The organism is Halomonas sp. SSL-5 (assembly GCF_030708455.1).
In the GTDB taxonomy this organism is placed as follows: domain Bacteria; phylum Pseudomonadota; class Gammaproteobacteria; order Pseudomonadales; family Halomonadaceae; genus Halomonas.
The window spans coordinates 56,030-111,404 of record NZ_JAUYWF010000008.1 but is presented as its reverse complement, the minus strand read 5'-3'; the positions used below and the strand labels follow the sequence as shown (position 1 = coordinate 111,404).

General features: G+C 68.7%; 51 protein-coding genes, 1 pseudogene and 1 riboswitch (2 of these 53 cut by a window edge). Of the genes and pseudogenes, 26 read left to right on the top strand and 26 right to left on the bottom strand.

The genetic code is table 11. From position 1 onward, the window contains the following. Positions 1-385, top strand: the 3' end of a protein-coding gene (locus RAN53_RS10985; RefSeq protein ID WP_321169823.1) for a RibD family protein. Its footprint begins 485 nt before the window's first position; the window shows 385 of its 870 coding nt (coding positions 486-870); its start codon lies off the left edge, out of view; it ends in the stop codon at positions 383-385. Positions 386-463: 78 nt separating this feature from the next. Here RAN53_RS10985 and RAN53_RS10980 read toward each other — a convergent pair. The 5 genes and pseudogenes from RAN53_RS10980 to RAN53_RS10960 all read right to left on the bottom strand — a co-directional run. Beyond that, positions 464-1,288, bottom strand: a pseudogene (locus RAN53_RS10980) (lysylphosphatidylglycerol synthase transmembrane domain-containing protein); the annotation flags it as partial. Between the two features lie 59 nt (positions 1,289-1,347). Further along, entirely contained in the window at positions 1,348-2,277 is a 930-nt protein-coding gene (locus RAN53_RS10975) for a methyltransferase domain-containing protein (RefSeq protein WP_305796861.1), read from the bottom strand. Next, positions 2,274-3,392 (bottom strand): glycosyltransferase family 4 protein, encoded by a 1,119-nt coding sequence (locus RAN53_RS10970; protein WP_305796860.1) that lies wholly within the window; start codon positions 3,390-3,392, stop codon positions 2,274-2,276. Before RAN53_RS10970 ends, RAN53_RS10975 begins: the two co-directional genes overlap by 4 nt. Next, complete coding sequence (locus tag RAN53_RS10965) at positions 3,392-3,790, bottom strand: 6-pyruvoyl trahydropterin synthase family protein (protein WP_305796859.1); 399 nt, start codon at positions 3,788-3,790, stop codon at positions 3,392-3,394. The genes RAN53_RS10970 and RAN53_RS10965 overlap by 1 nt, the downstream gene beginning before the upstream one ends. Positions 3,791-3,834: 44 nt before the next feature. After that, the gene (locus tag RAN53_RS10960) at positions 3,835-4,821 is read right to left on the bottom strand and encodes a zinc-dependent alcohol dehydrogenase (protein WP_305796858.1); all 987 of its coding nucleotides are present in this window, start codon (positions 4,819-4,821) and stop codon (positions 3,835-3,837) included. Between the two features lie 149 nt (positions 4,822-4,970). Between RAN53_RS10960 and RAN53_RS10955 the strand changes: the two genes are divergently transcribed. From RAN53_RS10955 to RAN53_RS10940, 4 genes are all read left to right on the top strand, one after another. Continuing rightward, positions 4,971-5,732 carry a CDP-alcohol phosphatidyltransferase family protein gene (locus RAN53_RS10955; protein ID WP_305796857.1) on the top strand — a complete coding sequence of 254 codons (762 nt, stop codon included), beginning with the start codon at positions 4,971-4,973 and terminating at the stop codon, positions 5,730-5,732. Positions 5,733-5,773: 41 nt separating this feature from the next. Further along, a riboswitch (TPP riboswitch) is annotated at positions 5,774-5,899 on the top strand. Between the two features lie 79 nt (positions 5,900-5,978). Next, on the top strand, positions 5,979-6,647 hold the full coding sequence (gene tenA / locus RAN53_RS10950; RefSeq protein ID WP_305796856.1) for a thiaminase II: 669 nt from the start codon (positions 5,979-5,981) through the stop codon (positions 6,645-6,647). 62 nt (positions 6,648-6,709) lie between these two features. Beyond that, positions 6,710-7,264, top strand: a complete 555-nt coding sequence (locus RAN53_RS10945) for a cytochrome b (RefSeq protein WP_305796855.1) — start codon at positions 6,710-6,712, stop codon at positions 7,262-7,264. 69 nt (positions 7,265-7,333) lie between these two features. Then, positions 7,334-9,115 carry a sugar phosphorylase gene (locus RAN53_RS10940; RefSeq protein ID WP_305796854.1) on the top strand — a complete coding sequence of 594 codons (1,782 nt, stop codon included), beginning with the start codon at positions 7,334-7,336 and terminating at the stop codon, positions 9,113-9,115. Positions 9,116-9,210: 95 nt separating this feature from the next. Here the strand turns inward: RAN53_RS10940 and RAN53_RS10935 are convergent, their stop codons facing one another. The 3 genes from RAN53_RS10935 to RAN53_RS10925 form a co-directional block, all read right to left on the bottom strand. Next, positions 9,211-10,431, bottom strand: coding sequence for a glycosyl transferase (locus RAN53_RS10935; protein ID WP_305796853.1), 1,221 nt, complete (start codon positions 10,429-10,431; stop codon positions 9,211-9,213). Continuing rightward, the gene (locus tag RAN53_RS10930; RefSeq protein WP_305796852.1) at positions 10,428-11,348 is read right to left on the bottom strand and encodes an HAD-IIB family hydrolase; all 921 of its coding nucleotides are present in this window, start codon (positions 11,346-11,348) and stop codon (positions 10,428-10,430) included. The genes RAN53_RS10935 and RAN53_RS10930 overlap by 4 nt, the downstream gene beginning before the upstream one ends. 217 nt (positions 11,349-11,565) lie before the next feature. Continuing rightward, complete coding sequence (locus tag RAN53_RS10925; protein ID WP_305796851.1) at positions 11,566-12,066, bottom strand: porin family protein; 501 nt, start codon at positions 12,064-12,066, stop codon at positions 11,566-11,568. Between the two features lie 176 nt (positions 12,067-12,242). On the opposite strand from RAN53_RS10925, the gene RAN53_RS10920 reads away from it, so the two are divergent. Beyond that, positions 12,243-13,112, top strand: a complete 870-nt coding sequence (locus RAN53_RS10920) for a diacylglycerol/lipid kinase family protein (protein WP_305796850.1) — start codon at positions 12,243-12,245, stop codon at positions 13,110-13,112. A gap of 7 nt (positions 13,113-13,119) precedes the next feature. Here RAN53_RS10920 and RAN53_RS10915 read toward each other — a convergent pair whose 3' ends face one another. After that, on the bottom strand, positions 13,120-14,031 hold the full coding sequence (locus tag RAN53_RS10915) for a DMT family transporter (RefSeq protein WP_305796849.1): 912 nt from the start codon (positions 14,029-14,031) through the stop codon (positions 13,120-13,122). Positions 14,032-14,163: 132 nt separating this feature from the next. Here RAN53_RS10915 and RAN53_RS10910 point away from each other — a divergent pair, with 132 nt between their 5' ends. The 3 genes from RAN53_RS10910 (at position 14,164) to RAN53_RS10900 (ending at position 18,793) form a co-directional block, all read left to right on the top strand. Beyond that, positions 14,164-15,348, top strand: a complete 1,185-nt coding sequence (locus tag RAN53_RS10910) for an acetate/propionate family kinase (RefSeq protein WP_305796848.1) — start codon at positions 14,164-14,166, stop codon at positions 15,346-15,348. Continuing rightward, positions 15,345-17,522, top strand: coding sequence for a phosphate acetyltransferase (gene pta / locus RAN53_RS10905; RefSeq protein WP_305796847.1), 2,178 nt, complete (start codon positions 15,345-15,347; stop codon positions 17,520-17,522). The genes RAN53_RS10910 and pta overlap by 4 nt, the downstream gene beginning before the upstream one ends. Positions 17,523-17,638: 116 nt before the next feature. After that, a complete protein-coding gene (locus tag RAN53_RS10900; RefSeq protein WP_305796846.1) occupies positions 17,639-18,793 on the top strand; it encodes an aminotransferase class V-fold PLP-dependent enzyme in 1,155 nt (384 codons plus the stop codon). Between the two features lie 101 nt (positions 18,794-18,894). Here RAN53_RS10900 and RAN53_RS10895 read toward each other — a convergent pair whose 3' ends face one another. Then, a complete protein-coding gene (locus RAN53_RS10895) occupies positions 18,895-19,575 on the bottom strand; it encodes a CBS domain-containing protein (protein WP_305796845.1) in 681 nt (226 codons plus the stop codon). 196 nt (positions 19,576-19,771) lie between these two features. Here RAN53_RS10895 and RAN53_RS10890 point away from each other — a divergent pair, with 196 nt between their 5' ends. From RAN53_RS10890 to cdd, 3 genes are all read left to right on the top strand, one after another. Beyond that, the gene (locus RAN53_RS10890) at positions 19,772-21,046 is read left to right on the top strand and encodes a NupC/NupG family nucleoside CNT transporter (RefSeq protein ID WP_305796844.1); all 1,275 of its coding nucleotides are present in this window, start codon (positions 19,772-19,774) and stop codon (positions 21,044-21,046) included. A gap of 70 nt (positions 21,047-21,116) precedes the next feature. Beyond that, positions 21,117-21,902, top strand: a complete 786-nt coding sequence (gene deoC / locus RAN53_RS10885; protein ID WP_414842981.1) for a deoxyribose-phosphate aldolase — start codon at positions 21,117-21,119, stop codon at positions 21,900-21,902. Next, positions 21,899-22,303: a cytidine deaminase gene (gene cdd, locus RAN53_RS10880; protein WP_305796842.1), complete on the top strand. Its 405-nt coding sequence runs from the start codon at positions 21,899-21,901 to the stop codon at positions 22,301-22,303. Before deoC ends, cdd begins: the two co-directional genes overlap by 4 nt. Positions 22,304-22,435: 132 nt before the next feature. Here the strand turns inward: cdd and RAN53_RS10875 are convergent, their stop codons facing one another. Continuing rightward, complete coding sequence (locus tag RAN53_RS10875; protein ID WP_305796841.1) at positions 22,436-24,628, bottom strand: hypothetical protein; 2,193 nt, start codon at positions 24,626-24,628, stop codon at positions 22,436-22,438. 305 nt (positions 24,629-24,933) lie between these two features. Here RAN53_RS10875 and RAN53_RS10870 point away from each other — a divergent pair, with 305 nt between their 5' ends. Further along, positions 24,934-25,059 (top strand): hypothetical protein, encoded by a 126-nt coding sequence (locus RAN53_RS10870; RefSeq protein WP_305796840.1) that lies wholly within the window; start codon positions 24,934-24,936, stop codon positions 25,057-25,059. A 40-nt stretch (positions 25,060-25,099) separates the two neighbouring features. On the opposite strand, the gene RAN53_RS10865 is transcribed toward RAN53_RS10870, so the two are convergent. Further along, a complete protein-coding gene (locus tag RAN53_RS10865; protein WP_305796839.1) occupies positions 25,100-26,590 on the bottom strand; it encodes a hypothetical protein in 1,491 nt (496 codons plus the stop codon). Between the two features lie 28 nt (positions 26,591-26,618). After that, positions 26,619-28,970, bottom strand: a complete 2,352-nt coding sequence (locus RAN53_RS10860; RefSeq protein ID WP_414842980.1) for a mechanosensitive ion channel domain-containing protein — start codon at positions 28,968-28,970, stop codon at positions 26,619-26,621. A gap of 125 nt (positions 28,971-29,095) precedes the next feature. On the opposite strand from RAN53_RS10860, the gene RAN53_RS10855 reads away from it, so the two are divergent. Next, the gene (locus RAN53_RS10855) at positions 29,096-30,103 is read left to right on the top strand and encodes an amidoligase family protein (RefSeq protein ID WP_305796838.1); all 1,008 of its coding nucleotides are present in this window, start codon (positions 29,096-29,098) and stop codon (positions 30,101-30,103) included. Beyond that, the gene (locus tag RAN53_RS10850) at positions 30,100-30,792 is read left to right on the top strand and encodes a gamma-glutamyl-gamma-aminobutyrate hydrolase family protein (protein WP_305796837.1); all 693 of its coding nucleotides are present in this window, start codon (positions 30,100-30,102) and stop codon (positions 30,790-30,792) included. The genes RAN53_RS10855 and RAN53_RS10850 overlap by 4 nt, the downstream gene beginning before the upstream one ends. Before the next feature lie 75 nt (positions 30,793-30,867). On the opposite strand, the gene RAN53_RS10845 is transcribed toward RAN53_RS10850, so the two are convergent. The 3 genes from RAN53_RS10845 to nfi form a co-directional block, all read right to left on the bottom strand. Beyond that, the gene (locus tag RAN53_RS10845; protein ID WP_305796836.1) at positions 30,868-31,293 is read right to left on the bottom strand and encodes an OsmC family protein; all 426 of its coding nucleotides are present in this window, start codon (positions 31,291-31,293) and stop codon (positions 30,868-30,870) included. A 211-nt stretch (positions 31,294-31,504) separates the two neighbouring features. Beyond that, entirely contained in the window at positions 31,505-32,056 is a 552-nt protein-coding gene (locus tag RAN53_RS10840; protein ID WP_305796835.1) for a DUF1415 domain-containing protein, read from the bottom strand. A 70-nt stretch (positions 32,057-32,126) separates the two neighbouring features. Further along, positions 32,127-32,822 (bottom strand): deoxyribonuclease V, encoded by a 696-nt coding sequence (gene nfi, locus RAN53_RS10835; RefSeq protein ID WP_305796834.1) that lies wholly within the window; start codon positions 32,820-32,822, stop codon positions 32,127-32,129. Between the two features lie 80 nt (positions 32,823-32,902). Here nfi and RAN53_RS10830 point away from each other — a divergent pair, with 80 nt between their 5' ends. From RAN53_RS10830 to RAN53_RS10820, 3 genes are all read left to right on the top strand, one after another. Continuing rightward, a complete protein-coding gene (locus tag RAN53_RS10830; protein ID WP_305796833.1) occupies positions 32,903-34,168 on the top strand; it encodes an exonuclease SbcCD subunit D C-terminal domain-containing protein in 1,266 nt (421 codons plus the stop codon). Then, a complete protein-coding gene (locus tag RAN53_RS10825) occupies positions 34,165-37,485 on the top strand; it encodes an AAA family ATPase (RefSeq protein ID WP_305796832.1) in 3,321 nt (1,106 codons plus the stop codon). Before RAN53_RS10830 ends, RAN53_RS10825 begins: the two co-directional genes overlap by 4 nt. A gap of 225 nt (positions 37,486-37,710) precedes the next feature. Beyond that, on the top strand, positions 37,711-38,622 hold the full coding sequence (locus RAN53_RS10820) for a homocysteine S-methyltransferase family protein (RefSeq protein WP_305796831.1): 912 nt from the start codon (positions 37,711-37,713) through the stop codon (positions 38,620-38,622). An 88-nt stretch (positions 38,623-38,710) separates the two neighbouring features. On the opposite strand, the gene RAN53_RS10815 is transcribed toward RAN53_RS10820, so the two are convergent. From RAN53_RS10815 to RAN53_RS10805, 3 genes are all read right to left on the bottom strand, one after another. Then, complete coding sequence (locus tag RAN53_RS10815; protein WP_305796830.1) at positions 38,711-39,385, bottom strand: SDR family oxidoreductase; 675 nt, start codon at positions 39,383-39,385, stop codon at positions 38,711-38,713. A 97-nt stretch (positions 39,386-39,482) separates the two neighbouring features. Next, positions 39,483-39,833, bottom strand: coding sequence for a DUF3147 family protein (locus RAN53_RS10810; protein WP_305796829.1), 351 nt, complete (start codon positions 39,831-39,833; stop codon positions 39,483-39,485). A gap of 97 nt (positions 39,834-39,930) precedes the next feature. Further along, complete coding sequence (locus RAN53_RS10805; protein ID WP_305796828.1) at positions 39,931-41,295, bottom strand: CHAD domain-containing protein; 1,365 nt, start codon at positions 41,293-41,295, stop codon at positions 39,931-39,933. Between the two features lie 146 nt (positions 41,296-41,441). On the opposite strand from RAN53_RS10805, the gene RAN53_RS10800 reads away from it, so the two are divergent. Next, complete coding sequence (locus tag RAN53_RS10800) at positions 41,442-42,725, top strand: sensor domain-containing diguanylate cyclase (protein ID WP_305796827.1); 1,284 nt, start codon at positions 41,442-41,444, stop codon at positions 42,723-42,725. On the opposite strand, the gene RAN53_RS10795 is transcribed toward RAN53_RS10800, so the two are convergent. Continuing rightward, positions 42,719-43,816: a hypothetical protein gene (locus tag RAN53_RS10795; protein ID WP_305796826.1), complete on the bottom strand. Its 1,098-nt coding sequence runs from the start codon at positions 43,814-43,816 to the stop codon at positions 42,719-42,721. The two genes, RAN53_RS10800 and RAN53_RS10795, sit on opposite strands and share 7 nt — an antisense overlap. A 322-nt stretch (positions 43,817-44,138) precedes the next feature. Between RAN53_RS10795 and RAN53_RS10790 the strand changes: the two genes are divergently transcribed. Beyond that, positions 44,139-44,546 carry a hypothetical protein gene (locus tag RAN53_RS10790; protein ID WP_305796825.1) on the top strand — a complete coding sequence of 136 codons (408 nt, stop codon included), beginning with the start codon at positions 44,139-44,141 and terminating at the stop codon, positions 44,544-44,546. A gap of 72 nt (positions 44,547-44,618) precedes the next feature. Here the strand turns inward: RAN53_RS10790 and RAN53_RS10785 are convergent, their stop codons facing one another. Together RAN53_RS10785 and RAN53_RS10780 are read right to left on the bottom strand one after the other, a co-directional pair. Continuing rightward, complete coding sequence (locus RAN53_RS10785) at positions 44,619-45,566, bottom strand: glutathione S-transferase family protein (RefSeq protein WP_305796824.1); 948 nt, start codon at positions 45,564-45,566, stop codon at positions 44,619-44,621. 71 nt (positions 45,567-45,637) lie between these two features. After that, positions 45,638-46,087, bottom strand: coding sequence for a DoxX family protein (locus tag RAN53_RS10780; RefSeq protein WP_305796823.1), 450 nt, complete (start codon positions 46,085-46,087; stop codon positions 45,638-45,640). A 163-nt stretch (positions 46,088-46,250) separates the two neighbouring features. Here RAN53_RS10780 and RAN53_RS10775 point away from each other — a divergent pair, with 163 nt between their 5' ends. Then, positions 46,251-47,162 carry a LysR family transcriptional regulator gene (locus RAN53_RS10775; protein WP_305796822.1) on the top strand — a complete coding sequence of 304 codons (912 nt, stop codon included), beginning with the start codon at positions 46,251-46,253 and terminating at the stop codon, positions 47,160-47,162. Between the two features lie 12 nt (positions 47,163-47,174). Here RAN53_RS10775 and RAN53_RS10770 read toward each other — a convergent pair whose 3' ends face one another. Then, positions 47,175-47,969 (bottom strand): SDR family NAD(P)-dependent oxidoreductase, encoded by a 795-nt coding sequence (locus RAN53_RS10770; RefSeq protein ID WP_305796821.1) that lies wholly within the window; start codon positions 47,967-47,969, stop codon positions 47,175-47,177. A 145-nt stretch (positions 47,970-48,114) separates the two neighbouring features. On the opposite strand from RAN53_RS10770, the gene RAN53_RS10765 reads away from it, so the two are divergent. Together RAN53_RS10765 and RAN53_RS10760 are read left to right on the top strand one after the other, a co-directional pair. Further along, a complete protein-coding gene (locus RAN53_RS10765) occupies positions 48,115-49,035 on the top strand; it encodes a LysR substrate-binding domain-containing protein (RefSeq protein WP_305796820.1) in 921 nt (306 codons plus the stop codon). Positions 49,036-49,100: 65 nt separating this feature from the next. Then, complete coding sequence (locus RAN53_RS10760; protein ID WP_305796819.1) at positions 49,101-49,277, top strand: hypothetical protein; 177 nt, start codon at positions 49,101-49,103, stop codon at positions 49,275-49,277. Between the two features lie 52 nt (positions 49,278-49,329). Here RAN53_RS10760 and RAN53_RS10755 read toward each other — a convergent pair whose 3' ends face one another. Both RAN53_RS10755 and RAN53_RS10750 read right to left on the bottom strand, forming a co-directional pair. Next, positions 49,330-49,860: an outer membrane beta-barrel protein gene (locus RAN53_RS10755; protein WP_305796818.1), complete on the bottom strand. Its 531-nt coding sequence runs from the start codon at positions 49,858-49,860 to the stop codon at positions 49,330-49,332. Positions 49,861-50,078: 218 nt separating this feature from the next. Beyond that, positions 50,079-51,242, bottom strand: coding sequence for a Fic family protein (locus RAN53_RS10750; protein ID WP_305796817.1), 1,164 nt, complete (start codon positions 51,240-51,242; stop codon positions 50,079-50,081). Positions 51,243-51,481: 239 nt separating this feature from the next. Between RAN53_RS10750 and RAN53_RS10745 the strand changes: the two genes are divergently transcribed. The 3 genes from RAN53_RS10745 (at position 51,482) to RAN53_RS10735 (ending at position 55,083) form a co-directional block, all read left to right on the top strand. Further along, entirely contained in the window at positions 51,482-51,754 is a 273-nt protein-coding gene (locus RAN53_RS10745) for a CopG family ribbon-helix-helix protein (protein ID WP_305796816.1), read from the top strand. Then, positions 51,742-52,038, top strand: coding sequence for a type II toxin-antitoxin system RelE/ParE family toxin (locus RAN53_RS10740; RefSeq protein ID WP_305796815.1), 297 nt, complete (start codon positions 51,742-51,744; stop codon positions 52,036-52,038). The genes RAN53_RS10745 and RAN53_RS10740 overlap by 13 nt, the downstream gene beginning before the upstream one ends. A 468-nt stretch (positions 52,039-52,506) precedes the next feature. After that, a complete protein-coding gene (locus tag RAN53_RS10735; protein WP_305796814.1) occupies positions 52,507-55,083 on the top strand; it encodes an EAL domain-containing protein in 2,577 nt (858 codons plus the stop codon). Positions 55,084-55,151: 68 nt separating this feature from the next. Here the strand turns inward: RAN53_RS10735 and RAN53_RS10730 are convergent, their stop codons facing one another. Next, positions 55,152-55,375, bottom strand: partial view of a diguanylate cyclase gene (locus RAN53_RS10730; protein ID WP_305796813.1) — the end only. 1,726 nt of this gene lie beyond the right edge of the window; the window shows 224 of its 1,950 coding nt (coding positions 1,727-1,950); its start codon lies beyond the right edge, outside the window; the stop codon is at positions 55,152-55,154.

Sequence of the window (55,375 nt, the reverse complement as noted above, 5' to 3'; positions counted from 1 at the left end):
GCGGGACCCGGAAGCGCCCACCCTGCACCTGCATGGCGAGGGGGCGTGCCCGGCAGGTTCGGCGGCGGCCCACGTGACGCGCCTGGCGCTGCCGCTCACCGGCGGCGGCTTCGCCCCGGCGGCGCTGCTGGAGGCGCTGGCCGACCAGGGCCTCGAGCGCGTGCTGATCGAGGGCGGCGGCGTAACGGTGTCGCGTTTCCTGGAGGCCGGCGTGCTGCATCGGCTGCACCTGCTGATGGCGCCGCTGCTGATCGGCTCGGGCCGGCCGGGGCTCTCGATGACGCCCATCGCCACCCTCGCCGAGGCGCGCCGCCCCGCCTCCCGCACCTTCCGCTGCGGCGACGACACCCTCTTCGACCTCGACCTTGAGGCGCCCGCCGCCTGAGCCACCGGGGGCGTCACCGGCGCGCCCCCGTGCGGTGCCGGCAAGACGCTGCAGCAGCACCAGGGCCCCGGGCAGGCTCGCCACCAGCACCACGACCCCATAGGCCAGCGAGACCGCCACCCCCTGGGCTGGCGGCAGGCCGGCCAGCCCCCAGACCAGGGCCGCGGCGCCCTCGCGCACGCCCCAGCCGGCGACCGAGAGCGGAATCAGCATCGCCAGCAGCACCGGCGGCACCAGCGCCAGCAGGGTGGCCAGCGGCAGGCTGACACCGATCGCCCGGGCGGCGCAGACGAACACCAGGGCGTAGCTCACCACCACCAGCAGCGACCCGCCGAGCTGCTTCGGCCACACCGAGGCGGCCAGCAGACTGCGCCGCAGGTCGCCGCCGAGGCCAGCCAGCGCCGCCGGCGGGTGCCGGGCGAACCGCCAGCCCAGCACCACCAGCAGCAGCACGGCGGCGCCCACGGCCGGGAGCCACCCCGAGGCGGCCACCCCGGCGGCGGCGCGCGCCATCAGCTCATGCCAGAGCGGCGAGGCGACCAGCACCACGACGCACAACAGCGCCATTGCCAGCTGACCGGAGGCACGCTCGATGATCACCGCCCGCCAGGCACCGCCGCGGCGGCCGCTGGTGCGGGCGTGACGCCAGGCCCGGGTGGCATCCCCCGCGACCCCGCCCGGCAGCACCTGGTTGAGGAACAGCGCCAGGGCGTACTCGGCCAGCGCCCGACGAATGCCCAGAGAGAGCCCCAGCAGGCGGGCGGTGAGCCGCCAGCGCCAGGCGCTGAGAAAAAGCGGTGGCAGGGTCAGCGCGAGGGCGAGCAGGGCCCAGCCCGGCGACAGCCGCTGCACCTCGGCGAGCAGCGCCGCCGGCTCGAGCCAGGCGACGAGCCCGATAAGCATCGCCAACCCCGCCAGCGGCCGCAGCAGGCGACCCGGCAGTTGCCGCAGCAGGGCCACCCTCAGGCGCCCCCGGTCGGCAGCGGCGGCAGGGCCAGCAGGTCGCGATGGCCCACGCTGAGGCCGAGCTCGCCCGCGGCGAGACCCGCCAGACGACGTTGCCGCCAGCGCGCGAGCCGCCCGCCCTCCTCCGGGGCCTGCTCGAGGGCGGCGTCGTGCCAGCCGTGCACCAGCCGCTCGGCCAGCGGCAGCCACTCTGGGTCGCCGGCGGCCACATGCCAGGGAGTGGTCGCGCTCTCCACGCGATACCCCGCCGCGGCCATGGCCGCAGCCAGCACCGCGGGGGCGTCACCGCCCAGCGCCGGGCCGAGCCCCTTGTCGCGACGCTGGTGGGCCTGGAAGAGCGCGCGCACCGCCCGGTCCTCGTCGTCCTCGATTCGCTCGCCCGCCGCGTCGAGGAAGGCCCAGTCACCGTCCACGCTGAGGCTGAACAGCAGCGCCTGGTGGCGGGCCACCGCGGCCGCCACCAGCGCCTCGGCCCAGTCGCGGGTGACCAGGTCGAACAGCGCCGAGGCCACCACCAGGTCGGCGCGCGCCAGCAGGGCCTCATCCAGCGGGGCGAGGTCGCGGCACTGGGTTGCCACCCGGGGGCGCGCCCCGTCGGGGTCGCGCAGGGTCGCCGCCTGGCGCCGCGCCAGCGACAGCAGCGCCGGGTCGTGGTCGACCAGCCGCCAGCGCTGGGGGCCCGGCAATCGCGATGCCAGGAAGCGCAGGTTGCTGCCGCTGCCGCTGCCCAGGTCGACGATGCCGACGGGGCCGCCATGGGCGTGCGTCCGCGCGGCGAGCCAGCCGGCGGCCAGCCCGGTGAGGCAGTGGCTGCGCGAGCGGGCATCCAGGACCTCGCGGCTGGCGAGCCAGTCGGCGGCGAAGCGCTCGCGGGGCACGGCGGCGGGCGGGGCGGCAGTTTTCAGGGCCGCTTCGGGGGCGTTCATGGCGAGCTCTCCTCGTCGGGGCGGGTGTCCTCGGCTCGGGTATCACGGGAGTGGCTGGCCGGCCCCTCCAGGGCGGCCAGGAAGCGGTCGCCGGCCTGGTGCCAGTCGGCCAGCCCGCTGCGCGCCTGACGCGCGCCGCGGCGCAGCCGCCGGCGGAGCCCGGCGTCGTCCAGCCAGGCGGCCAGCGCCTCGGCGAGTGCCGGCGCATCGTCGGGAGGCACGGCGAGACCGGCCTCCGGCGGCAGGGTGTCGACCAGGGCGCCGCCGGTGGTGGTGAGCACCGGCAGGCCTCGGGCCAGCGCCTCGGTGACCACCATGCCGTAACCCTCGTAGCGCGAGGGCAGCACGAAGAGCTCGGCGCGATGGTAGGCCGCGGCCAGGCCGGCGGCGTCGCGCTCCCCAGCCCAGACGATATGGCCAGCGAGGCCGTGATGCTGCGCCGCCTCGACCAGCCGCGCGGCGTGGTCGGGGTCGCGCTGGTGGCTGCCGACCACCTCCAGGCGCCAGTCGCGGCGTGACAGGCCGGCCAGCGCCTCGAGCAGCACGTCGTGGCCCTTGCGCGGGATCAGGGTCGCCACGCAGAGCAGGCGCCGTGGTCCGAGGGTCTCCAGATCCAGGGCGCTGGCCGCCAGGGGCGCGGGGTCGACCCCGGGCTCCACCACCTGCACCCGTTCGGGGGCCACGCCGTGGCGCCCGAGGCCCCGGGCGGTGAAGGTGCTGGTGACGATCACCCGGCGCGCCAGGGCCAGCGCCCGGGATTCGCTGTCGAGCAGGCGGCGGCGGGTCGCCGCGGGCAGGCCGCTCTCGTCGGCCAGCGGATGGTGGACCAGGGCGACGATCGCCAGGCGGTCGGCATGAGGGGCGACCACCTCGGGCAGCCCACCCATGGCCAGGCCATCGATCACCACCCGGGCGCCATCGGGCAGCGCGGCGAGAGCCTCGGCCATGCTCGCCCGGGCGCGCGCGTCGGGCTCGGGGAAGCGCCCCGCCAGCCCCACCACCGCGACGCTGCGTCCCCGGACGCGAAGCGCCGCGACGATGCGCGCATCGTAGACATAGCCGCCGGTGAGCTGGCCGGGGTCGCCGGCCACGATCAGGGTCAGCGGCGCGACCATCACAGGCTGCCCTCGTAGCTGGCCCAGGCGACATGGGACTCATGCAGGGTGACGGTCATCGCCTCTAGACCCGTGGCGCCCTCCCCCAGCCGGCCGAGCTGGATCGCCGTGGCCAGGCGCTCGAAGATCACCCGGGCCATGAACTCGATGGTGGTGTTGCGCCCCTGGAACTCCGACAGCTCGTCGAGGTTCTCGAAGTTGAACTCGCCGAGCACCGCCTTGAGGGCCTCGCTCGCCAGGCCGATGTCGACCACCAGGTCGTGATCATCGAGCTCGCGGCGCGCGAAGCTGACGTCCACCACGTAGGTGGCGCCGTGGGTGCGCTGGGCGGGCCCGAAGAGCTCGCCGCTGAAGCTGTGGGCGATCATGAAATGGTCGCGGACGCTGAGTCGGTACATGGGGCTGGGCTCCGGTGGGACCTGGGGGTCAGGGGTGGGTGGGATCAGGCGGGTTCGGGATAGCGCAGGCGGTGGCAGAGCACCTCGCCCGCCCCCGCGGCGAGCCGCGGCATCAGGGTGGGCAGTTCATGAAAGTCGCTCTCGCCGCTGATCAGGGCGTCGAGCCGAGGGTCGCACAGCAGCTCCAGGGCCAGCGCCAGGCGACGGCGGTGGTCCCAGCGCGGGGTACGCTCGGCGGGCAGTCGCCCCACCTGGCTGCCGATCAGGCGCAGCCGCCGGGAGTGGAAGGCCTCGCCCAGCGGCAGGCTCGCCTCGCGATCGCCGTACCAGCTCATCTCCACCACCCGCGCCTCGTCGCCGGCCAGGGACAGCGCCTGGCGCAGCCCCGCGGGATTGCCGCTGGCGTGGATCACCACGTCGTTGTCCCCCGGCGCCTCGCCGGCCAGGGCGAACTCGACCCCCAGGGCCCGGGCGAGCTCGGCGCGCCCCGGCGAGACGTCCACCAGCCGTACCCGGGTGCCGGGGATCGCCGCGCAGAGCCAGGCCACCAGGGCGCCCACCACGCCGGCGCCGATCACGGCGATGCGATCGCCGACGCGAGGCTCGGCATCCCAGCAGCCGTTGATGGCAGTCTCGAGATTGGCGGCGAGCACCGCCCGGGCGGCAGGCAGCCCCGCCGGCAGGGGCGTGACGGCGGCGGCGGGCACCACGTAGCGATCCTGGTGGGGGTAGAGGCAGAACACCTCGCGGCCCTCGAGGGTCTCGGGGCCGGCCTCGACCAATCCCACGCTGACGTAGCCGTACTTCACCGGCCAGGGGAAGTCGCCGGCCTGGAAGGGGGCGCGCATGCGCCGCCACTCGCTCTCGGGCACCCGCCCCTGGAACACCAGCGCCTCGGTGCCGCGGCTCACGGCGCCATAGAGCGCACGCACCCGCACCTCCCCCTGGCGGGGGGCGGGCAGCGGCTCCTGACGCAGTTCACCCTGGCCCGGGGCCAGGGTCCAGAAGGCGGTGGCGATGTCGTCGGCCATGGGATCTCCGGCAGGGCAAATACTTCTACAATAATGGTACACTTACCACGAATTGCATAATCATTGCGACACCCTCAGGCCGTCGCTTGTTACGCTAACCCCTACTCAGGCCCTGTGAGTCAGCATAGCGGCAAGTCCCGGGAGCCCCCATGCCTCCACCGCTCTCCTTTCCGTCTCTCCTCCGCGACACCCGCGGCGTCGGCGTGCGCGATTTCCTCGCGCTGGTGGCCGGCGGCCTTGCCCTGCTGGGGCTAGCACTGGCGACGATGTCTCTGCTCGACGCCTCCTGGGGCGTGGCGGCACTGGCCATGGTGACCTATCTGGGCATGGCGGCGGCGCTGTGGTGGGCACTGCGACGCTCGACTCGGCGCGCGCTCAGGTCCGGTAACGGCCTGGGCCCCGCCAACCGGGTCACGCTGGCCCGCGGCTTGCTGGTGGCGCTGCTCGCCGGCACCCTGGCCGACCCGTCGCTGCTGGCGACCCACTCCGGCTGGCTCTTCGGCGTGGCGCTCATCGCCCTGGCCCTGGACGGCGTCGATGGCTGGGTGGCCAGGCGCACCGGCAGCGCCAGCGCCCTGGGGGCTCGCTTCGACATGGAGCTCGACGCCGCCTTCATCCTGGTGCTCTGCCTGGCGCTGCTGCAGCTCGAGCGTGTCGGCCCCTGGGTGCTGGCCATCGGCGCCATGCGCTACGCCTTCGTGGCGGCGAGTTGGCGGTGGCCCTGGCTCGCGGCCTCGCTCCCCGACAGCCGGCGGCGCAAGGCGGTGTGCGTGTGGCAGGTGGCGGCATTGATGCTCGCCCTGCTGCCGGTGATCCCCGGGACCCTGGCCGCCTGGCTCGTCGCCACCGCCCTGGCGGGGCTGGCCGCCTCCTTCGCCGTGGACGTGCGCTGGCTCCATCGCCACCGCTGAGCCGCAGGCTGGCAAAACGCGCCTGGCCTGCTAGAGTGCACCTTCGCTTGACGGGGTGCCGGTGAGATCCGGCTGAGATGGCACAGGGGTCTTCCGAAGACCCAAGCGCCGATCCCGTTGAACCTGATCCGGTTAGTACCGGCGTAGGAATCAAGCGGCGGCCCAGGCTAACCTCGCGTAGCGCTCGCAGGCCCCACTTCCTCCCTCGCCCGCGCTCCGGATCGCCACTCAGCTACGGAGACGACCATGGGCTATCGCTTCCAGGACCTGACCGCCGCCTGCCACGACGACTGGCGCGCCTATATCGAGCATGACTTCGTGCGCCAGCTCGCCGACGCCACCCTCGAGCAGGCGGCCTTCCGCCACTACCTCAAGCAGGACTACCTCTTCCTGGTCCACTTCGCCCGTGCCTACGCGCTGGCCGCCTACAAGAGCCGGTCGCTTGCCGACCTGCGCCATGCCCATGAGGGACTCAAGGCGATCCTGGACCTGGAGCTCGGCCTGCACGTCGGCTTCTGCCGCGACTGGGGCATCGGCGAGGCGGAGCTCGACGGCCTGCCCGAGGCGCGGGCGACCATGGCCTACACCCGTTACGTGCTGGATACCGGCCACCGCGGCGACCTGCTCGACCTGCACGTGGCGCTGGCGCCTTGCCTGGTGGGCTACGGCGAGATCGCCGACTGGATCACTTCACGCTCTTCCACCCTGCGCGGCGACGCCAATCCCTATGACGCCTGGATCGCCATGTACGAGAGCGACGAGTTCCAGGCCGCCCGCCGCGCCGAGGAGGCCTGGCTCGACGCGCGCCTGGCGGAGGTGACCCCGCGCCGCTTCGAGGAACTCGCCACGGTGTTCCGCGACGCCACGCGCCTGGAGATCGACTTCTGGCAGATGGGACTGGATCGCGCGCTGTGACGGCGCTCCGGGCCGTGATCGGCTAGTCTGGGATCATGCCCTGACCAAGCCCCGGAGCCCCCATGAACGAAATGGATCGCTACGCCTACCCGCAACGCGTGCTGCACTGGCTGGTGGCCGGGGTGGTGCTGTTCTCCCTGGCCAGCGGCATCACCCTGGGACTGCTGGGCTTCGAGGGGGCCATGGAGCGCCTCGGTCGCGGCGGTACCGACCTGCTCTATACCACCCACAAGTCGCTGGGCGTGGCGATCCTCGCGCTGATGACGGTTCGCGTGGTGGTGCGCCTGCTCTACGTGGTGCCCGACCACGACCCGCCGCTGCATCCCTTCCAGCGGATCCTGAGCACGGCGGTGCACCACCTGCTCTACCTGGCACTGCTCGCCCAGCCGCTGCTGGGCTGGGCCGCCACCGCCAGCGGCGACTTCCCGGTGCAGTTCCTGCACTGGCACCTGCCGGGCATCGTCGGCGTGAACGAGGCGCTTTCGGAGCGGCTCTTCGTCTGGCACGGCTGGCTGGGGCTGGCGATCCTGGGCCTGCTGGGGCTGCATATCGCCGGCGCTCTCTACCACTGGCTGATCCGTCGCGACGGGGTGATGGAACGCATGAGCCTGTTCTGACCGGCCGGGGCGGGCACGCCCTGGCACGGTGCCTGCATGGAACAAGGGTCGCCCCGAGGAGCCCTGGCCATGCCCGACCACCCGACCTTCACCCCCTCCATTACCGTCCCGCTGGACGCAGTGGCCTTCCGCCGCCGCGCCCACGGCCATCTTGCCTTCCTCTACGGCCCCCGCGCCGACGAGGTACTGCGCCGGCTGCTGACCCTGCTGGCGCACCAGGCCCCGCCCTCGCCCTCCGATGGTGAAGCCGGTGCGCCACTCTGGAGCGAGCGGGACCAGTGGCTGATCAGCTATGGCGACAGCCTGCTCGATGGCGAACGCCCGCCCCTCGAGGTGCTGGACGACTTCCTGGAGGCACGCCTGGCGGAGACCTTCAGCGGCGTTCACCTGCTGCCCTTCTTCCCCTGGAGCAGCGACGACGGCTTCTCGGTGATCCACTACCGCGAGGTCTCCCCCGACCTCGGCGACTGGTCCCATGTGCGTGCCCTGGCCGGGCGTCGCGACCTGGCGGTGGACCTGGTGCTCAACCATGTCTCCCGGGAGTCGCTGTGGTTCGTCGACTACCTCTCGGGCAGCCTGCCGGGGCGCGACTACTTCATCGAGATGGACCCGGACACCGACCTCTCGGCGGTGGTGCGGCCGCGCAGCTCGCCGCTGCTGGTCAAGGTGCCTACGCGGCGCGGCCCCCGACACCTCTGGGCGACCTTCTCCGAGGACCAGCTCGATCTGAACTTCGCCAATCCCGACGTGCTGCTGGAGTTCATCGGCATCCTGCTCTTCTACCTCGGCCAGGGGGCCCGGGTGATCCGGCTGGACGCCATCGCCTACCTGTGGAAGGTGGTCGGCACTCCCTGCATCCACCTGCCCCAGACCCACGCAGTGGTGCGGCTGCTGCGCGCCGTGGTCGACCATGTGGCGCCGGGCACCCTGCTGCTCACCGAGACCAACGTGCCCCATCGCGAGAACCTCAGCTACCTGGGGTTAGAACGTCTTTCAGCCGACCATCCCCCCGACGAGGCGCACCTGGTCTACCAGTTCCCGCTGCCGCCGCTGCTGCTGCACACGCTGACCAGTGGCGAGGCCGGCACCTTGGCCGCCTGGCTGAGAAGCCTGCCGAGCCTGCCGCCCGGCTGCGGCTTCCTCAACTTCACCGCCAGCCACGACGGCATCGGCGTGCGCCCGCTGGAGGGCCGGCTGCCCCAGCACGAGATCGATACGCTGCTGGAGCTGATGCACCGCTTCGGCGGCTTCGTCAGCATGCGGACCCGCGACGACGGCAGCGACAGCCCCTACGAGATCAACATCACCTGGTTCGACGCCATGCAGGGCACTCGGCGGGGGCCGGATCCCTGGCAGATACAGCGCTTCCTGTGCGGCCAGCAGCTGATGCTCGGCCTGCGGGGCATCCCGGCACTCTACCTCCACGTGCTGACCGGCACCCTGAACGATCTGGAGGGGGTGGAGCGCAGCGGACGGCTGCGCTCGATCAACCGCCGCCGCTGGCAGCGAGGGGAACTGGAGCTGCTGCTGGACAGTCCCGACACGCCGACCCGCATGGTCTTCGAGGCGCTGACCCGCCGGCTGGCGGCACGTCGCCGCGAGCCCTGCTTCCACCCCGACGCCCCGCAGCGGGTCCTTGCGACGCCGCCGGAGCTGCTGGTGCTGGAGCGCGGCCCGCTGCCCGACGGGCGACGCCTGCTGGCGATCCACAACGTCACCGACGCCCCCCAACCGCTGACGCTACCGGCCCTCGCCGAGGAGGCCTGGTTCGACCTGCTGGAGGAGGCCCACTGGGTGCCAGTGGAGAGCCTGGCGCCCTATCGCTGCCTGTGGCTGGTGCAGCAGCCGTAGGCTGTCAGCTGGAAGGCCACCCAATACCGCCAATTCAGGGGCATTGGGTTTCTTCCAGCTTCAAGCTTCCAGGCGCGAAGCGCCGCTCCTCCCGCTTACACCTCGCCGCGGTTATCGGCCTCCACGGCGTCGTGCAGTCGCTCGGGCAGGTCGGGGATCGCCGAGCGCACGCGGTTCCAGCTGGGGATGAAGGGGCGCTCGCCGGGATTGTCGAGGAAGGCGCTGCCGGCCTCGAGCAGGTTGGCGGCGAACAGCTCCACGGCCCGCTCCTCGGCATGGCGATCCAGGCTGAGCCCGTTCATCACCGCGTCGTGGTCGTAGGCCTCGATCAGGTCCAGGGCCAGGCGGTAATAGGTCGCCTTGAGGGTGCGGAAACCCTCGGCGCTGAAGGTCACCCCCTGGGTCGCCAGCTTGCGGTAGAGCGCCTTGGCGATATCCAGGCTCATGCGGTTGAGTCCGGCCGATGCATCCTCCGCTGAGACCGGCTGGTGCTTGTGGTCGTAGGCGTCGGCCAGGTCGACCTGACAGAGCCGCTTGGTGGAGTAGTTGCGATGCACCTCGGAGAGCACGCCGACCTCCAGGCCCCAGTCCGCCGGGATACGGATGCCGTCGAGCACCTCGGCGCGCATGGAGAACTCACCGGAGAGCGCGTAGCGGAAGCTGTCCAGGTACTCGAGATACGGCAGCGGCCCATGCATCGCCTTGAGCGCCCGCAGCAGCGGCGTGACCATCAGTCGCGAAACCCGGCCGTTGAGCCGGCCATCGGCGATGCGCGGGTAGTAGCCCTTGCAGAACTCGTAGTTGAAGTGGGGGTGGGCCACCGGGTAGAAGAGCCGCGCCAGCAGGCCGCGCTCGTAGGTGAGGATGTCGCAGTCATGCAGCGCCACCACCGCGCCGCGCCCGGAGGCCTGCACGAAGCCGGCGCAGAACCACACGTTGCGCCCCTTGCCCGGCTGCTGCGGCGAGAGCCCCTGGGCGTCGAGTTCCTCGTCCAGGGCGCGCAGCCGCGGGCCATCGTTCCAGAGAATGCGATGGTGCTGCGGCAGCCGGGCGAAGAACTCGCGGGCACGCAGGAACTGCGCCCGGTCGGCCCGGTCCAGCCCGATCACCACCTCGGCGAGATAGGGCACCCGACGGACCTCCTCGACGATCGCCTCGAGGGCGGGCCCCTCGAGTTCGGAGTAGAGCGAGGGCAGGATCAGGCTCATGGGGCGGCGGCGCGAGAAGCGCAGCAGGTCCGCCTCCAGGGATTCCACCGATCGCCGGGTCAGGTTGTGGAAGTCGGTGATGATGCCGTTCTGGTGGAAGTCGCTCATGCGGCCACCCCCTCGGTGGCCCACGCCTGGCCGTCAACGCCCGCCGGGCTCAGCCGGCGGTCGGCTCGCCCCCACCAGTAGGCCACCCCCTCGGCCCAGCCGGCGGGGCCGGTCGCCTCGCTGCGATAGAGCGCCGGCTGCGCCGGCTCCACCGGCAGGCCATGGCAGCCGCGAATCACCACCGCCTGGTCCACCACCTCGAGCATGGCGATATCGTTGGGCCCATCGCCCAGCGCCAGGGTCTGCGGGCGCCGGCCGCGCAGCGCCTCGGAGCGCTCCACCAGCCAGGCCACGGCGCTGCCCTTGTGGGACGCGCCGGTGACGTGCCAGAAGCGCCCGCCGCGCACCAGGCAGAGCCCATCGCCGGCCAGCCCCTCGCGGAAGCCCTCGAGTCCGGCCTCGTCATCCTGCCACACCAGCGGCTCGCTGCCCTCGCGCATCCGGGCCAGGCGCGCCTCGGCCTCGGGCAGGCCGGTGAAGCCGACGAGCTCGTCGAGCGACATCTCGCTCATGGTGGTGAAGCGCACCCCGAGCCGCTCGCGCCACACCGCCAGGCGCTTGCGCACGAAGCCGATATCCACGCCCAGGGTGCGGATGGCCAGGCCATCGGGGCCGGGACGGTCGATGCGGGCATGGCACCAGGCCGGCGGCAAGCCGACCAGGGCACCATTCTCGGCGATGAAGGGAGTGTCGCCCAGGCCCATGGCCTCGCGCAGCGGCATGATCTCGCTGCGGGTCTTGCTGGTCACCGGGATCACCGGCACGCCGAGCCGCCTGAGCTGGGCCAGCCAGGGCCGGGCGGGGCCCCAGTCATAGCTGTGATGGTCGAGCAGCGAGCCGTCCAGATCGGTGAACAGCAGTCGCGGCGTCAGGGCCGCATCGAAGCCGGCATCCGGCGTGGGGCGAGAATCGGTCATGGCAGCTCCCGGGCGATTGGCAGGGGCACATGCCCCCGCCTTTGCATTGCACAGGGCGTGCCAGCCTGTCCCACGGGGCTTGCCGGCCCGCTTCGCGGCGGAAACGGACGAACCGACGGTCACGCCTTGCACCACCGCGATGCAGGGGTGCACCAACGCAAGGCGCCCCGAGGCGGAAGGCCTCGGGGCGCCAGGTCGTGCTCGTGTAGCGGCGGGATCAGAAGCGGTAGCGGACGCCGACGCTGGCGGCATCGAAGTCGTACTGGTCCTCGTCGAGATAGCGCATGTAGTCGGCACCCAGCGCCAGGTTGGGCGCCACGTCGAACTCGGCGCCGGCACCGTAGGAGAAGCCCGACTCGCTGTCGACGTCGAAGTCCACGTCGGTCATGCCGGCCAGGCCGTAGAGGCGAAACTCCTGGGAGACCGGCAGGATGCCCTTGGCGTAGAGGCCAACCAGGGAGTCGAGCTCGACGCCCCCATCGGAACCGCCGCCACCCAGGTGGCCCTCAACGGCGAAGTAGTCGTTGAACTTCAGGCCGCCGTTGACGCGCAGGCCGGTGCCATCACGGCTGTCGGCGCGGCCATCGGGGTCGACCTCCCAGAACATGGCGTCGCCGCCCACGTAGCCCTGGGGATAGGGAGGCTGCTGGGCCTGGGCAGCGGTAGCGCCGGCGGCGAACAGGGCGGTAGTCACAGCGGCAATGGTCAGGGTCTTCATGTCATGCTCCTCATTAATGAACACCGTTTCCTAACAACCCCAAGTGTGGTCCCACTACGACGATGTATCAAGGGACAAATGTGCAAAGTTGCGCTACGCCGCGTCGGCGAGTGGCGACATGCCGCCCGCCTGCCCTCCCGGCTATACTGAGCCTTCACGCTGGACAGGACCCGAGGATGCGTCACTGGTTGATCGCCAATACCCGGGCTGGCAACGGCTCCTGCGGTGAAGGCTTCTGGAAGCCACGCCTCGAGCGCGCCGGCATCACCTCGCTGCAGGTGCGTGATCTCGCCGAGGATGATTGGGAGACGGCGCTTTCGGCCGACGATATCGTGCTGGTCGCGGGCGGCGACGGCTCGGTCAACCGGGCCGCCCAAGCCTGCCTCGAACGCGGCGCGATCCTCGGCGTGCTGCCCTCGGGCACCGCCAACGACTTCGCCAGGAACCTCGGCCTGCCGGAGGATCCCGATGCCCTCTGCGAGCTGGTCACGCGGGCCCCGATCGCGCGGGTCGATGTCGGCTGGCTCGACGAGCAGCTGTTCCTCAACGTGGTCCACGTGGGCCTCGGCACCCTGCCCGCCACTCAGGCCTCACCGCGCCTCAAGCGCTGGCTGGGGCGCTTCAGTTATGCCGCCGTGCTGCCGCAGCTGCGTCGCCTGGGGCTGATGCGGGGCTTCCAGGCGCGCCTCGAGATCGACCACGAGATCCTCGAGGAGCGCTGGCTGTCGCTGGCCATCGCCTCCGGGGCCTTCTTCGGTGGCGGATCAAAGGTGCCGGGCGCCTGTGCCCGGGATGGCCACCTGACCCTGGTCGTTGTGCGCCCCCGACCCTGGTGGCGGCTGCTGTGGACCTTCATGGTCACTCGCCTGCTCGGCCACATGCCACAGGATGACGACAGCGTGCTGGTACGCCAACCGACCAGGTGTCGCATCGCCATGCCCCACGGGCACCGGGTGACCGCCGACGGCGAGTCGTTGGGCCAATTCCGGGAACTGACGCTACGCGTCGAGCCTGCAGCGCTACGAGTGATCGTCGGGCCCTGCTGAGCCGCCCTCACTCCTGCTTCGACAGCCCCAGGATCACGATGCCCGCCACCACGATGCCGCCGCCGAGCAGCTGAACGGGAGACAACGCCTGGCCGAGCACCAGGTAGCCCAGCACCAGCGCCGCCACCGGCTCCATGTTCATGGCCGGGGCGTTGCGCGCCATGTCCAGGCGCGGCACGCTGATGAACAGGATCGAGAAGGCCACGCCATAGAAGAGACCCAGCGCGGCCAGCCCCCAGGCGCCGGCGAGACTCTGTGGCGGGTCCATGCCACCCGGCACCAGGCCGGCGGCACCTGCCGCCAGCATGCTGACCAGCACCGTGAGCATGGTCAGCAGGCTGCGCAGGGTGCTGCCCACCTCGGCCAGGCGATGTTCGGTGATCCATAGCGCCCAGGCGAAGACGAAGGCGGCCGCCAGCCCCAGCCCCACGCCGAGGAACCAGTCGGGGCCCATGGCATCGGGGTCGGCGAGCCAGGTCGGCACATCCAGCACCACCACCAGGCCGACGAGGATCACCCCCATGATCAGCGCCGCCCGCGGCGTCGGGCGCGGCCCGCCCATCGCCCAGCTGATCAACGCCAGCTGGATCGGCAGGGTATTCATCAGCAGCAGCGCCACCACCACCGGGATGCGTGCCACCGCCGAGTAGAGGGAGAGGCTCTGGACTACCACCAGCAGCCCCACCGCGAGCTGCCAACCAGCCGTGCCGGCCGGCAGGCGCAGCGACTTGCGCTGCAGCAGCACCAGGGCGCCGAGCACCACCACCGCCACGCTGGAGCGCACCAGGATCGCCAGCAGCAGCCCGGTGCCCTCATCGAAGGCCACCCGGGCGGCGACATGATTGGTGGCGAACAGCGTGGCCACGCTGCACAGCAGCGTAATGGCCAGCGGGCGAGGGAGAATGGAGGCTTTCGACATGGAGCTTCCTTGCACAGTCGTTGTGGGGGCAGGGCCTTCGTCCGGGAACATGACGAGCATCAAGCGGCGGCCACTGCCGGTGGCGGGACATCATGTTAGCCTAATGTCTCATCCTGTCCACGAGACTCCCCGATGCGTGACCCGGTGCTGGTGATCAACTGCGGCTCCTCCTCCATCAAGTATGCCCTGGTGCCCGAGGACCCGGCCCAACCCCGCCAATCGGGCCTGGCGGAGCGCCTCGGCGTCAACGATGCGCGCCTCAAGGGGGTGGCCGCCGACGGCCGCGAGTTCTCCCAGCCCCTGCACGGCGCCGGCCACGCCGAGGCCATGGCGGTGATCCTCGAGCGCCTGGGTGGCCCGTCCCCCGGCGCGGTGGGCCACCGTATCGTGCATGGCGGCGAGCGCTTCACCGCCGCCACCCGTATCGATCCCGCCGTGCTGCGCGCCATCGAGGCCACCGGCGCCCTGGCACCGCTGCACAACCCCGCCAACCTGGTGGGGGTTCGCGCCACCCTGGCGCTGTTCCCGGCATTGCCCCAGGTCGCGGTATTCGATACCGCCTTCCACCAGAGCCTGCCGCCGCGGGCCTATCGCTACGCCCTGCCCCAGCACCTCTACTCCCGCCACGGCATTCGTCGCTACGGCTTCCACGGCAGCAGCCATGCCTACGTCAGCGGGCGCGTCGATCATCTCTCCAGCCGTGCCCATGGCGGCTGGCTGGTCGCCCACCTCGGCAACGGCTGCTCGACCTGCGCCGTCTGGCAGGGCCAGAGCCTGGATACCAGCATGGGGCTGACCCCGCTGGAAGGGCTGGTGATGGGCACCCGCAGCGGCGACGTCGACCCCGGCCTGCATGCCCACCTGGGCCGACAGCTCGGCTGGTCGCTGGAGCGTATCGACACCCTGCTCAACAAGGAGAGCGGCCTGCTGGGCCTCTCCGGGATCTCCAACGACATGCGCCGCCTGGAACAGGCCGCCGCCGAGCACCACGCCGGCGCCGAACTCGCCATCGAGGTGTTCTGCTACCGTATCGCCAAGTCCCTGGCCGCCCTCTCCTGCGCCCTGCCGAGGCTAGACGGCATCGTCTTTACCGGCGGCATCGGCGAGAATGCCAGCGCCGTGCGGGCCCGGGTGGTGGAAGCCCTGCCCCACTTCGGGCTGCGCCTCTCGGCCACGGCCAACGCCGAGACCGTGGGCGGCCAGGAGGGCCGCATCGATGCCGGAAACGCCGGGCCCGAGCTCTGGGTGATCCCCACCGACGAGGAGGGCCAGATCGCCTTCGAGACCCGCCAACTCCTCAGCGAGACGCCCGCATGACTGCAAGCTCAGCACGTCCCGACCCCCGCACGCTGCTGCTGGTACCCACCGGCACCGGCGTGGGCCTCACCTCCGCCTGCCTGGGGCTGATTCGCGCCCTGGACACCCTGGGCCTCAAGGCCGGCTTCCTGCGCCCCTTCCGCCAGGACGAGTTCAACGGGCCCGGGCCGGACCGCTCCACGGCGCTGGCCCGCAGCACCCTGGGCCTCACCGCCCCCGAGCCGCTGCCCCAGGCGCGCGTGGAGCGGCTACTGCGCGACGACCGCATCGCCGACCTGATGGAGGAGGCGGTCGCCCGGCACACCCGCGTCGCCAGCGACGAGGGGGTGGCCCGCCCCGACCTGGTGGTGGTCGAGGGCCTGGTGGCGAGCCCCCAGAGCAGCTACGCCGGCCAGCTCAACGCCGAGCTGGCCCGGGCCCTGGACGCCCGGGTGATCCTGGTGGCCGACGGTGACCTGAGCGACCCTCGCCATTTGGCGGAACAGCTCGACATCCACGCCCAGCCCTTCGACGGCGCGCGCTCCTCGCGCACCCTGGGCTGCATCCTGATGCGCGTGCGGCCGTTGCCCGAGGCCGCCACCACGACCCCGCTCGCCGCCCCCGAACTGGCCGCCAACACCAACGGCGAACTGGCCGATACCCTGCGCCAGTACCTGCCCGCCCTGGATGGCCAGCAGTTCCGCCTGATCGGCGCCGTGCCCTGGCACGACGCCCTCTCCGCGCCGCGGGTCATCGATGTGGCTCGCGCGCTGGGCGCCCAGTTCCTCCACGAGGGCGACGCCGCGACCCGCCGGGTGATGGGCACCAGCCTGTGCGCGCGCAGCGCCTCCCGGGCACTGCACGTGTTCAAGCCGGGGCGGCTGATCGTCTCCCCGGGCGATCGCGACGACATCCTGCTGGCCGCCGCGCTCTCCACCATGAACGGCGTGCCGCTGGCCGGCGTGCTGCTCACCCACGGTGAACAGCCCAGCGAGGCGATGATCGATATCTGCCGTCCCGCGCTGCGCAGCGGGCTGCCGGTGCTGGCGGTGGATTCGGACAGCTTCGACACCGCCAAGCGCCTCGACCGCATGGCCAACGATATTCCCATCGACGACGCCGAGCGCGCCGAGCAGGTGACCCGCTTCGTGGCCGGTCATCTCGACCTGCCGTGGCTCAAGGAGACCCTCAGCCGGGGCTATCCGCGCCGGCTCTCCCCTGCCGCCTTCCGCCATCAGCTGGTGCAGCTGGCCCAGCGCGCCGCTCGGCGCATCGTGCTGCCGGAGGGCAACGAGCCGCGCACCGTGGAGGCCGCGGTGATCTGCCAGCAGCGCGGCATCGCCCGCTGCGTGCTGCTCGGCAGGCGGGAGGAGATCGAGGAGGTGGCCCGCCAGCGCGGCATCGCGCTGCCCGAGGAGCTCGAGATCATCGACCCCGGCGCCATTCGCCAGCGCTACGTGGCGCCCATGGTGGCGCGCCGTGCCGGCAAGGTGAACGCGATTACCGCCGAGGACCAGCTGCAGGACAACGTGGTGCTCGGCACCATGATGCTCGCCGAGGACGAGGTCGACGGCCTGGTCTCCGGGGCCGTGCACACCACCGCCAACACCGTGCGTCCCGCCTTCCAGCTGATCAAGACCTCCCCGGACTACCACCAGGTGTCATCGATCTTCTTCATGCTGCTGCCCGAGCAGGTGGTGGTCTATGGCGACTGCGCGGTGAACCCGGACCCGGACGCCGAGACCCTGGCCGAGATCGCCATCCAGAGCGCCCGCTCGGCGGCGGCCTTCGGCATCGAGCCGCGGGTGGCGATGATCAGCTACTCCACCGGGGAATCCGGCTCCGGCGCCGACGTCGAGAAGGTGCGCCAGGCGACCCGGCTGGCCCGGGAGCGCGCTCCCCAACTGTGCATCGACGGGCCGCTGCAGTACGACGCCGCGGCCATCGAGAGCGTGGGCCGCCAGAAGGCACCGGATTCCCCGGTGGCCGGCCGCGCCACGGTGTTCGTCTTCCCCGACCTCAACACCGGCAACACCACCTACAAGGCGGTGCAGCGCAGCGCCCATGTGGTCAGCGTCGGCCCCATGCTGCAGGGCCTCAACAAGCCGGTGAACGACCTCTCCCGGGGCGCCCTGGTGGACGACATCGTCTATACCATCGCGCTGACCGCCATCCAGGCGGCCCAGGGCGACTGAACGCGCCCCCTTGGCCCGTGGCCACCGCCACGGCTGGCCCCGAACGGGCAATGGGAATATGCTTGAGATACCAGTCGCCTTCGCCCTGGAAGGCCAGAACCAACATGGAGAGAGAGATGCCCGGCTTGCTTCCCGATGTCGACCCCGATGGCCTGCTGGAATACTCGGTGGTCTATACCGACCGCTCGCTGAACCACATGTCGGCTCGCTTCCAGGAGGTGATGCGCGAGGTCTCCTCGCACCTCAAGGAAGTCTACAACGCCCACAGTGCGGTGATCGTGCCCGGCAGTGGCACCTTCGGCATGGAGGCCGTCGCCCGCCAGTTCACCAAGGGGCGCCGCGCGCTGGTACTGCGCAACGGCTGGTTCAGCTACCGCTGGAGCCAGATCCTCGAGATGGGCCACATCCCTTCCGATATCAACGTGCGCAAGGCGCGTCGCCTCGACGAGGATGACGTCACCTCGCCTTTTGCCCCCGCGCCGCTGCAGGACGTGATCGACACCATTCGCGACACCCAGCCCGATATCGTCTTCGCCCCCCACGTGGAGACCTCCTCGGGCATGATGCTGCCCGACGACTACATCCGCCAGGTGGCCGACGCCATCCACGAGGAGGGCGGCCTGTTCGTGCTCGACTGCATCGCCTCCGGCACCATGTGGGTGGACATGCAGGACCTCGGCGTCGATGTGGTGATCAGCGCGCCCCAGAAGGGCTGGAGCGCCTCGCCCTGCTGCGCCATGGTGATGCTCTCGCGCCTGGCCCGGGAGACCATCGAGGAGACCACCAGCACCAGCTTCGCCTGTGACCTCAAGAAGTGGCTCTCGATCATGGAGACCTACGAGAAGGGCGGCCATGCCTATCACGCCACCCTGCCCACCGATGGCCTGGTGACGCTGCGCGACGTCATGCGCGAGATCGACCAGTACGGCCTCGACAAGGTCCGTAACGAACAGCAGGCGCTGGGCAGCGGCGTGCGCGAACTGCTCGCCGAGTTCGGCTTCAAGAGCGTGGCCGCCCCGGGCTACGAGTCGCCGGGCGTGGTGGTCTGCTATACCGACGACCCCGGCATCGTCGGCCGCTTCGCCGAGGCGGGGCTGCAGGTCGCCGGCGGCGTGCCGCTGATGTGCGACGAGGGAGAGGGTTTCCAGACCTTCCGCATCGGGCTGTTCGGCCTGGAGAAGCTGCATCACCACCAGCGCACCATCGACACCCTGCGCCAGGCCCTGGAGTCGGTCGCGAAGCCAGTCCAGACCCCGCCTGACGAGGCGTGAGCGGAGTCGCGTAGGCGATCAGGACATGCACGATGCGAAGAGGGCGGCCCCGGGGCCGCCCTCTTCATGTTCTCATCGTTATGGTGACTCGCCGGGAGACGTCAGGCGGCGCCGAAGCCACGCGGCACATAGCCCAGGTTGTTCTTGACCTCCTTGACGCCACCGGCGTTCTCGGCCGCCACCTGCACCGCCATGCGCTCCTTGTCGCTCTCCACCAGGCCCCAGAGCTCCACCTTGCCCTGGCTGACGATAACGTTGATGCGGTCGACCATCACGCCGGTGTTGTCGTCGATCTCCTTGAGGATCGCCTCGCGGATCTCGCGATCATCGGCGCTGGCCGAGGCCTCGGGACCGGCCACGGCGAAGCCCTGGAGCAGGTTGGCACGGCTCACGATGCCCACCAGCTTGCCGTCGGCGACCACCGGCACCCGCTTGATGTGATGCTTCTCCAGCAGCCGTGAGATCTTGTGCAGCGGCATATCCTCGCCGATGGTCAGCGGGTCGGGGGTCATGATCTCGTGGGCGCGACGCCCGTGGGACTTGACGTACTCGCCGGGATCGTTGACGGCGAACAGCCGCAGCCACCAGGACTTGTTGCGCTTGTCGTCCTCGACGCGGCGGATCAGGTCGCCCTCGCTGACGATGCCCAGCACCTTGTCGGCCTCGTCCACCACCGGCACGGCACTGATGCCGTGTTCGAGCAGCAGGCTGGCGATCTCGCGCACTTCACTGTCTCGGCCTACGGTGATGACATTACGGGTCATGATATCGGCGGCTTGCATCGATGTTCTCCAGCGGGTTCAGGGGCTTGTACAAGCAACATAGCAATGCCCTGAACGCTTCGCCTTGATCCAGGCCAAAAACTGTCAACGCAGGATCGGGGGCTCCGGTCGAAGCCTGCCGGCCAGACTGGTATATTTGCCCGCTTCGCTTGGCACCGTCTGCTGCAACAATCCACGACAAACGGGCAGGACTCCCATGACACTCTTCATGAGCCTCGTCGGGATGGTGACGCTGATAATCATCGCCCTGATCTTCTCCTACGACCGCCGGTCGATCCGCCTGCGCACGGTAGGCGGCGCCTTCGCCATCCAGGTCGGCATCGGCGCCTTCGTGCTCTACGTGCCCTTCGGCCAGACCGTGCTCAAGGCCATCTCCGACGCCGTCAGCCAGGTGGTGCTCTATGCCAACGACGGCATCGGCTTCGTCTTCGGCGGGCTGGCCGAGGTCGACAACATCGGCTTCGTCTTCGCCATCAAGGTGCTGCCGGTGATCATCTTCTTCTCCTCGCTGATTGCCGTGCTCTACCACCTGGGGATCATGCAGTGGGTGATCCGCATCCTGGGGGGCGCCCTGCAGAAGGCGCTGGGCACCTCGCGCACCGAGTCGCTCTCCGCCACCGCCAATATCTTCGTCGGCCAGACCGAGGCGCCACTGGTGGTGCGCCCCTTCATCGCCCGCATGACCCCCTCGCAGCTGTTCGCGGTGATGTGCGGAGGGCTGGCTTCGGTGGCCGGCTCGGTGCTCGCCGGCTACGCCGCCATGGGTGTGCCCATGGAGTACCTGGTGGCCGCCTCCTTCATGGCCGCCCCGGGCGGGCTGCTGTTCGCCAAGCTGATCATGCCCGAGACCCGCGAACCCGAGGACAGCGTCTCGAAGATCGAGGAGGAGCACGAGGAGGACGTCGACAAGCCCAGCAACGTGATCGACGCCGCCGCCGCAGGGGCCTCCTCGGGGTTGATGCTGGCCGCCAACATCGGCGCCATGATGCTCGCCTTCATCGGCCTGATCGCCCTCATCAACGGCATGCTGGGGGGCATCGGCGGCTGGGTCGGCCTCGAGCAGCTCAGCCTGGAGTGGATCCTTGGCTGGCTGTTCGCGCCGCTCGCCTTCCTTCTCGGCATCCCCTGGGAAGAGGCCACCCTGGCCGGCTCCTTCATCGGCCAGAAGATCGTGGTCAATGAGTTCGTGGCATTCATCAACCTCGGCCCCTACCTGAGCGGCGAGGAAGTGGTGGCTGCCACCGGCCAGGTGATGACTCCTCACACCATGGCGATCCTGTCGTTTGCCTTGTGCGGCTTCGCCAACCTCTCTTCCATCGCCGTCCTGCTCGGCGGCCTGGGCAGCATCGCCCCCAGCCGCCGCCACGAGATCGCCCGCTACGGCCTCAAGGCGGTACTGGCCGGCACCCTCTCCAACCTGATGTCGGCCTCCATCGCTGGCTTCTTCATGGCGCTGGCGGCGGCCGGCTGATACCGGCGTCCGCCCCGCCTTCGCGCCCCGCCCCCGGGGCGCTACCAGACACCCTGACACCCCGCGACCAATGGATGCTTCCATGACCGATGACCTCCAGCGCACCGCCCGCCAGGCGCTGCCCCTGATGGACCTCACCAGCCTCAACGACGACGACACCGACCGCGGCATCGAATCGCTGTGCCGTCGTGCTCGCACCCCCGCCGGCACCCCCGCCGCGGTGTGTGTCTACCCGGCCTTCGTCACCACCGCCCAACGCACCCTCAAGGCGCTGGATCTCGCCGGCAAGGTGCGGGTGGCCACGGTGACCAACTTCCCCGATGGCGGTGACGACATCATGGCCGTCGCCCGCGAGAGCCGCGAGGCGGTGGCCGCCGGGGCCGACGAGGTGGACGTGGTCTTCCCCTGGCGCACCCTGCTGGCCGGCGACGAGGAGACCGGTCGCGAACTGGTCGCCTGCTGCCACCAGGCCTGCGGCGATGCCACCCTCAAGGTGATCCTCGAGACCGGCGAGCTCAAGGACCCGGCGCTGATCCGCCGCGCCGCCGAGCTTGCCATCGAGGGCGGCGCCGACTTCCTCAAGACCTCCACCGGCCAGGTGGCCGTCAATGCCACCCTGGAGGCTACCGAGATCCTGCTCGAGGCGATCAAGGCCAGCGGCCGCGACGTCGGCATCAAGGTCGCCGGTGGCGTGCGCACCACCGAGGATGCCCAGGCTTACCTGGCACTGGCCGAGCGGGTGATGGGCGCCAACTGGATCACCCCCGGGCACTTCCGCTTCGGTGCTTCCGACCTGTTCGATGACCTGCTGGTCGCCCTGGGCATGGCAGTAGCACCGGCCGGAGGCAAGGCGTGAGCGCAGCCGATGCGACCCTGATCGAGACCCTGGTGGCGGTGCGCGGCAACGCCTACGCCCCCTACTCCCGCCACCCGGTGGGCGCGGTGGTCATCGGCGAGAGCGGTACCCGCTATGCCGGCGCCAACGTCGAGGTGGCCCACTACAAGGGCATCTGCGCCGAGGCCTCGGCCATTTCCGCCATGGTCAGTGTCGGCGAGCGACGCCTGCGCGAGGTGTGGGTGATCGGGCCCGGTGCGCACCTCTGCACCCCCTGCGGCGACTGCCGCCAGCGCATCCGCGAGTTCGCCGACGAGCATACCCGCATCCGCGTGGTGGATGCCGACGGAGAGTTGCTGAAGGAGTACACCATGGCCGAGCTGCTCCCCGACGCCTTCGGGCCGGAGAACCTGGCTCGCTAACCCTGGCTCTCGAAAAGCGGGCTCGCCCCCGGGTCGTCAGCAGCGAGGCCTGCCTGCCAGGTGGCAAACGAAGCGCCGCCACCCGGGATGCCGGGCGGCGGCGCATTACCTGGCGTCGACTCCTGCGACTCGTTACTTGGCGGCGGTGATCCGTTCGATCACCGAGGCGCGAACACCACGCTTCTTGAGATCCTTGACCAGGGTGGTGATCTCCTTCTTCGCCTCGTCCTTCTTGCCCAGTTGCTGAAGCCAATCCACACGCCGCCCGGACATCTCATGATAGGGAAGGTTGAGCGCCCGGTCCTCGGTTTTCCTGAAGAGCTTCATCGCCGGCTCGAGCCAAGTCAGGGCCGCCTCCGGATCCGGCTTGTGTGCCTGCTTGAGCTTGTCGCCCTCGATTCGGAAGTGAGGCCGTGCCTCACACTCGGCGGCAATGGCCGAGATGCCAGCGCCCAGCGTCGATCCCTTGAAGCGGTCGGCGACATCATGGATCACCTCCATGCCACGACGCAGGTGGGGTGACTGTGAGCCATGCAGATAGAGGCACGTCCCCACGTCGCGACAGAAGTAATCCTGGGCCAGGCGATCGGCCTCGGGCGTGTGAGGGGCTCCCACCCGCAGATGGTGGGTCGCGGACTGGAAGCTGATGCCATCGATACCATGATAGGCGGCACGAACCGAGTACATGCCGGGTTGATCGAAGAGGAAACCTTCGCGGCCGTAGTGCAGGAAGACACGCTGGCTCAGGCGGTCACTGCCGCTGTCATTGGCCGGCTCCAGGCGCAGCATTTCGGGTTGGGCTATGTAGGCAAGCAACGGATGATATTCCACGATGCTGCCGTCAGGCTTGCGAATCTGGTAGCTCACCTGGGCGAAGTCGGGAGCAAATTGCGCATTGATATCGAAGGGCATGTCGGGCATCAGGTTGCGCAAGCGCACCTCGACGAACACCGGTTCCATGAACTCGAAGTACCCATTCGAGCGCACCACGAGTTCCAGTGGTGCCGCCAGCTCGGTGTCACTACCCTGAAAATCGCCATGCGCCCCGCCCTTCAGGTGTCCGCCAGAGGCCCATTCATCCCCGCCCATGATCACCGCGGCACGGTTACCATGGCGGATATGGATAAGCTCCTCGTCATCGAAGCGAAACTCGAACTGTCCCCAGAAGTTCGAGACGCGTTGTGGGTAATTCATCCATGAGAGGGAGCCGGGCCTGCTCTTGTCCCAGGAGTGAAGCATATTGAAGGCATGCCCCGCCTCGTGCACCCAGGTGTAGAGGAACTGCCGCATGGCGCTGGCTTCTGCCTGGGTCGACGGGTTCTCGACGAGACTATTGAACCAACTGTGCTCACGGAAGACGGCAAAGCCCTGCCGATCCGGTGCCTCCCCGGCCCCCCCATAGGTAGCGAGGGCATCGAACATGACGCCCGCCACCGTGGATCGATCGTACTGCCCACAGAGCAGCCCCCACATGTGCCACTTGGGCCAGCCGCTGTTCATCTGGCTGAAGTGCGTTTCCATGGCGTCATGCAATTCACTGGGACTCCACTGGTTGAAGCTGGCCGCGCTGTCGTCGATGATCGTCCTGTCTGAGGCCAAGGTGACGTCGATACCCGCCTCCCGGTAGGCCTCGACGAGATCGAGGTCACGCTCGGGAAGGTCCGCCGGGCGCGTCGAATGGGAGTGGGTATCGTGCACCGGCAGGATCGGATCCGCATTGACGGAGGTACAGACATCCACCTCCAGCATCAGGTCGCGGAAGTAGGACGATACCCGCTTACAGGTATAGCGAGTGGTGGTACCACCAGAAGGGGTCAGGAAGAGTTCGGCGGGGCCTGCCGGCTGGAAGGTGCCCCAGGGGATACGCATGCCGAACCGGGTAGCGGGATGGCTGCCCTCCCAGTAGGTCACCTCGCCCTTGACGTCAACATAGCAGCGCTGCCAGCTGACGCTGGGGTTCTCGACAATCCAGGACTCCACGTAGCGCCGCCAGCGGAGGGTACGCCCGTTCCAGGTGAAGGAGAAGACGCGGTAGAGATCGGCGCTGATACGATCCATCACCGGCGCATTGGCCTGCACCGGGTCGATGTCGACCCGCAGCACCAGCTCATGGCTGTCCGGGGTCGGGGAGGTGGAGGGGCCCTCGTAGCGGCCACTGACGGGCCCCCGTCGCTGACATCGCCACCAATCCGTGGGGATGGGCTGAATCGGTTCCCGGGGAATAGGCTGGATCGGCTGCAGCGAATAGGATGCCTCATGGGCACCCGATGACGCTTCGGGATGGGTGTCGCTGCCGGGTAGGTCATGGGGATGTTGATGGGCCATGAGGACCTCCTTCCATACACGAGGGGCGTGACGCCGTGACGCCTTGCACCGTGACGGATCGGCGGGGAAGGAAGCACAGAAGCGCTCCCGATTCGCCTCGCCACCGCATCACGTAGCCAGAGTATAGAAGGAATTTCATGGGGCGCCGTCACGTTAAATCCGACGGCTAGAGGCGTGATTTAACGAATATGGATATGTGATGAATGGCAAGAATTCGCTGGGGTCGATACCAGGAAGCGAGGCTGCCAGGCTCGAAAGAAATCTGTCTTCTGTCCCCGATCATCCGCGATTCACCGGAGTTCGCCATGTCCCACGCCATCGACATCCCCGCCGCCGACGGCACGATCGAGGCCCTGCACGAGGACCAGGAGCTGGTGCTGACAGGACTGCCAAGTCGCCGGTCAGTGTCGCCGTCAGCCCTTTCGTGGTAAGACGGCGTCGGGATCGCCGAGGCGTCGGCCCCAAGATGACTCAGTCGCCCCCCTCCTCGTGCCCAGGCCCCTCGGCGTGCACCCGCTCCACATCGACGATGCGCGAGCGGCTCATCACGATCTTCCAGCGCTGCAGGGTGGGCCGGGCGTCGCCCTGAGTCTCGCGGATCACCAGGTTGAGCAGGTGGCGCTTTTCCACCTCCTCGCGCACCACCTGGTCGCCCTCCTCCAGGCGATAGACCCGGCGGCTGCCCTTGTCCATCAGTCGAGCGATGGACGACAGGTCCAGTGTCAGGGTCTCGCGGGTGTGGTCGTAGCCGCTGAGGAAGCGGGTCGGCGACATCCGCGAGCGGGATCGGTAGTGCAGCACCATCTCCTCACGCTGGGCCACGTTGCGCTTGCGCACGCGCTGGATCTCGGCATCCAGCTTGGGAAAGCGCTTGTAGTCGAACCACTCCAGCTGGCGACCCACCACCTGGTTACGGGTCGGATCCAGATACTGGCGGCGCCACTTGGGGCGGCCGCGGCGCAGCAGTCGCCACAGGGTATTGCGCAGGTCGTCCTTGAACACCTCGCGCAGGGCATAGATGCCGGCCATGGCCAGCACGAACAGCGCGGTGATATCGGCCAGGGTGTCGCGCACGCGAAGCAGACCCAGCGAGACGAACACCATCACCACCGCGGTGGCCAGCGCCTTCACCGCCTTCTGCTCGGCGTTGCCCAGCTCCTGGGTCCTCTGCTTGAGGGTCACCGGGTATTCGATCAGCCGGCGCAGGAGGCGCATCTTGTTGGACATCCGCGTGGGGTCGCGGGTCACCCGCTCAGAGTTGTACTCGCGCTCGCGGCGGTAGTCGTCCTCGGCGCGGCAGATCGCCACCAGGCGTGAGCGCACCGGACGGAAACGCGCGCCCCGCGGCAGGCCGGCGAGCAGCGCCAGCAGACGCTGCTCGGTGAACCAGGAGAGGTAGTTGTCGATGGTGGCAAAATAGCGGTGCAGGCTCTCCTCGCCGGGCTCGTGACGGCGCAGGCGGCGCAGGATACTGACCGCCAGGTCGGCGTGCTCGGCCAGGCGCTGTTCGAGGCTGGGAGCCTGCTCTTCCTCCTCCTTCACCGGCTCGCTCCGCCCTGCGGCGGACCGGCCGCTGGAGGCCTTTCCTGACTTCTCAGCCTTCTCGGCCTTCTCGGCCTTGAGAGCGCGACGCGCGTCGTCGATCAGCGGCGCCACCGCCCCCTCCATGGCCACCACGTACTGGTAGGCGTATAGGCTCAGGCTGAGGCGATAGTGCTCGGCATCGAGCCTGCCACGCTCGGCCAGGCGACTGAGCACCAGCGGCAGGCGGTAGCGGTCGCTGAAGTAGGTGCGCTTGACCTGGATGGCGGCGTGGTAGAAGTCCTCCTCGGCGATCACCTGGCCGGTCAGCCCCAGCTCTCCGGGCACGAAGAGATAGAAGTCGAGCCGGTGCGAGGTCTCCTCCTGCAGCACGCGGGAGACCTTGAGGTGGAGGTTGTCCTGACGCTCGACCTGGATCATTGGCAACTCACGCTAGGGGGCTGGGTGGCTAGCCCGGGTCGGGCGAGCCGCCGCTGCTGCTCGTCTGGTGGTGCGGGTCGGCAACCCCGGCGCGCCCCGGGGCGCGACCGGAGGCATCGCGCTGGCTGGCCGCGTCGTCGCCGTGCTCGCTGGAACCGTCCAGGCGACCGCCGCCGTGGCCCTCCATGCTGACGCTGAGGCGTGGCACGCCGAGGTCGACGCCCTGGGCCTCCATGCGCTGCTTGAGCAGCAGGTTGAAGGCGCGAGCCACGTCCCACTGCATCTCGGGCGCGGTGCGAAAGCGCATGCGCAGGATCGGACAGCCATCCTCGAAGGCGTGGATGCCCTGCATCTCCAGCGGCGACCAGATGTAGTGGCGCATCATCGGGTCCTGGCGCAATGCCTGGGCGGTCTCCTGCATCAGGGTGATGGCGTCATCGATCGGCATCTCGTAGGGAATGCGGATCTTCATCAGCGCGATGCCGAACTGGCGCGACATGTTGTGGATCGAGTCGATGCGACTGAAGGTGATGATATGCACGATGCCGTCGAGGTCGCGCAGGCGCACGGTGCGCAGGGTCAGTCCCTCCACCGTGCCCATATGGCCGTTGATCTCGACGAAGTCGTCCACCGCCAGGGAGTCCTCGATCAGGATGAAGATGCCGGTGATCAGGTCCTGCACCAGGGTCTGGGCGCCGAAGCCGAGCGCCAGGCCGATGACACCGGCACCGGCCAGCAGCGGCGTGACGTTCACCCCCAGGTTGGCCAGCCCGACGATGGCCGCGATGATCACGATGGCCGTGAAGATGACGTTGCGGATCATCGGCGTGATGGTCTGGGCGCGGGCCTGGTTGACGCGCCGCCCGCGGGAGCGTGCCGAGCTGGTCAAGGCACGCTGGATGGCGGTGTCGGCGAAGATCCAAGCCAGCCAGGCCAGCAGCAGGGTCAGGGCGATGGCCAGCAGCGCCTGACCGATGCGGGCGCTGGCCACGCCCTGGCTGCCGATGCCCAGCAGGGAGCCACCCCACAGCTGCAGTGACAATTCGGCGAAGGCCAGCCAGGTGGCGACGTGGGCCAGCACATAGCCGAAGCGCTCCAGACGCACCCGGTATTGGCTGAAGCGACGCCGACGCTGCTTCGCCTTGCGCCGCTGGCCGTGGCGGCGCACCAGGCCAGTGACCACCAGGGCCAATACCAGCAGGGCGGCCGAGATGATCGAGCGCGCCAGGGCGGTGCCCACGTCGCCGCCGGTGACGAATATCGCCACCAGCGAGCCCCCCACCATCAGCAGCGACGGCACGTGCCACAGGCGCCCCAGCACCTGCACGATGCTGGCACTGGCACCGGGCTCGCGACGATCGCGCCAGGGACGGTTGCGGATGATGTGCTCGATGGGACGCTTGAAGTTGAGGATGAAACGCACGCTGAGCAGCGCCGCCAGCATGTTGGCCAGCACCGAGAGCAGCCCGGCGAGCTCATCACCGAGCAGGCCGGTGAGGCGTCCGGAATTGAAGGCATCCCCCAGCGCCACCAGGGCGCCGATCACGAACAGTGGGCGCAGGCCGTAGTGCTGAATCAGCTGCACCGCCACGAAGCGGTGGCCCCGGGTGAACTCCGAGACGAAGGTCTCCACCACCACCGACAGGGTGCGGCCACACAACGCGATATAGGCCACCACCAACGCCAGCACGCGACCGCTGCTGGGCGGCACCAGCTGGGCGATCCCCAGCACCAGCGCGAAGGCCAGTGCCCAGGGCAGCATGCGGCGCAGGAAGTGTACGGTCAGCAGCCAGGCTCGGGGCTCCCGGGGCAGGTCCAGGGGCCAGCCGCGCCGTCTCGCCAGCTGACGCCCCAGGGCGATCAGGATCACCAGCAACCCGCCCCAGATCACCAGCAGCACCGTCGCCTCGATCACGAAACGCAGCAGGTCGGCGTTGCCGGTCTCGGCCACCAGCGCACTCAGGTCATGCCAGCCCTGCTGGAGCTGGGCCTGCCAGCGCGCCAGGGGGGAGTTGCCTTCGGCCTGCTGCCCCAGGTCGCTGATGGTCTCGGCAAGCGCCCCCAGCAGGCCCTCCCGCGGGGTGATGCCGCTCTCCTCGGTGGCCTCGCCGTGGACGCTCTGCAGGTCCTGCAGGCTCTCCAGCAGCTGACCGCGACGCTCGGCGTCCTCGAGGGTGGCGATGATGCGCTCCAGCGACTCCTGGAAGGCCTGGGGGTCATGCTGCTGCTGATCCTCGGCGGAGGTCACCAGGCCCGGCAGGTTGACCGACTGGGCCTGAACGTCGGCGGCGGGCAGCAGCCAGGCGACCAGCCCCAGCAGGAGTCCGAACATCAGCGTCCAGGCGATGGCGCGGGAACCGAGGCGGCGGTGGGGCAACATCACATCTCCCTGTTGTTGGCGGATCGAGGCGTTGGGTGATTCAGGCGATGGGGATCGGGGCGCCGTGAGCAAAGGCCAATATGATACGCTCGCAGGCGCTCCCATGTGACGCACAGGATGCCGCCATGACGCCGTTACCGCCACCCGAACCGCACACTCCCGACGGCGAGACCCGCCGCGTGGGGGTCGAGATCGAGTTTGCCGGCCTGCCACCCCAGGAGACCGCCGGGATGGTGTGCGAGCTGTTCGGCGGCGAGGTGAAGGTGCTCAGCCCTCATCGCCTCAAGGTGGAGGAGACTCGCTGGGGCACCTTCACCATCGAGCTGGACACCCAGTATGCCCACCCCGATGCGGACGTGCTGGAGGCCATGCCCAGCGGCGACAGCGAGTGGGAGCGCCATCGCCACCAGATGCGCATCGACTTCCACAGCCGTACCCGGGAGCTGATCGGCGACGTGGTCACGGGGCTGGTGCCCACCGAGATCGTCTGCCCGCCGATCCCCTGGGACGAGCTGGAGCAGCTCGATGCGCTGTTCGAGGCGCTGCGCGAGCACGGCGCCAAGGGCACCGACGCCAGCCTGCTCTACGGCTTCGGGCTGCACCTCAACCCCGAGGCACCCAGCCTCGAGGTAACGAGCCTGCTCGACCACCTGCGTGCCTATCTGCTCACCGCCGAATGGCTGCGTGAACAGATCGACGTGGATATCACCCGCGAGGTGCTGCCCCATGCCAACCCCTTTCCCAAGGCCTACGCCCTCAAGGTGCTGGCCGCCGACTACTCCCCGGACCTCGACACCCTGATCGGCGACTATCTGGCCGACAACCCGACCCGCAACCGCGAGCTCGACATGACCCCGCTGTTCGCCCACCTGCGACCCGACTACCCCCACGAACTGTTCCGCAACAAGCTGGTCAAGGCCCGCCCCACCTTCCACTACCGGCTACCCGACGCGCGCCTCTCACAGCCGGGCTGGGGCTCGGCGGTGGAGTGGAACCGCTGGCTGGAGGTGGAGAAGCTGGCCGCCGACACGCAAACGCTGCGGCGACGCGCCGCCGGCTATGTCGCCAAGCACACCCGTTCGCCGCTGACCCGCCTGTGGCTGCGCCTGCGCCGCTGGGTGAAGGCCACATGAGCGAGCGCCCGCTGATCGGCATCACCACCTCGGATCGCAAGAGCCATATCGCCTGGCTGTTCGACTGGTTTGCGGTGTGGCGCCACGGTGGCCGGCCGCGGCGACTGTCGCCCTCCCGCCCCTGGCCGGAGCGCCTCGATGGCCTGATCATCGGCGGCGGCGATGACATCCAGGCGCACCTCTACGACGCCGAGGTGCAGATCGACGTACGCGTCGACCCCCAGCGCGACGAGCTGGAACTGGAGCTGCTCGAGACCTTCATCCCCCGGGGCATCCCGGTGCTCGGCATCTGCCGTGGCGCCCAGCTGATCAACGTCCACCTGGGCGGCACCCTGGACCCGGATATCTACACCAGCCACGAGGGGCTCAAGCGGCGGCGCACCGTGCTGCCGCGCAAGACCGTGGATATCGTCGGAGACAGCCAGCTGCATCACATCCTGCGGGTCAGCTGGTGTCGCATCAACAGCCTGCACCACCAGGCCGTCAGGCAGGCCGGGCGCGGCATCGAGATCGTCGCCCGCGACCGCGACGGCCTGGTGCAGGGCATCGAATCCCGAGACCACGACTTCCTGATCGGCGTGCAATGGCACCCCGAATGGCTGATCTTCAACCGCCCCCAGCAGCGCCTGATCCGCGCCCTGGTGAGTGCTGCCCAACGCAGCCGCCAAGCACCCGCCCCGGACGAATAACAGCGCCGGGGCCACCCTTGGGTGGCCCCGGCGCGTTATGGGACGGGCAAGCGGCTAGGGGCTCAGCCCTCCAATTCAGCCCTCCAGCGTCGCCTCCAGGGTGATCTCGGCTTTGAGCAGCTTGGAGATCGGGCAGTTCTCCTTGGCGCCATTGGCCGCCTCCTCGAAGGCGGCCTGATCGGCGCCCGGCACCCGTCCGGTGGTGGTCAGGTGCACCGCGGTCACCGAGAGGGAATCCGGATCAAGGGTCACCTTCGCCTGGGTATCGAGGCTGTCGGCGGTGAAACCCGCCTCGCCGAGGACCAGCGACAGCGCCATGGTGAAGCAGCCGGCATGGGCCGCGCCGATCATCTCCTCCGGATTGGTGCCTTCGGCGCCCTCGAAGCGCCGACGGAAGTCGTACGGCGTGTCCTTCAACACCCCGCTGCGGGTGGAGAGCGTACCGCCCCCTTCCTTCAGGCTGCCCTTCCACTGTGCGCTGGCAAAGTTCTCGATCGTCATGTCGGCTCCTTGTGTTGACCGGTGGGCTATCTCACCTTCACACCATAGACCATGCGGATGGTTTGCCCATGATACAAGGCCTGATTACAACGCCGATGGCGACGCCTTCCCGGCAGCGAACCGCAAGGTGCCGCTGGATATCGTACAGGCGTTCCCTGAACAGTCGGCGGGCGAAGGGCAGACAAGGCAAGCATCAGCGGAAAAACGCAGCCTAGTCTTGACCGCGCAGCCGGGCCAGCCCCGCGGCCAGGGCCTCATGGCCCACCTCGCGCAGCGCCGCCATGTTGCGCTCGGGAATCGCCTCGGGGTCCGGGTAGTGGGCCAGCGCCTGCTCAAGCCCCGCCTCGCGCAGCAGGTGCAGCATCGGGAAGGGAGAGCGGTTGGTGAAGTTGGCAGGATCCTCCGGCTCGGCATCCGCGAAGCAGTAGTCGGGGTGGAAGCTGGCCAGCTGATAGATGCCTTCAAAGCCCTGATCGGCCAGCAGGGCCTCGGCCACCTCCAGGAAGTCCAGGTAGTCGTCGAAGGCCTCGAGACCGGAGGTGAGCACCAGCAGGGTGGTCTCGATGGCCGGCGTCTCGTCCAGCCGTTCGCACTCGGCGATGAGCGCCAGCAGGGCGGGCTCCCACTCCCCGGCATCCACCGCCACGTAGCGGATGCTGTCGCGGGCCACCTCGCGGCCGGCGAAGGGGCAGACGTTGCGGGGGACCACGAAGGTCTCTACCCACTGGCGAGTCGCGGCGAGGGGATCAACGGCTGGGGACATGGTCGGCTCGGCAGGTAAGTGGGCCGGCAGTATAGCGCAGGGGCCGCTCCCCTTCCCCGCCGGCCGTCTCCTAGCCCTCTCCCCCGCGGCGAGAGGCCAGGCGATCCGCCAGCCGTGTGGGCTCCGGCAGCTTGGTGCGACCGAGGCAGCGTACCACCCAGTCGAGTGCCGTGGGCAGCGAGACCCGGTGGCCAGAGGAGACGAAGAGCGGCTTCACCCCGGGCCGCGAGCGCAGCACCGCGCCGATCACCGTATCATCGGGGCCGTCGGTGAGCGGCGCCCAGTCGCCCCGCTCGGGCCCCGGCTCCTCGTTTCGTCCGCAGAGCCGCGACTTGGCCACGCCGATGGTGGGCAGGTCGAGCCACAGCCCCAGATGCGAGGCGACCCCTAGCCGGCGCGGATGGGCGATGCCCTGGCCATCCACCATCACCAGGTCGGGGTGCACCGTCAGCCGTTCGAAGGCGCCCAGCGCCGCCGGCACCTCGCGAAACGACAGCAGCCCCGGGATATAGGGCATCCGCGTGGGCTCGCGCTGCACCACCTGCTCCACCACCTCGAACCGCCCACCCTCATCGGGCGGCCACGCCAGCACCACCACCGCCGCCCGGGTGATCGCGCCGCCCTGCTCGAAGCCGATATCCACCCCCGCGATGTGATGCACCTCATCCAGGCGGTCGTCATGCTCGATGCGCCCGGCAAGGCGCTTCTGCAGGGCGATGGCCTGTGCCGGGGCAAGATTCCAGTCATGAAGGGGATCGAGTGACATAGGGCCTCCTGAACAGCCGCTGTCGAGTGGCGTAGACTATCGCCTTTCGACGCCAGCCAGGGAAGGGAGCCCCGCCTATCATGTTGACCCTGATCCACACCGCCGACTGGCACCTGGGCCAGAGCTTCCACGGCCAGGAGCGCCACGCCGAGCACCGCGCCTTCCTCGCCTGGCTGCTCGACACCCTGGCGGAGCGCCAGGCCGACGCCCTGCTGGTGGCCGGCGACATCTTCGACGTGGTCAACCCCTCGCTGCGCGCCCAGGAACTGCTCTACGACTTCATCGTCTCCGCCCACGAGCGGCTGCCGCACCTGGATATCGTGCTGATCGCCGGCAACCACGACAGCGGCAACCGCATCGAGCTGCCCGCCCCTCTGATGCGCCGCCTGCGTACCCACGCCCTGGGTCGGGTCAGCTGGCTGGACGACGGCCGACTCGACGCCGAACGCCTGCTGGTGCCGCTTACCGACGCCGCCGGCGAGACCCGCGCCTGGTGCCTGGCGCTGCCCTTCCTGCGCCCCGCCGAGGTCACCGGCGCGGCGCTGGCCGGTGGCGACGACGCCCCCAACGACTATGTGGCCGGCATCGGCCGGGTGCATCGCCAGCTGGTCGAGGCCGCCCTCGCGCGGCGCGAACCCGGCCAGGCGCTGGTCGCCATGAGCCACGCCCACCTGCACGGTGCGGCGGTCTCCGAGGCCAGCGAACGGCCCATCGTGATCGGCGGCGAGGAGTCGATCTCCGCCGCCCTCTTCCCGCCGGCGATCGCCTACGTGGCGCTGGGCCACCTGCACCGCGCCCAGCAGGTCGGCGAGGCGCGCATCCGCTACAGCGGCAGCCCTCTGCCGCTGGACTTCAGCGAGGTGGCCTACCCCCACCAGGTGGTGGAGGTGACCCTGGACGGCGAGTCGCTTGTCGAGGCCACGGCAATCCCCGTGCCGCGCCCGGTGGCCATGCACCGCATCGGCCCCGCGCCGCTCGAGACGGTGCTGGCCGAGGTCGCGACGTTAGAGGACGATCCCGAGCAGCCGAGAGACCAGTGGCCCTGGCTGGAGGTTCGCGTGGAGCTGGACGCACCGATTCCCGACCTGCGCGCCCGGGTGGATGCTGCCCTGGCGGGCAAGGCACTGCGGCTGCTGCGCCTGGAGCGTCGCCTGCCCCGGGTCGACGGCGATCATGGCCAGGCGCGAGTCGACCTGGAGACCCTGGGCCCGCGCAAGCTCTTCGAGCGCACCTGGGAGGGGCGCTGGGGCGAGCCACCGGACGACGAGGTCCTGGCCGACTTCGACCGCCTGCGCCAGGAGGTACTGGACGCCGACGACAGCGACACCCGGGAGGCACCGCGATGAGAATCCTCGCCCTGCGCCTGGAAAACCTGGCCTCGCTGCCCGGTCCCGTCGAGCTCGACTTCACCGTGCCGCCGCTTGCCGATGCCGGCCTGTTCGCCATCACCGGCCCCACCGGCGCCGGCAAGAGCACCCTGCTCGACGCCCTGTGCCTGGCGCTCTACGGCAACACCCCGCGGCTGCGCCAGGCACCGAGCCGCGACAGCCAGATCGATGACACCGCGGACTCCACCCTGACCACCGGCGACGCGCGCACCCTGCTGCGCCGCGGCACCTCCAGCGGCCACGCCGAGGTGGACTTCCTGGGTTGCGACGGGCGTCGCTATCGCGCCCGCTGGGCGGTGCGCCGCGCCCGCCTCAAGCCCGGCGGTCGCCTACAGGCGGCGGAGCAGTCGCTGACCGACCTCGACGATGACCGCCTGCTCACCGCCCAGAAGCGCGAGTTCGACCGCCTACTGCCGGAACGCCTGGGGCTCACCTTCGAGCAGTTCACCCGCGCGGTGCTGCTCGCCCAGAGCGAGTTTTCTGCCTTCCTGCAGGCCGACGACAACGCCCGCAGCGACCTGCTCGAACGCCTCACCGGCACCCACGAGTACTCCGCGATCTCCATGGCCGCCTACCGCCGTGCCAGCCAGGCGAAGAAGGCCGTGGAGGCCCTGGAGACGCGCCTCGCCGACGACCTGCCCGCCGACGCCGAGGCCCGCGCCACGCTTGAGCACGCCGCCAAGGCCAGTCGCCAGGCCCAGGGCGAGCTGCAGAAGCAGGCGGAAACGCTCCAGGCCGAGCAGCGCTGGCACGCGGACGACACCCGTCTGCACGAGGCCTACCGCCGCGGCCTTGCGCAGCGCCAGGCCGCCGAGGAGGCGTGGCAGACCCTCGCCGGGCAGCGCGCCGACCGCGACTGGCGCCGGCTGATCGCCCCGCAGCGCCATGCCCTCGGACGCCAGGCCGAGCTTCCCGGCGAGCTCGCCGCCCTCGAGGCGACCCACACCGACACTTTGAAGGCGCGGGAGAGGGCCGACACCGAGCAGCAGGCCGCCGGCCAGGCCCTCGACCAGGCGGAGCGGGACCTGAAGGCATGCGGCGAGGCCCGTCGCCAGGCCGAACCCAAACTGCGCCAGGCCCGCGACCAGGCCCAGCGCCTGGCCACCCTGGAGCAGCGACTCGGCGAGCTGGAGGCGTCTCTCGACAGGCAGCGGCGAGGCGCCGGCGCGTTGGCGGGACAACACCGCCAGGCCCAGGCCGCACAGCACGACCGTCAGCGCCAGCGCGATGACTGGCAGGCGGCGCTGCACAGGCTGCTGGGCACTCACGCCGACCTCGACGCCGCCCGAAAGGCCGCTCAGCAGGCCCACGACCAGGCTGCCCGGCGCCACCTCGCCCTGGAGGAGCTGGCCAGCCGCTGGCAGGAGTCCGGCCGCGCCGCCCAGGCCCGCAAGGGGCTGGCCGATCAGCGCGACGCAGAGCGGTTACGCCGAGACGAACTGCTGACCGCGGGGCAAGCCGCCCGCGAACGCCTCGACCGTACCCAGGCCCACTTCGACAGCGTCGCCGCCCTGGTCGAGCGCAGCCGCGCCGTGCGCAGCGAGAGCGTGGTGCGCCTGCGCGAGGCCCTGCAGCAAGGTGACCCCTGCCCGGTATGCGGTGGCCTCGACCACCCCTGGCGGCATGCTCCGCCGGCCACCCCCGAGGCGGCCCAGCTCAAGGCCCAGCAGCGCGAGGAAGCGCGCCAACTGGATGAGGCTCGCGAGGCCCGGGACGCCGCCCAGAAGCAGCGCGACGAGCTGGTGGGCGACTATCGCGGCGTGGAACGCTCGCTCAAGCAGCTGGATGTCGACCTCGAGGCCGCCGAGCGACGCCTCGCCAGCGCCCATGAGGCGCTGGCGGCGCATCCGCTCCACCACGAGCTCACCGCCGTTGACGAAGCCGAACGCGATGCCTGGCTGCAGGCCCAGTGCGACCAGGACGAGTCGCAGCGCCACCGGCAGCACCAGGTACTGGAAGAGCTGCAGCGGGCCGAGGCGGAGCTGGCCCCGCTGGAGAAGGCACTCCAGGAGGGGCGACTCACGCTGACGCGCCTGGAAGCCGAGAAGGCGGGCGCCGACAGGCAGCTGGCCGAACTCGAGGGGCAGCTGCCACCCCTGCGCCAGCAGCGCGACGAGCTCGCCCGCACCCTCGCCGAGCGACTCGGCGACCACGCCTCGCCCGACGCCTGGCAGCAGCGGCTCGAGGCGGATCAGGAGAGGGTCCGCCAGACACGCGACAACGCCCTGGCGCGACGGCACGATGCCCAGCGCGAGAACCAGCGCCTTGGCCAGCTGGCGGAGCATGAGGCCAGACAGCTCGAGCAGCGTCGCCAGGAGCAGCAGCACCTGGCGCAGGCGCTCGATGCCTGGCGCCACGCCCACCCGGCGCTCGATGACGACACCCTGGCGCGGCTGCTGGCCCAACCCGAGGACGAGGCCCAGGAGGAGGAGCGGCGCATCGAGACCCGCGACCAGGAGCGCCAGCGTGCCGCCGCCACCCTGGCCGAGCGACGCGACGCCCTGCTGCGCCACCGTCGTGGCCAGGCGCTGGTCGAGAACGAGCAAGAGGACGCAGACGAGGATGACCCGCGGCTGCTGGACGAGACCCTCGCCCTGGAGCTGGAGCGTCGCCGGGAGGCCGTCACTGCGGCCCAGGCCGAACTGGCACCCCGCCTGGAAGCGGCCCAGCAGGCCCGGGACGAGGCCGCCTTCGCGCTTGCCGACGACGATCGTCGGCGCGAGCGCCAGCAGGCCGGGCAGGGCGAACTGGAGGCCGCCCGCCACGAATACCGCCGCTGGGGACGCATCAGCGAGCTGATCGGCTCCGCGGACGGCAAGGCCTTCCGGCGCATCGCCCAGGCCTACAACCTGGAGCAGCTGCTCGAGCACGCCAACACCCACCTGGCCGGGCTCAGCCGCCGCTACCGGCTGGTCCGCGGCGGCAGCGACCTGGGGCTGCTGGTGGTGGATCAGGACATGGCCGACGAACGCCGCTCGGTGCACTCGCTCTCCGGCGGCGAGACCTTTCTGGTCTCGCTGGCCCTCGCGCTGGGGCTGGCCTCCATGGCCTCGGGGGAACTCACGATCGAATCACTGTTCATCGACGAGGGCTTCGGCAGCCTCGATCCGCAGTCGCTGGCCCTCGCCATGGAGGCCCTGGATGGCCTGCAGGCCTTGGGTCGCCGCGTCGGGGTGATCTCCCACGTCCAGGAGATGCACGAACGTATCCCGGTGCAGATCCAGGTGGAGCCTCAGGGCAACGGCACCAGCCGGGCGAAGCTGGTAAGCCAGTAAGTGCCCCCATTGTGAGGATTGATGTCGTGTGTCCGTGAAATCCTGAATGCCGAACACGCCGAACTGCTCGTTGAGCGGCAGAATGCCTTTCGCAGCGAGCGGTCATCGCGCCCCTATCCCCTCGACGGACGCACTGCCTTGAGCGATTCGCCCTGAACGGCTAGGTTCATCTTCCCGACCCATCGCCAGCGACGCCCTGGCCATTCACAAGAAGGACTGCGCCCCATGAGCCCTCAACAACATCGCCTGATACTGCTGGATGGAGGAATGGGGCAGGAGCTCAGGCGACGCAGCGAGCGCCCCGCCACACCGCTGTGGTCGGCTCAGGTCATGCTCGACGAGCCCCACCTGGTCACCGCGGTGCATCGCGACTTCATCGCGGCCGGGGCCCGGGTCATCACCACCAACAACTACACCGCCACACCGCAGCGTCTGGCTCGCGACGGCGACCCGGCCCTGTTCGAGGCCCTGCATGCCGCCGCGCTCGGTGCCGCCCACCAGGCGCGGGAGGAGAGTGGCCAGGCGGTGCGCATCGCCGGCTGCCTGCCCCCGCTGATGGCGAGCTATCACGCCGAGGTGGTCCCGGATGATGCCACCTGCCGGCGTGATTACCGCCGTCTCGTCGCGGTCCAGGCCGAGGGGGTCGACCTGTTTATCTGCGAGACCATGACCCTCACCCGCGAGGCGCTGGCCGCGACGCAAGCCGCGGTAGAACGCGAGCTGCCGGTATGGGTCGCCTTCACGGTGGATGATGCCGAAGGCACACGCCTGCGTTCCGGGGAGCCGCTGGCCGAGGCGGCACGGTCGGTGGTGGCCGCCGGTGCCTCGGCGGTACTGATCAACTGCTCGGTGCCCGAGGCAGTCACCACCGCCATGGACGAGCTTGCCGACCTTGGCGTGCCGTTCGGTGGCTACGCCAATGCCTTTACCTCGGCCGCGGACCTGGCGCCCGGCGGGACGGTGGATGGCCTCGAGGCTCGCCTGGATCTCGACCCCGCGGGCTATGCCGCACACGCCTGTGGCTGGGTCGAGCAGGGGGCAACGATTGTGGGCGGGTGCTGCGAGGTCAGCCCGACACATATTGCCCATCTCGCCGAGCGACTATGCGCGCAGGGCCATCAGCTCTCATCCGCCTGATAATCGAGAACAACGCGCTAAGTCGGCTGGCGCGATGCCCCCTTGACCCCTGAACTCAAGCGATGCACGCCAGTCGAATCCACCGTGGTTACCAGGGCAGCGCCTCGCCATTGCTGTGCCAGAAGCCGCCGCTGTTCTCCAGCGTCAGCGCCTCGATACGCTCGGCGATGCCCGTGGCGGCCTCCTCGGCGCTGATCATGCCGCCGAAGTTGACCATGCGCGTCTGCACATAGCCCGGGTGAAGCTGGGCCACGGCGATACCCCGCGGCTTGAGGTCCACGGCCAGCGACTTGCCGAAGGCGTTGAGCGCCGCCTTGGAGGCGCGGTAGCCATAGCGCCCGCCTGAGTCGTTGTCGGCGATGGAGCCCATGCGGCTGGTAATATTGGCGACCCTGGCGCCCTCCCCCAGATTGTCCAGCAGCGCCTCGGTCACCCGCAGCGGGGCATAGGCGTTGATCTCCATCTGCGTGCGGATGGAGTCGAAGTCGATCTCGCCGAGCACTTCATCCTGCAATAGGCCCGCGTTATTGATCAGCAGGTCCAGGCGGCGACCCGCCAGCGCCTCCCTGAGGCGGTCAACGTCCTCGGCGCGGGTCACGTCGATGCCCTCGATCAGCGTCTCGGCAACGTCGCGCAGCTCGGCGGCCTCCTCGCCGCCACTGCGGCAGACGCCGATTACCGCCCAGCCGGCGGCGTGATAGTGGCGGGCCAGGGCCAGGCCGACGCCGCGGTTGGCGCCGGTGATCACTACGGTGGAGGTCATGTCGTCTCCCGAAAGTTGAATGTCGTACCCGTTCAGATGGGGGGCGCGAGCGCCGGCTTCAACCGCCGCCGACGAACCAGGCCTGCGGGCCCGGGGCTTACAGCTCGATGCCGTAGAGACGCAGCAGCGTCACCATCAACCAGTAGCAGAGGACGGTGATGGCGATGGAGACGACGAGGCCCAGGTAGAAGTTGACGCCCTTCGCCAGCAGCAGGGGCAGCGCGATGAACAACGCCAGGGAGGGGAGCACCAGCCAGAAGACGCTGCCGGCCAGCGCACTCACCTTCGCGGCATCGCCGGTATCAAGGTAGAGCCAGAGCATGGCCAGCACCGAGGTCAGCGGCACCGAGGCCAGCACGGCCCCGAGAAAGGAACTGCGCTTGGCCACCTCCGAAATCAGCACCACCAGAAGGGCGGTAATCGCCACCTTGGTCACGTAGTAGAGCAACGTCGTCGCCCTCCTTCGCAGGATTGGGAGTCGTCGGGCCTAGGAGCCTGTCGCCCCTGAAGGCCACCGGCGCGGCGTGATGCACAGGGCACGACGCTCAGCAGCCAAGGGCCGGCAGCGCCATGACCTGCTCCCGCAACGCCCGCTTCTCCTGCTCGAGGTCGGCACACCAGGCGTCGCACTCCTGCCTGCGCCTGGGGGCGTGGCGGGAAGCGGCGGCGAAGGCCTCGATCCAGGCCTGGCGGGTGCACAGGTCCTGGAAGTCGCCGAGCAGGCCCTGGCGCAGCTTCAGCCCCTTCAGCAGCCGGCGATGGCGCTTGGGGTCCAGTTCGGCCAGGTAGCGGATGCGCTTCACCCCCTTGCGCAGGTCATGGAAGGCCGCGTCGGGGCTGGCGACGCCGAGGGCGGCAAGCTCGCGATCGTGTCCGGCGATGCGCTCGGCAAGCACCTTGTCGACGCGTTGTGAATCCAGGCCACGCAGCGCCTGCTGGAATCGATTGCCATCGAGGAAGTCCTGCCATGCCGCCATCTCCTCGGCATACTCGGGCTCACCGAGCTGGCGGCACAGCGCCTCATGCCGTTCCCGCTCGCGGGCGGCCAGCCAGTCATGCAGGGCCAGTCGGATCCGCTCCGAGAGCGGCGCCGGCCGAGCGCCCAGGCTCTCCAGGAAGACGTGCAGGTCACGCAGCTCGCTGGTGGCCTGGGCGCGACGCTTGAGCCGCTTCAGCCGCTTCTTCAACCCCGGCACCTTGGCAATGGCGACGAGTGACTCGCCGATGGCGCGGCTACGACGCAGGTTGACCCGATACTGGTGCAGGAACTCGGGATCGATGCCGGCGATCACGCCCGGCTCCAGGGCCCGGATCAGGCGATACTGGTGGCACAGCAGGGCGTGAACCCGACTCGCCGGGTCGGCCTTGCGCAGGTCGGGGGCAACCGGTGCCCGGCGCTGGAAGAGGGCATGGTTCGCCTCGCCGGGCGTCAGGCTGGCGGTGAGCTGGGCGCCGTGCCTGGCCAGCGCCTGCCAGGAGGGTGCGGGCAACGCGAGGCATATCAGGCCGCCGGTGGGCAGCGAGGCCGGCGCCTCGGGGCACAACCAGCGGGCCAGCTGCAGCAGGGCCGGGTTATGGCCGATCACCAGCACCCGCTCGCTCTCCTCCGGCAGGCTTCTCAGCCACTCGAGAAGCGCCTGTCCCTCGAAGGTATAGAGGTCATCGTGCAGCTGTATCCGATCGGCCACGCCAAGGCCGGGCAGTTCGCTGTCCACCGCCTCCAGGGTCTGCAGGGTGCGCCGGGCGCTGCTGACGTGAATGTCGCCCTCCAGGGCGCCCCACCGCTTCAAGGGGTCGGCCATCGCTTCGGCCTGATGCCTGCCTCGCCGCCGCAAGGGGCGCCGATGGTCGGCCAGGTCGGCACGTGACGACTTCGCCTTGGCGTGGCGCATCAGGTAGAGATGACGCATGGACTCGCTCCGAACCCCAGTGTGTGGTGCCAAGCGTAGACCACGCCCGCCGTTACCACCTCGCCGGTCAACAGTGCACCAGGATGGCGCGCCATGAGTTACTATGATAACCAGTCACCTCCCCTCCTGAGGCCGGGAAGCCGCCCATGCCATCATCCGGGACTAACGAAGCCATCCTCTGGAATGCCCTCTTCGAAGGGGCCTGGGATGGCATGGTGGTTATGAGACGTGACGGCAGCCTCTACCGGGCCAATCGTCGCTATGCCGAGATGCTCGGCTACCGGCGCGAAGAACTGGAGTCGATGCACGTCTGGGACCTCGACACCCGCTTCAGCAGGCGCGTGATTCTGGCGATGCTGCACCGCGTCGACAGCGCCGGCGCCCACTTCGAGACGCAGCAGCGCCGCCAGGATGGCAGCCTGATCGACGTGGAGCTCAGCAACAACGCCGCCACCTTCGAAGGTGACAAGCTGATCTTCTGCGTCGTGAGGGACATCACGGCACGCAGGGCGACCGAAGCGAGGCTTCGGCAGAGCGAGGCGCTGCTGCGCGGCATCGCCTCCCAGGTGCCCGGCGCGCTCTACCAGTACCGCATGGCGCCGGATGGCTCGCGCAGCTTCCCCTATTTCAGCCAGGGCATCGTCGAGTTGGGAGGCCTGCCGCTGGAGGAGATCTGGGGTCCCGGTACGGAGACGGCCATGTCGCGGATTCTTCCCGAGGATGCCGAGCGCGTCGAGGCCCAGACCCGGCACAGTGCCGCCACCCTATCCCAGGTCCATGTGGAGTTCCGAGCCCTTCACGCCGACGGGTCGATTCGCTGGATCGAGTGCCGCTCGACACCGCAGCAGGAAGCCGACGGCGGCATCCTCTGGACCGGCATCCTGCTGGATATCACCCAGCGCAAGCTGGCGGAAGCGCGGGTGCAGACCATGGCCATCACCGACGGCCTCACCGGCATCACCAACCGCCAGGAACTGGGTCGCCTGCTGGAGAAGGAAATGGCGCGCGCCAGCCGCTACGCCTCGCCACTCTCGCTGATCATGTACGACCTCGATCATTTCAAGCGAATCAACGACCGCTTCGGCCATAACAGCGGCGACGACGTGCTGAAGACCGTGGCCCGCCTGGTCAACGACAGCCTTCGTGGCATCGACCATCACGGGCGATGGGGTGGCGAGGAGTTCATGGTGCTGCTGCCAGAGACCGGCCTCGCGGCGGCCAGCAAGGTCGCCGAGAAGCTGCGGCGGGCGATCGCCGGTCAGCGCTTCGAAACGCTCGGGACTGTCACCGCCAGCTTCGGCGTGGTGGAGCTGGCCGACGGTGAGGACTCCCGATCACTGGTCCAGCGGGTGGATGAGGCCCTCTACCGAGCCAAGGAACTCGGCAGGAACCGGGTCGAGGCCCGGGCGAGTCGTCAGGGCGCTCAGTAGCTGGACGAACTGGCCGGGCGCATCCTGGCCTCGCGGCGGGCGGTGTGCCAGCGGTAGCCCAGCGCCACGATCAGGACCAGCCCCACCACGCCCAGCATCGGGTAGACGGTGCCGATCAGCGCGCTGAACCCGAACTGACTGAGTACCAGGCCCACCGCGGTGACGATCACACTCAGCACCCTGAAACGGGTCGTTTCCGGCGTCGCGAAACGCGCGGTGAAAGCGAAGAACATGCCCACCGCGGTGCTGTAGATCATGCAGATCAGGGCCAGCGACATGACGATCGCCACCAGCGGCGACACCGCCGTGGCCAGCATCAGCGAGGGCATATCGACCCCGACCAGCCGCTCGAGGTTGGCGAACAGGCCGATGTTGAGCAGGAAGATCAGCACGCCGAGGCCCACGCCCCCCAGGATACCGCCCAGCGCCGCCTGCCGGGTATCGCGAGTCAGCCCGCCGATCACCGACAGCATCGGGAAGCCCACGGCGATATTGAAGGAGGCGTAGAGCAGCGCGCCGATGACCCAGTGCGAGACCGGCCAGCCTTCGCTGATGGTCGGCACCTCGCCGGCCGCGCCTTCCAGCGTTTGCAGCGAGGCACTGCTGGTGAAGAAGGAGTAGACGGTGATGGTCAGCACCAGCAGCAACAGCACCGGCATGATGACGCTGATCAGGTTGATGATCCCGCGGACCCGCAGGCACAGGGTCAGGATGACCAGCACACTGAGCAGCACCCCGCCCAGCAGCGGCGGCAGGCCGTACTGCTGGGCGAAGATGGAACCGCTGCCGGCCAGCATCACCACACCGACACCGAACAGGAAGAAAGAGAGCACCAGGTCGATGGCAAGCCCCGCCCGCTTGCCGAACAGCGCCACCAGCACCTCCTTGTGGGAGCGCGCCTGCATGCTGGAGCTCATCCGTGCGATCTGCATGCCGAGGAACGCGAACAGCAGGCCGCTGAGCAGGGTGCCGGTGATCCCGACCGCGCCGTAGCCGGTGAAGAACTGCAGCACCTCCTGCCCCGAGGCGAAGCCGCCGCCGATGATGATCGACATGAAGGTCATGGCGATCAGGAAGGGTTGTTTGCTCATCAGGAAGTACCTCGTTGCACTGAGGGCCCACGCCGCCCGCGAGGGACAGGGGAACCCGGCTCGGGTCGGAAGCCGGCGCGAGCGCCGCTCCCGATCGGGGATGGACGGGCACCGGCCACAGGGGTCCGGCGCCAATGGAAACTTAGCATGCACAAAGTATACGATGAGGAAAATAGTTTCCTATCGTAAAAAGGTCTTCCACCCCTCCCGGTCAAGTGCGCCGCATGCTGCGGCGCGATGTCGCCGATCGCGGCATTGACCCCGGGCCCGGCATTGGTCATTATCGATAACAATTCTTGTTTCCCTGGAAGGGCCGACCACCATGAGTCCGCAACGTCCCAAGGCCTACTACACGGCGGTCTTCCTGCAGGTCTCCTTCCAGGCGATCAAGAACTCCATGGCCGGAAAGGCCAGCGACACCATGCCCTGCTGGCTCGACAGCAAGATGCTGATGATGCTCTCCCGGGAGCTCAAGGAGTGTCAGGCGCAGGCCGAGGACAACGACGCGGCGCGTAACGCCCTGAGCCAGGCCAGCGATGAGTGCGACGCCCTGCTGAAGCGCTGCCCGGGAGGCCTGGACGCCCCCCTCTGCCACCGCCACCTGGATGCCATCCTCGGCGCCCTGAAGCGCGCCGGCGCGGCCCTGCCCCAGACGCCTGCCGCCCCGCCCAGCACCCGCTGGGAACAAGCCCGACAGAGGTTCCGTGAGGGCGTTCGGTGGCTGCGATAAGGCGCCAGCCCTAGACCGAACCCGCCCACCCGCAGCGTCAGGGTGGCCTCCGCTCGTGACAGGCCGGCAGGTTCAGAGCGCCTGCGGGCCGGCGGGCACGATGCCGGTGGGGTTCAGGGCCTTGATCGAGTAGTAGCCCGCCTTGATATGGTCGAGGTTGACCGTCTCGGCGATGCCCTCGAGAGCCAGGAGGCGGTGCAGGTAGGCGTGCAGGGCCGGCATGGCCGCCAGGGTGTTGCGGTTGCATTTGAACAGCCCGTGGTAGGCGGCATCGAAGCGGACCAGGGTCACGAACAGGCGGATGTCGCTCTCGGTCAGTGCCTCGCCGAACAGATAGGACCGCCCGTCGGCGAGCCGCGCCTCGAGCTCATCGAGCTTGGCGAACACCTTGGCATAGGCCTCGTCGTAGGCCTGCTGGCTGGAGGCGAAGCCAGCCTGGTAGACGCCGTTGTTGAGGTCGGTGTAGATCGCCTGGTTGAGCGCATCGATCTCGCTGGCAAGGGCCGCGGGATAGAGGTCAGGCCCCTGGTCGACGAGGTGCGAGAAGGCACTGTTGAGCATGCGCAGGATGTCGGCCGACTCGTTGTTGACGATGGTGCCGGTGTGCCTGTCCCACAGCACCGGCACCGTGGCGCGGCCTGAGACCTCGGGGTCGGCGCGGGTATAGAGCTCATGCATGTAGCGCGCACCGTTCAGGCTATCCTCGTCGGCGCCGGGGAAGCCGCCGAACCGCCAGCCCTGGTCGGTCAGCCGCGGATTCACCACGGTCACGCCGATCAGCTCCTGTAATCCCTTGAGCCGGCGCGCCATCAGGGTGCGCGAGGCCCAGGGGCAGATATAGGCGACGTAGAGGTGATAGCGACCCGCCTCGGCCTTGAAGCCGCCGGAGCCAGTGGGGCCGGGGGCGCCGTCGGGGGTGATCCAGTGCCTGAAGGTCGAGGTCTGGCGGATAAACCGCCCCTGCTCGTCCTGCGCCTGGACCGGCTGCCAGTTCTCCTGCCAGATACCGTTGACCAACATGGTGTTTCCTCCATTGCGTGAGGCACCCTCCACATTGGGAGGATGCCGGGTCGAGTGTGTCGTGGCGGGGCTCAGGCGCCGAAGCGCTTGGCCAGCAGGTCATCCAGCGAGAATCGGCCGGCGCCCTGAATCGCCAGGGCCACGGTGGCGGCCAGCAGGGCAAGCCCGAACTCATAGCCGTTGTTGGCCAAGAACAGACCGTTGCCGATATGCACACTGACGATGGCCACCAGCATGGTGACGGCGGCAACCAGCGCCGCGGGGCGGGTCAGCAGGCCGAGCATCAGCGCCAGGCCGCCGAAGAACTCGGCGCCGCCGGCCAGCAGCGCCATCAGCAGGCCGGGCGCCAGGCCGATGCTCTCCAGCCACTGGGCGGTGCCTTCCAGGCCATAGCCGCCGAACCAGCCAAACAGCTTCTGGGCGCCATGGGCGGCGAGGATCAGGCCGACCGGCACGCGCAGGGCCAGGGCGCCGTAACCGCCGGTGGTATCGAACAGGGTCTTGATCAGTTGCGTCTTCATGGTGTCGTCCTCATCTGGATGTCGGGGAAAGTCGAGGCCTCCTGCGGCCTCGAGCGATGAGGCCACTCTACTTTCGCCAGATGAGCGGAATAAGGGCGCCAGCGTTGCATGATTATCAATGAAGTGTTGATAATAACCCTCTCCCCATCATCAGGAGACCGCCATGGACCGTCTCGATGCCATGCGCGCCTTCGTCACCGTGGTCGCCGAGGGCAGCTTCACCCAGGCCGCCGAGCGCCTGGCGCTCTCCCCCCAGCTGGTCAGCAAGCACGTCTCGCAGCTGGAGGCGCATCTGGGCGTGCGCCTGCTCAACCGCACCACCCGCCGGCTCCATCTGACCGAGGCGGGGGCCACCTATCGCCAGCGCGCCGAGCAGGTGCTGGTCGAGGTCGACGACATGGAGAACGCACTCGGCGAGCTGCAGGGCCAGGCCCGCGGACGGCTGCGCATCAGCGCCCCGGTGTCCTTCGCCCTCCGCCACCTGGCGCCGCTGATCAACGACTTCCAGCAAGCTCACCCCGCGGTGGACATCGACCTGCAGCTCAACGACCGCAAGGTGGATATCGTCGAGGAGGGGTTCGATATCGCCCTGCGCATCGGGCGGCTGAAGAGCTCCTCGCTGATCGCCAGGCGCATCGCCCCCGTGCGCCTGGTGCTGTGCGCCTCGCCCGACTACCTGAAGGCACACGGCACCCCCGGCCAGCCAGAAGACCTCACCGGGCACCGTTTCCTGCGCTACCGCTACATGGAGGAGAGCCAGGAGCCACTGCTGAAGTGGCTGTCGCGCAGCGACGGCGGCGGTGGAAGAGAGGGAGGCGAGCTGACCAGCAACAACGGCGATGTGCTGGTGGAAGCCGCCATGGGCGGGGCCGGCATCGCCCTGCAGCCGACCTTCCTGACCGGCGACGCCATCCGCCAGGGACGCCTCGCGATCGTGTTGCCCGAGCATGAGCCCGAGCCGCTCGGGCTCTATGCGGTGTATGCCCACCGCCAGCTGCTGGCCAGCAAGGTGCGCCACTTCGTGGATTTCCTGGAGGGCTACTTCGGCGACCCGCCCTACTGGGATCGCTTCTGACGGGAGATCCCCTCAGGCGATACTTTCGACGATGCCACCCTCCACGCGCAGCGCGGCACCGGTGGTGGCGCTGGCCTGGGGCGAGGCGGCGTAGACGCAGAGGCTGGCGACCTCCTCCGGGGTGGCGAAGCGCTTGAGCAGGGTCGAGGGGCGGTTCTCCGCCAGGAACAGCGCCTCCATCTCCTCGGCGGAGACGCCGCGCTCGGCGGCCAGCTCCGCCATCATCACCTGGGCACCCTCGGTGCGGGTCGGCCCCGGCAGGATGCTGTTGACCGTCACGCCGCTGCCGGCCAGCACCTTGGCCAGGCCGCGGGAGACCCCCTGCAGCGCCGCCTTGCTGACCCCGTAGTGCACCATCTCGGCGGGGATATTGAGCGCCGATTCGCTGGAGATGAACTGGATGCGCCCCCAGCCGCGCGCCTGCATGCCCTTGGCATAGTGGCGTGCCAGGCGCACCCCGCTCATCACGTTCACCTGGAAGATCTCCTCCCAGGCGGCGTCATCGATCTCGAAGAAGGGGCGGCCGCCGTAGATGCCCAGGTTGTTGATCAGGATATCGACCTCGGGCCGTGCCGCGATCAGCGCCTGGCACCCCTCGGCGGTGCCGGGATCGGCGACCACGCCGGTGACATCCTCGCGGCCGCTGGCCTCTTGCACCTGGGCCACGGCCTTGTCGACCTTGGCCTGGGCGCGGCCGACGACGGTAACGGTGGCGCCCGCCTGGGCCAGGCCGGTGGCGATGGCCAGGCCGATGCCCGCGGTGGAGCCGGTGACCAGGGCCTGCTTGCCGGAAAGTTCGATCTGCATGCCAATCTCCTCAAGGGTTGCGTCGCGACGGACGTCGGCCGACACGTGCGGCGACGACCGGGAATGGCCACCACTATAACTTCACGATTTCAATGGGATAACCTGCTAAAATCACCCCACTCTTATTACTCATGGTGTTAAATCGATGCTGGATCGCTTCACCGGCATGCGCGTCTTCCTGGAGGCCGCGACCCATGGCAGCCTCTCGGCGGCGGCGCGGGCGCTTGCGATGTCACCGGCCATGGCCACCAAGCACATGAACGCCATGGAGGCCCGCCTCGGCGTCAAGCTGCTCCACCGCACCACCCGGCGCCTGTCGCTGACCGACGCCGGCAGCGAGCACCTCGAGGCGTGCCGCCGCCTGCTCCAGGAGCTGGAAGAGGCCGAGACCAGCGTCAAGGCCCAGGGTCTCGAGGCATCGGGTCGGCTGCGCATGAACGTGCCCCACTCCTTCGGCACCCGCTTCATCGCGCCCTTGCTGCCGGCGTTCAGCCGCCGTTACCCCCGGGTGGAGGTGGAGCTGGGGCTGAGCGACGCCCAGCACGACATGCTGGCCGAGGGCTGGGACCTGATCCTGCGCGTCGGACATCTCGGCGACAGTGCCCTCAAGGCGCGGCGGCTGGGCAACTGTCCCATGCGCCTCTGCGCCTCGCCCGACTACCTGGCCCGGCACGGCACGCCACGTCGCATCACCGACCTCTCGCGGCATAACTGCCTGAGCTACCGGCTCTCCCCCCACCAGGGGCGTGGCGTCTGGCACTTCGGCCGGGAGGGCGAGTTCGAGGTGCCGGTGCGCGGCAACCTCACGGCCAACAACGGCGAGGCGCTGCTCGCCGCGGCCAGGGGCGGCCAGGGGGTGATCTACCAACCCAACTTCATCGTCGGCGATGCCCTGGCCAGCGGGGCGCTGGTGGCGCTCGAGCTCGATCAGCCGCTGCTCGACCTGGGCGGGCTCCACCTGCTCTTCCCCGCCGATCGACGCCAGCCGGTGAAAGTGCGGGCGATGATCGACTACCTGGTCGAATGCTTCACGGCGTCCCCCTGCCAGCAGGGAGCGGCGGGGTAGCCGGAAGCTCAGGGGCCGGCGCTTACCTTGCCCGGGCGGTGATACGCCAGCGGAGAACGGCTACCATGTTCCTCTGCCCTGACGTGGAGGTCCGTCACCGTGACTGCACCCGCACGCCGCTGGTCGCCGTCTACGGCACCCTCGACACCCCGGAGCCCGCCCATGTCTCGCGACATCGACACGCCTGCCGCCGACGGCTATGCGGTGCTGATGTCAGATGGCCATCTTGCCCGGTGGTGTGAGAAGACCGGGGGAGTTGCCTCCCCCTCTTAATTGGGGACGTGATCGAGCCGTTTAGAACTTGAACAATGCACCGATGGAAAACAGATCAATGTCACTGTCAATGTCATACCACTCCCACTCACCGACAATGCCGAGCTGGTCGGTGAACATGTATTGAGCGCCGAGGCCATACATGGGGTCAGTGCCATCGTCGTCCATGCCGGAAGCAGCACCGCCTCCTTCAACATCCCACATAATCATGCCGAACTTGCCGAACACGCCGAACTGCTCGTTGACCGGCAGAATGCCTTTCGCAGCGAGCGTCCAGCCGTCCGCTTCGGCGCTGACTGCCGAACCGCCTGCGGATCCACTGATCTCACCAAAATCTACCCAGCCGGCCTCGAACGCGATATTCGAATTCATCTCCCAACCGCCGAAGACCTTCCAGCTGGTGTCCTCATCGTCGCAATTGGCGACACCATCGCACGCATCGATGGTCGCCTGCCCGATGCCCACTCCACCATAGAAGCCATTCTCTGCGAGGGCATCGACCGTCAGACCCAGCGTCAACAGAATGGCACTAATGATTTTCGTCTTGTTCATGACCTGCTCCTGGTAGCAACCCCGCAAGCATCATCCAAGTAAACCTTTTATACCTGCTGCGCAACAGTAAAGTGTAGCTCGGCTGCCCTGCCCCTCTACCTGACCCCGTGGGCCCGCCCCTGGAATGCTTCTAACCCACTGACCTGCGTCACAATAGCGGGCAAATCATTTACCCAGACAGTACGATCTGGACATCGATACCTTCGTCATCGGGGCGTCTATTCCCCGCCGTCCTGACGGAGCCGTTCCGGCACCTGATAGCGCGTGCTGCGGCCACCACCTGGAAGCTTCACCAAGCAACCCTTCTCGACCAGCCCAGCGAGGTGACGGGTGGCGGTTGCCTTACTGACCTTGGCGACTTCCTGGTACTGCGACGCACTGATACCGTGTTCGAAGCCTATCTCACCGCCATCCAGCAGGCGGTTCAGCACCCTCACCTGCTCAGGCAACAGGCCAGCCGCCCTGAAGTGCTGCCAGAAGCGGGCCTTGGCCAGCGTCCGCTCGACCTGCGCCAGGACATCCAGCAAGGAGGCATCCAGAGTCTCCAGGAACCAGACAAGCCAGGCCGTCAGATCTGGCGTGCCACGCTGGCTCGCTTCCAGGCGGCGATAGTAGTCCGCGCGGCGCTCCAGGATGGCCGCCGACATGGCATACAGGCGGATACTCTGCTGATCCGCCTGCGCCAAGGCGCGATCGGCGATGGCCCGGGCAATCCGGCCATTGCCATCTTCAAACGGATGCAGCGTCACAAACCAGAAGTGTGCCAGACCCGCCCGAACCAGGGGATCCAGCTCGGGGTCATGACGGCTGGACTCGAACCATGCGAGGAACTGATCAACCTCGTGTTCCAACCCCTCACGCGGCGGCGCCTCGAAATGCACCCTGGGACGATCGAGGCGACCCGAGACCACCTGCATGGGCTCCCCCCCGCGCCACTGCCCGGGCCTTAGCGTCGTCAGGCCGGCGTCAGCATCAGGGAACAACCAGCGATGCCACTGAAAAAGCCTCTCGGCGTCCAGCGACGTGTCAGGCTTGAGGGTCGCATCCAGCATCAGCTCCGCCAGGCCTTCGGAACGTGGTGAGGTAACGCCCTCAGGCTCCTCCACGCCAAGGCGTCGGGCCAGGGATGAGCGGACTGAGGCCACATTGAGCCGCTCCCCCTCGATGGCCGAGGACGTGACAATGCTCTGCAACAGCGTGTCCAGGGCGGTTCTCGCATCGGCGTCCTGATCGTCCGTGGGCGTCAGGGCCACAGACCGACCGACCAAGATACCGAGATCCCTCCAGCATACCTGGACCCGTGGCTGAATCTCTGCCGCCTGCCAGGTAAAGTTCGGCCAGCCAGGGTGCTGCCAGATCCATGTCGAGGCGTGATCGGTCATGCCAGACCTCCGAGAATACGGCTGAGCCGAATCGCACGGCTTTCGGCTCACATAGTGAGCCGAATATTGATCGGTTTCGGCTCAGCCGGCAAGCCTGGGAATAGCCGATCAGTGCCAGTGGCAGCCCTTTTGTCCGCTATTCCGTCCGTCTATCTTATTGCCCGAATACCCATCGTTTGACGGACGTCGGCCGCAAGACTAGGGTATTCTTAGGTATCACCTAGTGATAGGAAGCGATAATGGCAACATCACTCAAGATCGACGACGCACTGAAAGACCGAGTCAAACACCTCGCCAGTCAGAGCCGGCGCTCGTCGCACTGGATCATGCTCGAAGCCATCCGGCAGTACGTCGAGCGTGAGGAAGCCCGCGAGAGCTTCAAGCAGGAAGCCCTGGCGTCTTGGGCGGCCTATCAGGAGACCGGTCGGCACCTGACGGGTCAGGAAGTGCGCTTCTGGTTGAGCACCTGGGGCACCGAAGATGAAAAGGCGAAGCCTGAGTGCCACGAGTAATCGTTACCGAAGGCGCGGCCGAGGGCTTGGAGCGATGCCGGCGGTTCCTCGCCACCAAGTCCCGGGAAGCCGCGAGTCGGGCCGGGCAGACCATCGAGCAGCACTTTCTGCTACTGGAGTCAGCCCCCGACGTTGGCCGGCCGCTCGATGAGATGCCCGAGCTGCGCGAGCTGGTGATTTCCTTTGGAGACTCCGGATATGTGGCTCTGTACCACTACGAGCCTACCACCGAGGCGGTGCATGTCTTGGCATTCCGGCATCAGAAAGAGGCAGGGTACCGATGAGCCTCCTCAGCTTTTGCGCACATAGGACGCCTGACACGCCGAGCTCAGGAGTCCTATGCACAATGGCACCCAGCCCGATGAGCCGGTGAAGCCGCCTTCTGAAAAGTCAGTGTCGTTTTTCGCTTACGCCATGGGTTGCAGACGGCCTGCCGCCGGCACCAAGGCGATGCCACGAGAGCAAAGGAGACGCTGTGATGCATATGGGAATCCTCACCCTGCACATCTCGCTGGCGCCCCCCTTCGCCATCGATACCCCGAAGCCGCCGGCCGAGGGCCATATCGCGCGCCCTCGAGGGCGGAGTCGCGCCATTGGCTATTACCACCAGGCTGGTCGGCATATCAAAATATCCAATATCTCTAATTCTCTGATGCGGCGCGCTTGCCCGGCCGGTTGGTCTCTGGTTGAGTGTTCGGAGAACTCAGCTGCCACCGAACAACGTCAAAGGAAAGTCATATGGGGAGACGTCCGTGACCGACGATCTCGTCCTGTTGGAAGCGCAGCAGGAGATTCACGAGCGGATCGCCGAGCAGGCGCCCCTGGAGAGCACGCTGGAGGCGATCGCCCACTGGATCAGCCTACAGCTGCCCGGGGCCGTCGTGGCCTTCATGCGTTTCGATCCAAAGCGACGCTCCCTCAGCCTGTATCCCAGCCACCACTTCTCCCAGGCTTACCACGAACGGCTTCAGGATGTTCGAATTGGCCCGGCCGAGGCGGCGTCCTTTGGGGCGGCGGCCTATCTGCGTCACCAGGTAATCAGCGAGGACATCCGCACGGACTCGCTGTGGGAGCCCCTGCGCAATGCGGCCCTGACCGAGGGTCTGCGCGCCTGCTGGTCAAGCCCGGTGATCACCTCCCAGGGTGAGCTACTGGGCACCTTCGGCACCTACTACCGCCACCCCGCCGCCGCCAGTGAGATGAGCCTGCGGCGACTGCGTCAGGCCGCCAGCCTGGTCGCCCTGGCGATCATCAAGCACCGTAGCAGCCGTCGTCACCAAAAGCTGGCCGAGTGGCATCGCTCGCTGTTCGTGAACCATCCAGCGGGGGTCTACGCATTCGACCTCGAGGGCCGCTTCCTGCGTGGAAATGCCGCCCTGGAGCAGATCACCGGGTACCCCGAGCCACGCCTGGTAGGCCGCCACTTCAACGACTTCATCGCCCCCGGCTATCGGAAGCTGACCCAGGCCGCCTTCGATGCCGCCCGAGCCGGCGCCTCACGCCACTACGAGACGATGGGTACGCATGCCGACGGCCACGCTTACCACCTGGAGGTCACCAACTTCCCGGTGACCGTCGAAGGTGAGGTCGTCGGCGTCTATGGCATCTGCCAGGACATCACGCAACGCAAGCACCAGGAGGCCGAGCTGCGCCTGCTGCAACGGGGCATCGAGGCCAGCCCTAACGGCATCCTCATGGCCGATGCCAGCCAGCCCGACTTACCCATCGTCTATGCCAATGAGGCCTTCTGCCGCCTGTCGGGCTATGCCACCGGCGAGATCCTCGGCCGCAACTGTCGCTTCCTGCAGGGCGCAGACACCCACCCCACGACGGTCGCTACCATCCGTCTCGCCCTTAGCCAGCATCGCGAGGTGCAGGTCACACTGCTCAATTACCGCAAGGACGGCACCGCCTTCTGGAACCGCCTGTCGATCAGCCCGGTCATCGACGCGGCAGGCCACTGCACCCACTTCATCGGCACCCAGCAAGACATCACCCTGGAACGCACTCAGGAGGCCCAGATCGCCTACCAGGCCACCCATGACCTGCTCACCGGCCTGCCCAATCGAACGGCCCTAGACGATCGTCTGGAGCAGGACCTCCGCTGGAGTCGGCAGAACCAGCGCCTGCTGGCCGTGCTGTACCTCGACCTGGACGGCTTCAAGGCCATCAACGAAGGCCTGGGGTATCGGGTGGGCAACCGCCTGTTGGCGGCCATCGCCGAGCGTCTGCAACGGCTGCTTGGCCCCCGGGACACGCTGGCCCGCCTCACCGGCGACGAGTTCGCCTTCCTGATGCCCGACGTCGCCTCACGCGACGAGGTCGCGCTCGCCGCCGAGCGCATCCTCGCGGCCGTCGATGACGCCTTCGACATCGACGGCCGTACACTGCATGTCAGTACCAGCATCGGGGTCGCCTGCAGCGACGAGGCGATTCAACAGACGCATGAGCTGCTGCAGCATGCCGACCTGGCCCTGGAAGCGGCGAAGCGCCAGGGACGCAATACCTGGCAGTGGTATCGCAGAGAGGGAAAACAGGACGTCGGTGAGCATGTGCTGTTGCGTCATGACCTTCACGCCGCCCTGCATGAGAACCAGTTCGAGCTCTACTACCAGCCCATCGTCGAGGCCATTACGGGACGCATCTGCAGCGTCGAAGCGCTGATCCGCTGGCACCACCCCACTCAGGGAATGGTGTCCCCCGGCATCTTCATTCCCATGGCAGAGCAGACCGGGCAGATCATCCCCCTGGGCCGCTGGGTACTCCGGCAGGCCTGTGAGCAGCTTGCCGCCATGCGCGCCCGGGGCGAGCGGGTGTATCCAGTAGCGGTCAATATCTCGTCACTGCAGTTCCGCCGCGACGGCTTCCTCGACGAGGTGCAGGCCATTCTCGATGCGACGGGGCTGCCGCCCGAGCTGCTCGAGCTGGAGGTGACGGAGAGTATCCTGCTGGACGGCGCCGAACAGGCCATCGAGATGATCGACACCCTGCGCCGCATGAACGTCAAGGTGGCCATCGATGACTTCGGCACCGGCTTCTCCAGCCTCAGTTACCTGCGTGACCTGCCGATCCACAAGGTCAAGCTGGATCGCGCCTTCGTCCAGGACATCCGTACCAACCGCCACAATGTCGCCATCGTTCAGGGCATCATCACCATGGCCCATCACCTGGGGCTGGTGGTGGTTGCCGAGGGCATCGAGGGACGCGAGCAGCAGGAGGAGCTGATACGGCGCGAGTGTGACCTGCTGCAGGGCTACCGGTTCGCCAGGCCCATGCCCTGGGAGGCGCTTGCGACGCTGCCGGACCGACTGCCCGATCCCCAGCGATGATGGCCTGCCATGCCGCTCACCGGCCGGTTCCCGGCCAACAGGTGCCGGCATCCCCCCTGGCGTCGCCGCTAGGCCGGAGGGGCTGCAAACTCCCTGCCGTCACTCACCACCCTGTCGCGACCGCCATGCTTGGCCCGATAGCTGGCAGCATCGGCGCGGTCGAGGACGGCATCGATCTCCTCATCGTCTGACTGGAAGTGACTCACGCCGATGCTGGCGGTGACTTTCCAGCACCTCCCCGCGTGCTCCACCGGACGCGAGGCGATCCTGTCTCGCAGCGCCTCGGCAAGCA

What these genes read in the sequence shown, in the direction of transcription:
- RAN53_RS10890 (WP_305796844.1), top strand. Translation starts at nt 19,772, where the DNA reads ATGACACTCTTCATGAGCCTCGTCGGGATGGTGACGCTGATAATCATC.
- RAN53_RS10815 (WP_305796830.1), bottom strand. Translation starts at nt 39,385, where the DNA reads ATGACCTCCACCGTAGTGATCACCGGCGCCAACCGCGGCGTCGGCCTG.
- RAN53_RS10785 (WP_305796824.1), bottom strand. Translation starts at nt 45,566, where the DNA reads ATGTTGGTCAACGGTATCTGGCAGGAGAACTGGCAGCCGGTCCAGGCG.
- RAN53_RS10755 (WP_305796818.1), bottom strand. Translation starts at nt 49,860, where the DNA reads ATGAACAAGACGAAAATCATTAGTGCCATTCTGTTGACGCTGGGTCTG.
- RAN53_RS10855 (WP_305796838.1), top strand. Translation starts at nt 29,096, where the DNA reads ATGACGCCGTTACCGCCACCCGAACCGCACACTCCCGACGGCGAGACC.
- tenA (WP_305796856.1), top strand. Translation starts at nt 5,979, where the DNA reads ATGGGCTATCGCTTCCAGGACCTGACCGCCGCCTGCCACGACGACTGG.
- RAN53_RS10920 (WP_305796850.1), top strand. Translation starts at nt 12,243, where the DNA reads ATGCGTCACTGGTTGATCGCCAATACCCGGGCTGGCAACGGCTCCTGC.
- RAN53_RS10830 (WP_305796833.1), top strand. Translation starts at nt 32,903, where the DNA reads ATGTTGACCCTGATCCACACCGCCGACTGGCACCTGGGCCAGAGCTTC.
- RAN53_RS10795 (WP_305796826.1), bottom strand. Translation starts at nt 43,816, where the DNA reads ATGAGCAAACAACCCTTCCTGATCGCCATGACCTTCATGTCGATCATC.
- RAN53_RS10860 (WP_414842980.1), bottom strand. Translation starts at nt 28,970, where the DNA reads ATGTTGCCCCACCGCCGCCTCGGTTCCCGCGCCATCGCCTGGACGCTG.
- pta (WP_305796847.1), top strand. Translation starts at nt 15,345, where the DNA reads ATGACTGCAAGCTCAGCACGTCCCGACCCCCGCACGCTGCTGCTGGTA.
- RAN53_RS10770 (WP_305796821.1), bottom strand. Translation starts at nt 47,969, where the DNA reads ATGCAGATCGAACTTTCCGGCAAGCAGGCCCTGGTCACCGGCTCCACC.
- RAN53_RS10965 (WP_305796859.1), bottom strand. Translation starts at nt 3,790, where the DNA reads ATGTACCGACTCAGCGTCCGCGACCATTTCATGATCGCCCACAGCTTC.
- RAN53_RS10930 (WP_305796852.1), bottom strand. Translation starts at nt 11,348, where the DNA reads ATGACCGATTCTCGCCCCACGCCGGATGCCGGCTTCGATGCGGCCCTG.
- RAN53_RS10865 (WP_305796839.1), bottom strand. Translation starts at nt 26,590, where the DNA reads ATGATCCAGGTCGAGCGTCAGGACAACCTCCACCTCAAGGTCTCCCGC.
- RAN53_RS10850 (WP_305796837.1), top strand. Translation starts at nt 30,100, where the DNA reads ATGAGCGAGCGCCCGCTGATCGGCATCACCACCTCGGATCGCAAGAGC.
- RAN53_RS10805 (WP_305796828.1), bottom strand. Translation starts at nt 41,295, where the DNA reads ATGCGTCATCTCTACCTGATGCGCCACGCCAAGGCGAAGTCGTCACGT.
- RAN53_RS10825 (WP_305796832.1), top strand. Translation starts at nt 34,165, where the DNA reads ATGAGAATCCTCGCCCTGCGCCTGGAAAACCTGGCCTCGCTGCCCGGT.
- RAN53_RS10840 (WP_305796835.1), bottom strand. Translation starts at nt 32,056, where the DNA reads ATGTCCCCAGCCGTTGATCCCCTCGCCGCGACTCGCCAGTGGGTAGAG.
- RAN53_RS10760 (WP_305796819.1), top strand. Translation starts at nt 49,101, where the DNA reads ATGTTCCTCTGCCCTGACGTGGAGGTCCGTCACCGTGACTGCACCCGC.
- RAN53_RS10900 (WP_305796846.1), top strand. Translation starts at nt 17,639, where the DNA reads ATGCCCGGCTTGCTTCCCGATGTCGACCCCGATGGCCTGCTGGAATAC.
- RAN53_RS10925 (WP_305796851.1), bottom strand. Translation starts at nt 12,066, where the DNA reads ATGAAGACCCTGACCATTGCCGCTGTGACTACCGCCCTGTTCGCCGCC.
- RAN53_RS10910 (WP_305796848.1), top strand. Translation starts at nt 14,164, where the DNA reads ATGCGTGACCCGGTGCTGGTGATCAACTGCGGCTCCTCCTCCATCAAG.
- RAN53_RS10975 (WP_305796861.1), bottom strand. Translation starts at nt 2,277, where the DNA reads ATGAACGCCCCCGAAGCGGCCCTGAAAACTGCCGCCCCGCCCGCCGCC.
- RAN53_RS10945 (WP_305796855.1), top strand. Translation starts at nt 6,710, where the DNA reads ATGAACGAAATGGATCGCTACGCCTACCCGCAACGCGTGCTGCACTGG.
- RAN53_RS10870 (WP_305796840.1), top strand. Translation starts at nt 24,934, where the DNA reads ATGTCCCACGCCATCGACATCCCCGCCGCCGACGGCACGATCGAGGCC.
- RAN53_RS10970 (WP_305796860.1), bottom strand. Translation starts at nt 3,392, where the DNA reads ATGGTCGCGCCGCTGACCCTGATCGTGGCCGGCGACCCCGGCCAGCTC.
- RAN53_RS10845 (WP_305796836.1), bottom strand. Translation starts at nt 31,293, where the DNA reads ATGACGATCGAGAACTTTGCCAGCGCACAGTGGAAGGGCAGCCTGAAG.
- deoC (WP_414842981.1), top strand. Translation starts at nt 21,117, where the DNA reads ATGGATGCTTCCATGACCGATGACCTCCAGCGCACCGCCCGCCAGGCG.
- RAN53_RS10915 (WP_305796849.1), bottom strand. Translation starts at nt 14,031, where the DNA reads ATGTCGAAAGCCTCCATTCTCCCTCGCCCGCTGGCCATTACGCTGCTG.
- RAN53_RS10875 (WP_305796841.1), bottom strand. Translation starts at nt 24,628, where the DNA reads ATGGCCCATCAACATCCCCATGACCTACCCGGCAGCGACACCCATCCC.
- RAN53_RS10955 (WP_305796857.1), top strand. Translation starts at nt 4,971, where the DNA reads ATGCCTCCACCGCTCTCCTTTCCGTCTCTCCTCCGCGACACCCGCGGC.
- RAN53_RS10960 (WP_305796858.1), bottom strand. Translation starts at nt 4,821, where the DNA reads ATGGCCGACGACATCGCCACCGCCTTCTGGACCCTGGCCCCGGGCCAG.
- RAN53_RS10820 (WP_305796831.1), top strand. Translation starts at nt 37,711, where the DNA reads ATGAGCCCTCAACAACATCGCCTGATACTGCTGGATGGAGGAATGGGG.
- RAN53_RS10745 (WP_305796816.1), top strand. Translation starts at nt 51,482, where the DNA reads ATGGCAACATCACTCAAGATCGACGACGCACTGAAAGACCGAGTCAAA.
- RAN53_RS10940 (WP_305796854.1), top strand. Translation starts at nt 7,334, where the DNA reads ATGCCCGACCACCCGACCTTCACCCCCTCCATTACCGTCCCGCTGGAC.
- RAN53_RS10895 (WP_305796845.1), bottom strand. Translation starts at nt 19,575, where the DNA reads ATGCAAGCCGCCGATATCATGACCCGTAATGTCATCACCGTAGGCCGA.
- RAN53_RS10935 (WP_305796853.1), bottom strand. Translation starts at nt 10,431, where the DNA reads ATGAGCGACTTCCACCAGAACGGCATCATCACCGACTTCCACAACCTG.
- RAN53_RS10750 (WP_305796817.1), bottom strand. Translation starts at nt 51,242, where the DNA reads ATGACCGATCACGCCTCGACATGGATCTGGCAGCACCCTGGCTGGCCG.
- RAN53_RS10780 (WP_305796823.1), bottom strand. Translation starts at nt 46,087, where the DNA reads ATGAAGACGCAACTGATCAAGACCCTGTTCGATACCACCGGCGGTTAC.
- RAN53_RS10790 (WP_305796825.1), top strand. Translation starts at nt 44,139, where the DNA reads ATGAGTCCGCAACGTCCCAAGGCCTACTACACGGCGGTCTTCCTGCAG.
- nfi (WP_305796834.1), bottom strand. Translation starts at nt 32,822, where the DNA reads ATGTCACTCGATCCCCTTCATGACTGGAATCTTGCCCCGGCACAGGCC.
- RAN53_RS10765 (WP_305796820.1), top strand. Translation starts at nt 48,115, where the DNA reads ATGCTGGATCGCTTCACCGGCATGCGCGTCTTCCTGGAGGCCGCGACC.
- RAN53_RS10800 (WP_305796827.1), top strand. Translation starts at nt 41,442, where the DNA reads ATGCCATCATCCGGGACTAACGAAGCCATCCTCTGGAATGCCCTCTTC.
- RAN53_RS10775 (WP_305796822.1), top strand. Translation starts at nt 46,251, where the DNA reads ATGGACCGTCTCGATGCCATGCGCGCCTTCGTCACCGTGGTCGCCGAG.